The sequence below is a fragment of the Leptospira sarikeiensis genome (assembly GCF_004769615.1).
GTDB lineage: Bacteria > Spirochaetota > Leptospiria > Leptospirales > Leptospiraceae > Leptospira_B > Leptospira_B sarikeiensis.
The window spans coordinates 115,343-173,013 of record NZ_RQGF01000030.1; the positions used below are offsets into that span (position 1 = coordinate 115,343).

A 57,671-nucleotide genomic window follows, 5' to 3' on the forward strand; every position below is an offset into this window, starting at 1 on the left:
CTATTTTTCATCAATGGTAGAGACTTCTTTCCCGAGATAAAAGCGGGAACATTACAAATGCATATGAGAGCTCCTTTAGGAACTCGTATTGAAGTTGCCGGTAGGATCGCAACCTTAGTCTCTGAAGATATTAAAAAATTACTTCCGGACAAGGTGGAAAGTGTTTTGAGTAACTGCGGTTTACCTGTAGGGCCTCATAACCTTGCATTCATTCCTACACCAACAATCGGTTCCCAGGATTGTGACTTAACAATTACTTTAAAGGATGAAGAATCTCCGGTTTGGGATTATAGACAGATCCTTAGAAAAGGACTGGGTGAATTATACCCCGGAACAATTTTCACATTCCAACCTGCAGATCTAACTGCAAAGATCTTAAACTTCGGATCTCCATCTCCAATAGATATTCAGATCAACGGAATGGATCTGGAGAAAAATTTCGAGTTCGCTCAGAAATTACAGGGAAAACTCAAAACGATCCCTGGGGCCGCAGATGTTGTGATCCAACAGACAATGAGTACTCCTACACTTCTCGTGGATGGAAATAGAAGTTTAGGGATCAATTTGGATCTTCCTTTGAAGGCAGTCGCTGAGAATATGCTTCTTGCTACTTCCGGAAGCCAACAGATTGATCAAGAATACTGGATGGATCGTAAAACCGGTCTTTCCTATCAGATCAATATCTATGTTCCTCAACCTCAAATGAGAAGAACGGAAGACCTACTCACTGTTCCGATCAACAAAGGAGATCTGTCTGATAATTCTGAAAACAGCACCCAACTTTTGGGAAATATCGCAACCATCACTCCAACAGGAACACCAGGGCTTGTTACTCACCAAAACCTTCTACCTTTAATCGATGTGTATGTTTCCTCGGAAGGAAGAGATCTTGGAGGAGTTTTAAGCGATTCTCAAAAGATTATGGAATCAATGAAAAGCGAACTTCCTAGAGGAGCTGCAATCGAGATCCAAGGACAAGCAGAAACGATGAGAAGCGCTTATCTAGAATTATTAGGTGGGCTCGTCGCTGCGATCCTTCTTGTATATCTTTTGATCGTGGTGAACTTCCAGTCTTGGACGGATCCTTTCATCATTATCACTGCATTACCGGGAGCACTAGCAGGGATCGCATGGTCCTTGTTCCTAACGCGCACCTATATCTCGGTTCCTGCTCTTACTGGAGCGATCATGTGTATGGGGACTGCAACTGCAAACTCTATCTTAGTAGTCTCTGCAGCAAGAGACCGTTTAGAAGTTCATGGTGATGCGGTCAAAGCGGCAATTGAAGCAGGATATTCACGGATCAGACCGGTATTAATGACTGCTTCCGCAATGATCATCGGAATGGTTCCGATGGCCTTCAGTAATTCTCAAAACGCTCCATTAGGTCGTGCAGTTATCGGAGGATTAACAGTCGCTACATTTGCGACCCTCTTCTTCGTGCCATGCATCTACGCGATCATCTATAACAACCGAACAAATCTCAAAAAAGGATAATCAAAATGATACCAACTCTACCTAAAAAGAAACTAATCACCTTATCAACGATCTCTTGCGGTGTCATATTCTTGTGCTATATATTTTATCAACAAATACATAGTGCAGAACAGTTCAAAAGAGAAGCTTTGGAAGCATCCATTCCGAATGTTTCCGTAGTCAGCCCTGAGGCACCGAATCCTCTGGAAACGATTACATTACCCGGAACAGTTCGCGCATGGTATGAAGCAGTCATCTATGCTCAGGTTTCGGGTTATGTGAAGATGTGGTATAAGGATTACGGAGCGGAAGTAAAAGCTGGAGATGTGCTTGCAAGGGTCAAAGTGCCAGCTTTGGATGCGGAGTATGCACAAGCAGAAGCAGACTTCGATTCCCAAAAGGCGAAATACAAACTGGCGGCGGTTACTGCAGACAGGTATCTTGCATTAAGAAATTCTCATGCAGTATCCGAACAGTCGATTTCAGTAGCGGTCGCTGACAAAAATTCCGAAGAAGCTAAACTTAAATCCGCAGAAAAAAACGTGGATAAATACAAGGCCAAGATGGGTTTCAAAACGATTGTTTCTCCTTTTGACGGAGTAGTGATCCAAAGAAATATTAACGTCGGGGACTATGTGAATAATGAAGGAAACATTGATGATAGCAAAAATCCTTCTAACCTATTCACGGTTGCAGAGATCCATAAAATGAGACTATTCGTTTCAGTACCTGGAACATTTGCATATCTATTAAAATCCGGATTAACTGCTGAAGTAACAGTGCAACAATTCCCAAATCGAAAATTTATCGCGAACTTTCTTACTCTCTCTAAGGGATTCGATCTGAATATGAGAACCGTAGTCGCAGAGTTTACGATCGATAATAAGGACAGAGTTCTATGGCCTGGTTCTTATGCGCAGGTGACTCTTACTGCTCCGGTAAAAAAGGATCTTTTAACAATACCGTCCAGCTCACTTGTCTTTGATGAAAATGGAACACAAGTAGCTACAGTTACGGAAGATAATAAGATCCACTTTAAACCTATTACCGTGAATAAGATCATTGATTCAGTGATTGAAGTCGGAAATGGAGTGAGTGTAGGAGATCGTATCGTAAACAATCCATCCGCTTCTCTATTAGAAGGTGATCAGGTGAAAGTCGTGGAGCCTAGAACAGGATACACCGACATGAGCATTACGAAAAAAGAAAATTCTAAACAGAATCCGATCGCTTCTAAGTGATATCGGTTCGGGCTATATTTATGAAGATGGATAAAATACAGAAAATAACCTCAAAAGGGATCGTTTGGGGAAGATATACAATACTTCTTTCCTTAATGATTATTCTAAACCATTGCATTAGTGGTCCTGCATTCGATCTCGCTCCGAAATATCTGAGTCCCAATTATGTGGTCCCGGATTCATGGAGCGGCACAGGTCCCTTTGTAAAAGCAAATCCTTCCGAAGGTGAATCAATCCAATCAGACTGGTGGAAACTTTTTAACGATCCTGTCTTAAACAAATTAGAAGAGCTTGCGATCACTGAGAATCCGGATCTACAAGCAGCAGCCGAACGTTTTGTCCAAGCTCGAGATGCAATGATGAAGGTACGTTCTCAATTGATCCCACATTTAGGAGTTGGATTAGGCGCTTCGAATAACAAACAATCTGAAAATCGTTTGTTTAGAGGAGCGGGAGAATCTACATATGAAGGGACAGCTGCGGTAGGAAGTATCGCTTCTTGGGAACCTGACTTTTGGTCTTCCATCCGAAATTCCACAAGAGCACAAATCTATAATGCACAGTCTGTAGCGGCTGATTTTGCATTAGCTAGACTAAGTTTGCAAGCAGAGATCGCAGAAGATTATTTTACCTTCCGCGGTTTGAATGCGCAGGATACCACGTATCGTCAATCGATCGAATACTACGAAAAGTCCTTGGCTCTTCAAGAACAACTATTTAAGAATGGTCTTGCTTCCGAATTAGATATCCAAAGGGCACAATATCTTGTATCAAATACCCAAGCGAGACGTTTGGATATTCAGGCAAAGATGAGAGTGGCTGAGAATGCGATCGCTATTTTAGTCAACAGGGCGCCTTCTAATTTTCATATTCCTCCTATAGAAGAAATAAAGATCGTATCCATCCAGATCCCGACTACAACTCCATCCACATTATTGGAAAGAAGACCGGATATCGCTTCGATGGAACGCAAAATGGCTATAGCAAACCGAAATATCGGTATAGCAAAAGCTGCCTTCTTTCCGAATGTCTCCTTCAGTGCAGGTGGAGGATTTGAAGGCGGAGTCAATCTTATACAGTTGGCGAATGGTTTTTGGTCGTATGGGTCCAATGTTTCTCTTCCAATCTTTCAAGGTGGATACAGAAGAGCTCAATTACAACAAGCATGGTCCGCTTACAGAGAAACGGAAGATAATTATAGAACTATCGTGTTAAATGCTTTTAGAGAAGTAGAGAATGGTTTGGCAGAAACTTCTTATATGTCCGAGGAATCAAAACGCCAGGATGTTGCGGTAAATTCGGCACTCCAAGTTCAGAATATGACAACTCAACTCTATCAAGGTGGGTTAAGTAATAGTTTAGAGTTACTTTATGCTCAAGTAAATACATTGTCCGCACGAATTGATGCAATCGTAATCAAGACCGAATTGAATAAAGCCTCTGTACGTTTGATACGCGCATTAGGAGGGGGCTGGAAAAATGAACAATTGCCTAAAGACGATGAGATCCAACCGTTCAAAATATTTGATTTTACCGGTTCTAAAAAACCGAATTCTGCAGGTGATATAGATGTGGATGCGGAAGAAAATAGCAATCATGGTAAGGACTTAACAGCACCGACACTTTAGAAAATATACCGGACCGATCTGGTCCGGTTATTCCATAGAAAAAGAATAAATTATTTCTTATTCTTCCATTCTAATCCGCACAAATGCGATATAGAAGGCCCAATAAACTTTAAATATTACCAAAGCATAACAACATACTTCTTAGATAACTTCTACCCAAAATTCTGTCCAACCTGCAATATCCAATTAACGAAGACGATCAGTACAAGAGATTACTTAATCCGCTGCGAGATTTGCCACTACCAAGCATCCAGACTTTCATATACTCCCCTGCATCATTTCAAATTACCTCTTTGGATATTCGGATATGTATTAGATGAATCATATAAACAAAGTCCAAAGGTAGTAACAGCCGCCGAGATAGTTAGGAAAACCGGAATCTCGTATAAATCTGCGCTGCTTCTCAAGCGCAGGATCCAACTCTTTGCAAGCGATCAAAGAGAAGCATTCCAAGAACTGCTGTATTCCCAACTCGAACAAGAATACAAAGAATTCCGACTCCCAGAAGAAGACGAAGAAATACAGATTCACGGACGAAAATCCCAAAAGTCAGTTAATTCAAAACTAGCCAAAAACGCGGTCACCCAAGCCAAAGACTTTAAGAAGAAAATCCTGCAAAAAGCGCTTAAACATAAAACGATCACAAACGCGGATACAATGGTCCTCTACTCTGCATCTCAACGAGCAAATAAAGGCCGTAAAAGGCACAGATCTAAGGGTTTAACAGCTTCTATATACATGAGCGATAAACTCGGTGGAAAACAGATCGGAACACTAGTGCATACGATTGCAGCCAGTAACGGAGCACTAATACTCGATTCAGTACCGAATCAAAAGATGAATACTCTGGGGCCGTTATTCAGAAGAAGCATCCCAGACAATACGGCGATCTTCACAGATAGCGGATACCCGTGGCTTTCGGTATATAGAAATCATAGAATGGTGAATCATACAGCTCATTCCAAAGACAAACGACATCGGTGGGCCAGAAACAGATGGAGTAAGGACGGAGTTCATGTTCAATATGCAGAAGGAAATCATAGAGTAATCAAACAAGCATTCTCATCTTACGGGTATATAAAGCCGCAGTATTCACAACTCTATCTAAATGAATTCTGTTTTTACAGGAATCTAAAAGTATTTGGACTCGATGCGCTTGTTGCTAAGTGGCGGGAGAAGATTGGAGTTGTTGAGATAGAAGGAAGTAGTGACTTAGAAACAGCTAAGAAGTCAAAAAATTCTGATTCAGGTGTGAGTAGAGGGATTAGCAGTAAGCATTCTGCTAATCCCTCTACTCACTTTCATTTTCTTGCAGACGTATCAAATCCTGTGCGGATTGTAAAGAATAAATATGAACAAGAAAACAAGGTCTTACAGTTCTTTCATTCTGAAGTTGCAAAAAGAAAATACCAACCTCCCTCTCTCCAAGATCGCAAAACAAAATCCGATTATACAAATGAATCTTATATTAAAGATAATATACATATATTATCTAAACCAAAATATTCGTTATTAAGGAATGCCATCATCGAAAATGATGAATTCTGGAGCAGAACTGAGTTTAAGCACTACAAAAGATACAGTGAGAAGAAATATAATCACTATGCCAAATTGATCTGGGACAATATCTCTAACTCAGTCTTAAGTCCACTTTCCTTAATCCTCTATCAACATAGAATTCCACACTCTTCCGCATATCGGATCATCAGAATCTGGGAAAAGTATGAGATCATAAAACTGTCTGAAGGTAAATTTAAACCGTATATCGACCTCTCCAAAAACTATTTATTAAAAAGAAAATTTACAGAATTGCCTAACTTGCTATATTCCAAGAGTATAATAAAATAGAGGTTAATTAAATCGTGCAGAATGACAAAGAAATAAAGATTTCCGAATTTATCTTCAAAAAACGCGAATTTCAAGCGCTTCGAAAAAAACAAAATGATAAATGTTATGTGACTGGAAGAGATTTAACGTCAGCAAATATTAATGGCTCTCATATAATGCCAATCCGATCAGGAGGCGAACACGAATTTGAAAATCTATGCCTTGTCGTTGAAGAAATACGAGAAATAAAACGAAAAATGACTGATGAAGAATTGGTAAGAATATCTGCAGACATTATAAAAACTTTAGGAAAGAAATATGGCTACTCGATTAAAACAAATTTCAAGTAGGATTTCTAAATCTAAAATTAAAAATTTTGAAAATTTTGCAAGGCGCGAGATTCATAGAAGTTCCCAGAGAGAACAGAGTGAGAAAGAAAACAAATTTTACTCTTGGGGAATGGCATTGGAAAAAATACAAAAGGACTATTATAAAGCTGCTCGCTATTTGAGAAGATTTCAACAAATAATAAATCCTTGGAGGGAAGCAGAAGACCAAGTAATGGATTATTTCTATAATCTATGGTATAAACTTACCCATCCTTGGGAAGAAAAAGAGAAACTCATCATAGAAGAAATAAACTCTCCGAAATTTAAGGCCGGTGAAATTGAAGATCTCAATGAATTTAAAATCGTCTACTACCAAACTTGGCGGTATTTCAATGACTCTTTTACGAAAACAATAAAGATAGAAAGAAATAAATCCGAAGCGCCGGACGGCCCTTTTAACAGGGTAAAAAAACAAATTAAATCAGAACTCTCAGATACAGATGTTTTAGAAGGTGAATGGTTCATTGCGTTTACACGAGTTCGGAGAAGATACTCACTGAAATCTTCCCAGCCGTGGAAATTAGCGGAAGGAAGAATAAGAGATCAATTAAAGACGGATTTAAAACAAAGGGATTTATGATTCAAGAAAATTCTGAAAATAAGAATTCCGATCCGATAAGGGAAACTGACAGGAAGATATTGTTCCAAGAATCTAATTCTCGCTGTATTATTTGCTTTGAAAAGAATATTAAAGTCTTGGAGATACATCATATAATCTTTAGAAAAAATGGTGGAAGCAATGAGTTGGAAAACCTATGCGTACTTTGCCGAAATTGTCACGCTAAAGCCCACAAAGGGGATATTTCGATTGAAGAAGTATTTTATGCAAAAATTCGATGCCTATATAAGTTAGAGACCGCGGAGAAATTACTTAAATCTACAAGCACTATAGTAAACAGAATAGTTTTGACTTCCGAAAAAGGAGGAGTTGGAAGGACGACGCTATCCATTTTACTTTCTTATGAAGCAGCAAAAGAAGGGAAAAAAGTCCTTCTGATTGACGCCGCAGAATTTGGATTTGCATCTATTTCAACCATTAAGGATCCACAATATTTGGAATACTTAAAGAAAACTCATGCTCTTGATCCAAAAGACGGTATCACCGTCGATCAGTATATTTTTGAAACTAATTATACAAGTCTAAAAGTATTACCATTACAGCTTTATTTAAACAGAACACTGTATCAAGCTTCCACACATAGAATGCAGCTCTTAGATGCCCTCAATAAAATTGTTTTGAATTACGATATGGTTTTCATTGATGTTGATCGTACCTATTCTGAAGCAAGAGCATTAAGCTTCTTACTTGCTGACTTTGCTGTTATTCCAATCCAATCCGATAGAGACGGAGTCATGGCATTAAAGAGAACGTTGCGTATTATAGAAATGTTTAACCGAGAAAAGAAACTTTTACCAGAAAAATTCGGACTATCCGAACTTCAAGTTCTTGGCGTGTTACTTAATAAATACAGAATAAAAACAAACTGGGAAAGGCAACGTGCCTTTTACTTTCAAAAGGAATTTCCTAAGTTTTTGTTGAAGACTTATTTCTGTGAAGACACGAAATACCCCCCATTCCGAAACGATTATTCAATTATTCCTAAACCCGATTCAGTCATGGCCTTTCAGATTACTCAGCTTTACAGAGAACTGAAGGATAATATTGAACTTTCAAGAAAGGAAAACTGAAAGGATAAATGGGATTTTTCGCTTTTAGTAAGATTTGTATTTATATAATTTCTTAAGATAACATCCTTTTTCGTAGATTATAAAATATCTAAATTCTCTGTTTATTGTTTTGATCGTTTGTCTATCTGACGAGCGATAAGCTCAGTTACATATTCAACCATATTAATACCCCAGACTTCTCGGTTCCTAATTGCTCAGGAGTTACATCTGCTGATGGCCAAAGTGGATTTACAATTAAGCCGGACCATAGGCGCTTTTTAAACTTTTCAAGTTCATACCAAAATGGGCTACGAAGTGAACTATCAAGAACGCCTTTCAAATAGAAAACAATAGCTGAAGAGAGCAAATCTGCAATTTGAACAGCTGGACATAGCTTAGAATCCACAAATTGAATTCCAGTGGCTTTCAATGGAAATTTTGCCTTTCTCCTATCATACCCAACTAAAATTTCTTGTTCATCAGCATCCATAAAATAAGAAAGCAATTCTTGCTCGTGTTCAATTGGTTTTGATCTATCATGAAGTATATCAAACGGCTGATTCAATAACTCAGACCAGTGGCTAGTAAGATTAACAAAAGCCGGAATTGCCGGATCTATAGATGTTACTCTTGCATTCTTAAATACAGATTTTGCTATTACTGAAGTTTCAAGCAGCATTAACAATTCTGATTTAAAGTCTTCATCAGTGCAAGAGCGATGCATTTTCTTTATAACATTGTAAAAACGATTAATAACAACTGCGTCACGCTTGCGAACGGCCCGCACAAATGAATCAATTAATTCCTCAAAAAGTTCCGAACCGCAAAACACTGGAAGTACAGTATGAAATAAATTGCTCATGGCCTGATTCATTCCCTTTCGATAAATATCAAATCCATTTTGATAAGCCAACTCTTCAACGAGCATGTCTACAATTTTAACAATTGCCATATATTGTTTATGAAAAACTGTGATTGCACAGGTCTTTCTGGAAATATTATTATTGCGAAGCATATTTAAAATGCGCTCTTGACCTTGTCGGTTACGAGCAAAGCGCACAAAATGAAATTCCTCATTCGGCAGTAGTTTAGCCGATTTGCGAATGGATGCAATTTGATACTCGGTCATATGAACTGACGCAAGTGCAAAGACCGGCTGCGAAAGATCGATAAGATTTTGGCCGGTATTTCCTGCTTCGTCGAATGCAACTTGGTTTACAGGAGCATCATTCCTTATCTTCCGTTTAATATATAATAATAGCTCAGAAATTCCCATAAACTAGAAAAGAAATATCTCCTACGCTTCTCTTTTAATAATTTTATAGGTGTTTGTTCGACTATTTAATGCCGGGAATGTGCCTTCAAGAATATCGACGACAGCATCATTTATGATTCGTTCTTCAAGCGATCCACTTGCAAAATTTACTTTATTCCTGTTTGCCTTGTCAATGCTTACGTAAACAATTTGATCTGCATTACAAGCAACTGCAAGATTAGGATTATGAGTTACTATTATAATTTGACGTTTATTCTTTGCTTCATTAATAAATTGAACGAGAATTTTAAAAACACTTTGATTATCTAAATTTTCCTCCGGTTGATCAATGATAAGTGGGCTATCACTTTGGTCCAATGAGAGATAGAAAATTAAAAGCAAAGCTCCTCTTTCTCCTGGAGATAATTCGGAAACATTTTTTTCTCCTAACTTCAGCTTGAATTCAGGTTCCAAATAATCTAAATTAAAAAGATACGAATATAGATCTAAAACGGAATTCCCTTTTTTCAGCTGTCGTTCAACATCTCTCTTTTCATTTTTAAAACCTTCTCTTTGATCAAAGTGTAAATGATCTAGTAGGTCTTTTAAAAAATTTATTAAGCCTTCTCTATTTTCAAGATTATACCTTTCCAAAAGTTGTTTAAGGCGCTCATAGCCTTCTGGACTTCCGATAAAACTCCCTTTCGCATTAAGGCTAATAAATTCAAAAAACTTATCGACGATAGAGTCGTTTTTATAATTAACATCAAGATTAACTTTATAATTCTCTAAAAGATTCCCATAGGTTGAAATAAAATCAGAAACTGGCTTAAACAAGGACTTATATAACGTTAAAGTTTCTTCCTTTTTATGAAAAAGAGCAGAGAGTTTTTCCTCCCTTCGCAATCTTGCGGCCTGCAAATCTTGATCCAGAGTAGTGTCCAAATACAGAATTTGGGCCTGCAAAAACTCTATCGTCCCATCTTTATCTGGGCTCCCTATTAAGTAGGCTTTTCTATCATTCCAAATTTTTAAATCATCAAGAAATTTTTGATACAATTTTGACTGTGCATCAAGTCCCACCTGAAGCGTTTTTATTTCATCGCTTAATAAAATCTTTTTAATAGGCAGTCCTTTCTCGTTAGTTTCATTCAAATTCGTCTGAATTTTTCTTAGAACTTCTTGCTTCTCGTATATTAAAGCCGTTATAATTTCTACCTTCAGGCTTATTGAAACCACATCTTCAGATTTGATGTTGAACTTATCAAGAGCCGAGCCTATCTCAAGCCTCAATCGATCATATTGGCTCTTAAACAAAAGTATTGATTTTTGAATCTTTTCCAGTTGATTTAGCTCAAATAGTAAGTTAGCTTCTTCTTGCTGATTCCTTTGAATTTCATTTTCTATATTATTTAGTAATTCTCTCTTTTCCTTAATCTTTGTCGAAATCTCTTCGTTCTTCTTTTCTATATCCGGATCAGTTGGGGGAAGGACAGATATCGGCTTTAATAAATCATGCGCCTTTATTTCTGCCTCTTTTTCTTTTATTACTTCCAGAATTTTCTTTCTATATTCGTCAGATTGCTTTCTTTCTAAATCGACTATTCCCTTATTGAGATTGAATATATCTTTTTTCAATTCACCCAATTCACCTTCCAGAATTTCCGTTTTGTATTCGATAAGTTCGTTTAAACTTCTTTTACCTAGCCTTTCTGCGTCTGGCAAATGAGAAAAAATAACCTTTCTTAATTCAACTTCAAATTCAGACGCATCTTCATTACTACATAGTTTCTCTATAAACCCTTGTGGTAAATATTTTACCTTTTCATAACTTGTTGAAGCGGGGTCTTGACTTAATCTCTTTGTCTCAACTTGTTCATCTAACCAAATCAAATTGGCTTCATAGTTATCCGCTTTGTTTATAGGTTTTTTTTTGCGAAATTTAGCATCGTTCAGAAATGAGAAGTATTGATAATTAACAGTATTGCCAAGTAGGCCGAGTGAGTCGGCAATAGCACTCTTCCCTCCACCTTTATTTCCAATTATAGCAACCAAAGACGGGTTAAGTTCGAGTTCAAGTTGATCAAACCAACTTTCCGATAATTGTGAATTTTCTATCTTTTTGAAATTTATAGATCGAATGAATTTTGTTTTCTTTTCATCAATTCTCTTCAAAAGAGGAGGTCTATCGCCTACATAAATTCTTGTTTTATCATTAGCGACTAGTTTCAATCCTTCAAAAGTAGGATCTGCTTTTATCCAAGTATTCGAATTTCCTATCCGATCTTTTTCTTCCGAAAAGGAAAATGAATGGGCATCGCTACAATCCAATAGCCAATTCCTAACATTTTTTTGGCGTAAAGCTGTAGTATGTTTTTCATAATCATTAAAATTCTCTAATGAAATAAATGAAAAGTCAGCTTCATTTATTGTAGTTTTTTTAAGTGCGGCAGAAGCGTCCCATCTCATTTTATCCCACTCAGTTTTACCAATGGCTGTCAAATATTGACCTTTCAAATAAGTATTATCTAACTTATCTCTAATAGTCGAATATTCAAAGAAAAGATTAGAAAAACCCACGTGCAGGTCAGTACCCGAAATTACAGATGTGGCTGTTTGTCTAATTCTTTTTCCTAAATCAGTTAATGATTCCCGAGTGGCAACAGCATTAAAGTCAACTCCTTCAATATCCGGAGAAAGTTTTAACATATGTTGAATTGTATTTAAAAATTGAGTTTCAATTACTTCTGCTTTTAATTCGTTCGAAAAAATAACATGTAGATTTACTTTCTTCCAAGCCTCGTCTCCTATCGATGCAAACCTATCAATTCTCAGCTCGACTATGGGAAGTATTAATTCAATTTTCGGTAACCGCCCTTGCTCTTTAAGCCGAATAACTTCCTTATAGCCGTCCAAAAAAATGTAGTCGTTAATACCGATCACTTTAAATTCGGGCGGCAAACTTTCCAAATCAGTTATAAACTTTTCCCATACTTCTGGAGTATCTCCACCATATGATTGAACGATAGACTTTGGAGTATGAATATGCAGATCCCATTTTCTCCATTCAGACCCTCTAGCATAGTTTTTCATTTTTGTAAAATTCCTCTTATTTCAAATTTTTTATTTTTGTTTCAGAAGGAAAACAGCCCGTTGCTGATCGCAATGATAATCTTGGATAAATCCGCCAAATACCTCGCCACTTTCATGAAGTAAATCTTCACCCCCAAGCGATTCTAAGTTCCCAGAAATTTTATCTCCAACCTCTATCGAAATGCCAGATAATACTTCAACGATTGAATATTCTCCGAATTCAGTCTTTACCGCAAGGAATCCGTTTATTTTACTAATGGCTTCTACTATCCCTTTCATTACTCTTCCGAAAATTCTTCATAAGCATCTTCTAACTCTTTACTAATGCGGTGGAATGTTGATTTAATGTTATCGCCAGTAAATTCTTCATATACAATTCCTGAGATATTTGTAAACTTCTCGACTCCCGTTTGCAAGAGAACCAACACATTTTCTCTACCAAGTTTGCCTTGGCAGAAGCCAATTTCGTGAACAACATTTTGTCTTGCTCGTGTTTCGTCATCTGCGGTCATAAGAATAACTGCAAAATCGCAATCTTCAGTTTCTTCTTCTAATTTCTCAATTACCGTCTTTCCCCGATTTATTGCTTCAGCTAGAATAACTGTTCGAAACTCTAATTCATTTTCGATATATCGAGCAACGTCTTTCCATAAATGACTCTTCCCGTGAGATATAAAGACTACAAATTCACCATCATCGTTCATTCAAATTTCCTAAACCGCTCCAGGTTCTGTTAAATAGTCGTTTCAATGTCCGCTTTCATGAACATTTCGGACATTGAAAATGACCTGAAATACGACCATTTCAAGCGTTTTTCTTGACACCGATACATAATCGTCTATTTTTTTGAGTAGTATGGGTGTAGCGGCTAACTTAAAGAAAATTGTAAGTATAGAATCTGTCCGGAAACGTCGAGGACGTGGTTCTGGAGGGCCGCCTCCCCCTCCCATGTTTGGAAAGGGTCTAACGGATGCATCAATGAGAGAGCTTACTCGACGCTTCTCAAAACCTAAGACTGAAGAAGATTACAGAAACCAAGCTATCTTCGCTATTTTGAGCAAAACTGGCCTTAGGGCTAAAGAGCTTATTTCTTTACGATTTTCTAATTTAACAAAAGCTCCTACTGGAGAAACTCTTGTGACTTTCATTCGGAAAGGCGGTCGACTCGGATTCGCTGTTATCCCAGAAGGTTCATTACAAATTGTTAAAAAATACCATTCTACTTTTGAAATTCATTCTGACATGTTCTTCCTATCTCGTCCCAAAAGGAATCAAACTGGTCGGACAGCTCTCACAACTCGAAGTCTTCAAAGAATAGTAAGCTCATGGGATGTAATGACATGCCAAGGGAAAAAAGTTCATCCTCATGCTCTGAGGCACACCGTTGGGCAAAAGATGTTGGATAAGGCAGGCTCTATTGCTGCCCAAAAAGTGCTAGGACATTCTTCTCCAATTACCACTTCAAAATTTTATACTCAACCATACTTCGATGCTAATGAATTCCTAAATTGGTAAGCGTAAACATCAAATTAGATAAGTATTTTAACTATGAGTATACTGAAATATTTCACCCGAACGGATGAGGCCGATTATATCTTATATTCGTTAAAGAATAATAAACACGGTGAACTAGTAAAAAGTATTTTTAAACATTTTAGAACATTTTACATAGGTGACGTCGAGTTAAAAGATAAAGCAAATTTAAATCAAATCACCCCTACTGAGTTTCTCAGAGAGTACATTTTGCCCGATAAAGGAAGTATAATGTCGGGTGACTTTGGCGAGATATGCAGCTTTTTAATAGCCAGTGAAAAATCGAAGAAAGAAAAGAAGCCAGTATATGGCCCATTAAAATGGAGATGGAAAGACAAAAACAAGGCTTCTCTCCACACTGATTGTATTCTATTTTACAGAAAAAATTTTAAAACTGCTTCAACTGAAGATTTCCTAATATCCATTGAATCAAAAATGAAAGCTACCCCATCGAAGAAGAAACATAGAATTCAAGATGCTATCGATGGGGCAGCCGATGATAAACTTTTTCGACTTGCGCTTACTTTAAAGTGGTTGGAAAGAATGTATGCTAAAGAAGGAAACATTAAGGAAAAACTTCGATTGGAACGATTTCAGAATCCGGCCAAATACGGCGGTTACGATATTAGGAACAAAGCATACGCTTTCATTGATGAAAGGTTTTTAAAAGAAGAAGAATCCAAAGCAATAGAAAATAATCACAATATTATTGTAATAGTGTTTTCTATAGAAAAATTAAAAGAAGCGTACGAGCAAACTTTTGAGTCGATCTTTAGGAATGGGACGATATGACGAATACATTGAATGTTTGGATTGCAGAATCGGAGTCATGGCAATCCTTCATAGACTTCCAGCTTCCAGTCACTAAGCAGGCAGAATATACTTTTTTACCTAATATCGATTACTTTTATATTAGCGTAATGAACAACGCTCTAAATATTATAGAAGATGAAATAATTTCAGCGGAAGCGCAAAAGGAATGTTTGGCATTAGCAAAAGCTTTAGAAATCTTCTCTTTAGAAAATAAGCGAGATCATTTCAGCGGTATTAATAGAGAGTTAAATATGCTTTTCACAGCAGGCTTATACTATCTCTCGGACTATCCTTCCTCCTCATGGATACTTTCAAATTTGTATCCTCCGAATATGTATTCGGAAAATATTCAAATTTTTATATCTTGCTTCTTGTCTCGAAAATTAGACAGAAAAAATATTTATTGTAGATATTTAATTGAATACTTGAAGACCGGGGACATTCAACAAATTGAATCATTAATAATGGCATTCAAAAAGAAAGCTGAGTATTATTTCGGAGAAAATATTATTATCTACTTTTCATATTCTCTCGGCCTATCGCTGATGAAGAAATTTAGTAAGAATAATCTGTGGCACGACCTTTTGGTGCAAAACGATAATAAATCATTCTGGAAACCGTTTATTAAGAGAAATATAGATAAGGCGTTTCCTATTTGGACATTCTTTCCTTCACAACGTGAAGCGCTTGATAAGGGGATTCTTACGAACAACACAACAACTCTCCAAATGCCAACTAGCTCTGGAAAAAGCTCTCTGAATGAGCTAATAATCTATAATGAGTGCAAGACTAACTCTGAAGCAAAAATCCTCTATCTCGCTCCTTTTCGCGCGCTTGCATCAGAGTTAAAGAATTCTATTGCAAAAGACTTAAGTAGCCTTGGGATTAAATCAAAAACTATTTATGGAGGGAATTTTCCAACTCCGGACGAACAAAAATCGATATCAGAAGTTAACTTACTAATAGCAACACCTGAAAAGTTTTTAGTATTCGAAAATTCCATTCCTGAGTCCCTTAAAGAATTCTCGCTTGTTATATGTGATGAAGGACACCTTCTTGAAGATAGGCAGCGTGGACTAAGCTATGAACTTCTCTTAACAAGGCTGAAATCCAGAAAGCAATCTTCGATTCGCTTTGTTTTCATTTCTGCAATCGTTCCAAATCTGGGAATTATTAACACTTGGTTGGGTGGAGTTGAGAATTCTAGTATTCACTCAGATTACCGCCCAACTCATCTGGATTTTGCATTTCTCGAAGAAATGAGAGGAAAAAAGCGCGGTTACTACTTGGATGTAAATCCAACTTTAAAGTACCCACAGCGATATAAATTATATAAGTATTTGTTTGATGAAGAGCTGGTTTTAACTCAGCCCGGCAAAAAAAAGAAAATAGATACTAACGCGGGACGATCAGTGGCAGTGTCATTAAAAGCGATTAAATCGGGGAATGTCGCTTTATTTGCTCCACATAAAAGGGGTAATATCGGAGTTGAGTATTTAGTTAAGGAAGCCCTATCGCAATTGTCCTACTATGAAGAGAATCCATTAATAAAATTTGCATCGGAAGAGTTTCTAAACAATTTAGTATCTTATTTTTCCAAAATTTTTGGAAAAGAATACTTGTTAACAAAATCTATAGCTCAAGGATTCCTTTTTCATCACGGAGACTTCCCCCAAGGAATAAGGGAAATCATTGAAGATTCACTACGCAATGGTTATATAAGATTGGTAATTTGTACCAACACTTTGGCTGAAGGTGTAAATTTGCCGATTAAAACCATGGTGCTTCATTCTATCGACAGATTTAATCCGAAACTACCTACCAAATACGAACCGATTCAGTTACGAGATTTAAAGAATCTCATTGGTCGCGCTGGGAAAGAAACAAAGGGGTTAATTATTATTCCCAACAAGAAAGATTTCGAAAGAATTAAACTATTAATAAAAGATAATAATTATGAGCCAATCAAAGGCGCTCTTTATAATCTTGTGAAAGAACTAACTGATATAATAGTTAAAGAGCGAATATTGTTATCCGATGAAACTATAGAGGAGGCCGATGAATCTATTCAGAAGTTAATTGATTCTATAGATTTATCAATTGTAGATTTACTTTCTGAAGAGTTTGATATTACTGATTTCGAAAAATTAATTAAAGATCTCTTAGTTGCTACCCTTTCGTATACGCAGCTAAATACGGAGGAGAAAAATACTTTAAATTCCTTATTCGAGATCAGAGGCGAGAAAATTAAATCTCTAATCCAAAATGGAAACTTTAAGTATCTAAAAAAGTCCGGGGCTACGTATAGACTATTCATTGAGATAAACGACAAAATTGACTTTCAAGATGAAATCTGGCAAAAGCAATTAGACCCTTTAGATACCGACTGGCTTTCTTATATACTCGATACAGTTCTCTTTAATCTGGATCAATATGAAACTGAATTAGAAGAATTCTTGGAAAATAATAAAAAGTTGCAATTATGCAATGATGATATTAAAGAAGTCATCAAAATGTGGATCAAAGGAAACTGGTATTCCGAAATTTCAGCAGGACTTAAAATAGAAGTTTATCAATCTTTGCGATTAATAAATTCTTTTCTTTCATTCAATGTTCACAGAATGATATCAACGATTATAAAAATTGCTGAAATTCGTATCGAAGACAATCTACTTCCAAATTCTATTTTAGTTTGGCCGTCTCTTCTTCAGTTTGGTTTGTCAAACGAATTGCAATTAGACATTTTAAATATGGGATTAATTGATCGAGAGGCTGTTTTAGGTCTTTCTAGCGCGCTATATGGAGCAGGATATCGTCATAGCGATTACGAATCATTAAGGGAATACTTAGTAGCCAATGGTAATCAATTAATATCGCAAATGGATAGTAATATACCTAATATATCATTGGAAAAAATTAATTCGTTTATAAGCGTCTTACAAAATAGATTTCTGCTTTAGATTGTAATGTCGTAAAGGAGACGAAATAAATCATAGTGTTTTCAAAAGAGCTATGAAAGTTCCCAGCGCTCGGATTTCAAGAAGGAAGAATAATATAAATAATTTTCTTAAATTCTGCCTGCTTCCTTTGTCGGAAGAAATTCATTCGTGGCGGATCGAATTAATCCAACAAAGTAATCTTGAGAAAGGTGCATCTAAGTGAAAAATCAATTACAACTCATATAGGTTTCTTTTTAGGGCCGTACCACAGATCTTTGTATTCTTTGTATTGATTGGAATCAATCTTCTCCCATCGTTGATTTGCTTTTTCAGATGTATTGATATAATATAAAGAATAAAAGCAATTAACTGCAGAGAATACTGGGATAAAAAGACAAAAATATAAAATTACTTTATTTAGCTTCATTGTAATATCTCGACTCCCCTAATAGCTCAACCACTGAGTATACAAATTTTTTCGAATAATCTTGCATGGCTAATTCAAATCCCCCTTCACTAAATAATTCTACTATTAGTGAATATTGTTCTCCAACTGATTTGATGTTCTTTTTGTAAATACCTTCCCCCGGAATAGTAACGATTACGTCGGTATCAATAACGCCGAAATATGAAATGGCAAAAAGGCCCATTTCCGGTTCAGTAAAAAATACATTAAGAAAAATTTCAATTTTAGGGGTTCTATCGTTTTCATATTTGTCTTCGATAGAAAGACCAGCATTGGTAAGCTCGGAAACTATTATTTCTTTCAGAATTAAAGTAGGTGGTTTCTTTGTATATACATTCGCTGTTACTCCTCCTAAGCTAATCTTTTTTACCCCTTGGCTAACAAACTTTGTATTATCTTTCAGACCATTTATCTGGACTGCAATTTTCTTCGTTAGCTTTCTATCCATATAAGGACGTGTATAAATTGGGTCAATTTTCGTATCAAAAAAGACGCAGTTAAAGAGAAACAAAATTGCACACAGGTGAGCTAACAGCAAATAAGATTTCTTTATCATAATTACCTTTTATATAAAATTAAACAGTTACCAAGGCTCTGCAGAATCATAGTTGTGAGTTTACGGCATTCCCGAGATAGTAAAAATATCAAAGTGGAGTATTTTTTTTATTCTCTAAAAGTTCGTGATATAGATCAGACGTCACAGATTTTGCAAAATGACGGAGAACATTATTCTCTTCAGAAAAAGGAAACTTAAAGGGCATAACAAAAATCAAAAGTATCTGTTGATAATATTCCTGACCGGCCCTAAATGAGGACCTCTTAATTATATTTCCATTTCGATCGAAAAGCTGATAGTCTATTTGATAATTTTTTTCCGACATTCCTGGTATTATTAATAGAGTGATTGCCGATAAAAAATTCAGGCCAAAGTTAGTATTACTTTCTGTTTTATGCTTTATTATTAATTTATAATCGAAGTCATCTCCATCTGTCTGAAAAGTTAAAAAATCTAATTTGTCAAACTCGGCCTTCAAATTTCTTGTACTTTTTTCACTATATCCTTTTTGAAATTGTGCCTCGAGAGGATTTCCGTTAATTAAATAACTCCACTCACATACAAACATGACCTTCTTCTTTAGATGCATTTCAACATTTGCTGGGTTTTGAAATGTAGTCATCGGTGAATTCAGTGATGTTGAAAGAATACAACCAACAGATCCTATAATAGAAAAAAGAATTAAAGCTATTAATTTCATTATAGATCCTATAGACTCATTGGATTTAGAATGAACATTCATGATTTTTATTTCCTTTATAAATAGCGCAAGTCGCCAAGAATCCACCTGCAGTCTTTAGATAAAAGTCTAAAGTCGGAGCCACCAAAATTTTCATTTGAACTTCTCTAATATATACAACGTTTCGCATATTTGCATACTCAGATTCCATAGCTGGGCCTCCCATCGCTATAGATTCGTAAGCAGGGCGACCGGTCTGTTCTGATTCGATATACAGCCTTGTGACTTTTCTCTCCGAGGCAGCCCAAATCGAGCCAACCAATCCTCCCATGTCCGCAGCACTTGCACCTATGTCCTTCATCGCAACGCCAGCATCCTTATCGTAGTATATATTATTAGGGGAAGACGTTGACAACGCTCCTAAGGCTTCCGCAAGATTTGCTCCTAATAGTGTCAATTCAAGACCAATTACTACATCAGCCACAAATCCAAAAACTGAGGCTAAAAGAGTAGCACCTTCTCCTACACCCATTGCTGAAGTAAATGAAGCTTCAATAGCTCCGCCAGCCTCAGGTCCAATAAAATATGCGGCAGCAACACTAACTGCAAACACAATCCCCGCTACTATTAATTCCTGTGTACTCATATGTTGGATCGGGTCGGTGACTTGCCTATCGAACCAACTTCCTTCTTTCGAATTTCTTCCTCCTTGGATAGGAGTTCCCATTACTGCATCTCCATTCCCAACGAAGGAAGTAAGGAATCGATCTCCAAAATCACTATATCTTTGACTACTTACGTAGAATGCTCTTTGCAAGAATCCACTTAAATTAATACTAAAATTCAAGAAACCTAATCCATTTCTGCTGAATAAACTACTTACCCAACTATGACCACTAGGATCCACATTACTTGTTGGATTTCCTTCGGTATACATATATACATCCATCCCATCTGGATTACCTGCATCTAATCGATCGTCGGCCTGCAAAAATCTTCCTATTATAGGATCGTAATATCTTGCTTTATAATAATACAGACCAGTTTCTTTATCTTCTTCCTGACCTGTATATTTATATCTAAAGATATCCGGACCAAATGAATCTGATCGATCAATCTCTCCATATGGATCATAACTTATGTGAGATGCTCCTGCTTCTGTTCCGCCAGTGATCCTATTTCCACTTCCATCCGTAGCCATTGTAATTGATCCTAAATGATCGGGATGTAAGAACAAGAACCCATCAACCGGGAATACAGCGCCTGATCCTGTGCTCACACTCGGTGTGTTGGAATCTATGAGTAAAACTTCCTCCCAAGGTGGATTGCCGTTTCCTCCTGGAATCAATATTGAACAATTAGATAAAGATAATATTAAAAGCGGTGCTGAAAACTTTAGCACCGAATTCCATATTCCTTCTCTTAAATGAAGGACTCCAAAACAGAAGGCGAAAAATAAGAAGACCAATGCAAGTGTTACCATTGATTCCCTCGCAAAAAGGAAGTATTTGGCACTTTTAATCGATAGATCTGTAATATTCCAAGCCAGCGTATTGAGCGCTACTTGCCCCGTTGTCAGGAATGAGGACGGAAGCGTAACGCTACTTATTAAATCTGCATCCACCCTTGTCCACTGACCAACTAGATCGCCATGTTCTCCCTTAAAATATAGAGTATGCTTTGGATCTTTTCCTAAAACGAATACTACTTCGTATAGTCCACCTAGTGAGATCGTTTTGGTTCCATCATTTAAAGATGTCTTGCGTATTCTTGTTCCTGTGAAATCATAATCGAAGTTAATGGTTCCCTGATCTGTGGTTTCTATTCTTTTCAATTTTTGGAATGGATCATATGCTAAACTTAGTCCATTCCGATTAACCATATTCCCAGATGCATCATACGAGTAGGTATAAGTCGTAGCATTCTCTGCAACTTGCGTTACTGCATTTGTATGAGAAGAATCTCCATAGGAATATGTTAAATTTCCTTTCTTTAGCAGTTTCCCTGCATTAGAATATTGGTAAGTTTCTGTTCCATATACTCCCGTTGCTGATGTCAGTCGATTTAGATCATCATAGCTAAATGTCTGGCTTCGGACTGGATTCACAATATCTTGGATTTGAGTATAGTTTCCTTTGTCATCATACCCGTAAGTCTTGGATTCGTAAGTGGAAGAATCTTTCACCGTCTGCAGACCCAGCGTTCTTTTTTGAACCGGATCGTAGTCGATGTTTGTGATTACTCCGTTTCCAAGAATTCTTTGGATGTTTAAATTGCCATTTTCAAAATTCGCCGAGTATTGAACGACTGAGAAATCTGATCCGCTTCCATCCGCTGGCGTGAGTTTGATCCCTAATAAGTATCCAGCTTCTGAATAGACGTTCTTAGCGATGCTTCCATCCGGATACGTGATCTCCTCGATTTGGTTTTGAAGATTGTATTTCTTTTGGATTAGGAACGTTAAATCTTCATCTATTAAATGTTTTTGAAATGCGGTTATATTCCCTCGAATATCGTATCCGAATTCTGTCGTTCCATGTTGGTCCGTAACTTTTGTCAGTCTTCCTATCCCGTTTGTTGCATTTGTTGAATCGTACTCATAGGTATGACCGATCGTTTCTCCTTGAAATCCGATTCCTTGCACAAACGTTGGTCGCCCTAACACATCGTAACTATATTGGATCTTCGATCCATTTGCATACGTTTGAGAAGAAACATTACCTGTAGTTGCATCGTATGTAGTAGTGATCGTTCCCGAATTAGGATTGGTTACGCTTGTTTGTCTCCCGGTAAGATCTGTTGCGATGGTAGTAACTCCATTTTCTGGATCTATGATCTGTGAAGCCTTTCCATTTGCTCCATATTGGAACTGAATCGTTTTTCCCTGTCTTGTTCTGGAAACTACTTTGCCATATGAATTCATGATTTCCACAAGTTGATCGATTTGATTTCCATTTTTGGAAGTGGTAATTGTAGTAGAAAGGCCATCCAACTCAATTTGGGTAGAAGTTCCGTCATTCTTCTGAGAAGTAGTTAAATTCCCTTCTGTATTATAGGTGTAAGTAGTCCAAGTGAACGGATTTGATCCTTCGATATATGGATCGATTTTCTTGATCGTCTGTCCTTCTTGGTTTTGATACGCTTCTTCCACCAATACTGAACTATCTACTAAACTACTTCTCTTCTTAGAGATTTTCGTAAGCACGTTCGAAGTCTCTTCTTGCCAAGATATTCCATTTGTTCTTTTGAATATTTTTCGAATGAGTTGGCTTTCCAGATCTCCTGTGTTTTCATACTCAATCTTTTCCGACCAATCCGTTTCTCCAGGAAGATAACTTGCAATAGGTCTTCCAAATTTATCATAATCTGTTTTGGAAGTTCCGCCATTCCCGTTTGTAGATGTTAAAAGCAATCCGGTTGTATAATCATTTGTTCTTTGGATCACATGCCCGAGTGAGTTTGTAATCTTTACAGGGAACTTATAGGTTATCAAATCATACTCGATCGTATTTACATTCCCATTGGCATCTTTCGTCACAGAAGGATTTCCATATGAGTCGTAGGATTGTATGGAATTCGTCTTCCATACCCCGTTAGAAACCAAATCTTGGATTTGAGAAACCTGGAAATTGGAATAACTAATTTTCTTATCTGAAACTAGTTGTCCGTTACTCGTAATTTGTAATTCGGTAGGCTGACCTATAAATCCTGAAGTCCAATTATTCTGATACGTGGTCGATTGAACGACTATATTCCCATTTATATTAATCGTCTTAGAGGTTTCATTCCCATAAGTATCGTAAGAATGTGAAGATGAAGTTGTAAAGAGAGCCTGTCCTCCTTGATACTTCGTTTGAGTATCAGAGGTTTGCTGTATTAAGATGCCGCCTAAAGCAGATGTTGTCTTTGCATAGGAACTAGTGGATTCGCTTAGTTTGATCCCGTTCTTAGATTTTATCTGAGAGGTAGGAATTCCTACCATTTCTATAAAACTCGGATCGTAATTCGTGACTACAGATTCATTCGAGATCTCATCCAAATTCGTAATTTGCTGAAAGCCCGCATAAGAAGAATTTCTAAATCCATTCAGATAAAACCTTCCATTTGAATACTTGTAACTATCTGAACTTAAAGTAGAGCTTCCTGCTTTTTGGGTCAGTCTTGTTACAAGATAATCCGCGCCTGTAAACGGAAGAAATTGCGGTTTGGAAGAATCATAAAGACTCGGTTGGATTGCTCCAGTATGGTTCTTAGCCAATTGGTATTCAAGCCCAAGAGCCAAGTCCCCGGCTGAAGAACTAGACCCATTCTGTATCGTCGTTAAAAGCCCACTTGGTAAAGCTTGGTCAAATCGAATATAATGAAGCTGAACGCTTGATTCATAAGGAAAAGATCTTACAACATTCGTCAGAACTCCTGGAATACTACTTTGTTTTGTAGTGACCAAATTGACTTGGCTTGCGTTCATCCCGACCATTTCCGGCTTGCCATCGCCGTTAGCATCTATAGACAATAAATAACCACCAGTAGACCAAGTATCGTCACCGCTTGCAGAATATGTAATGTATCCATTGGAATCCAACGTCGCATAAGAAACATATAAAGTAGAAGAAGAAGCATCGTATCTAACGAAGTCCGACTTCCCATCTGAATTTAAATCGATAAAGTCCTTGGGGTTTCTCCAATTAAAATATCCCATAGTTGAGGAATTGCTGGAGTTGGAAGATGTAGCTATATACGAATTGAGATCGATTGGGACTTCAGAGTAAGATCCATTAGTGATCGTACTTTGAAATTTAGTCACTGTATCCGTTATCGTGGCTCCGTTTGCGTCCGTTTGTTGAGTAACTGTAGAGTCTGCTCGTAGAATATCTACAACTCCATCTCCGTTTAGATCAGTGGATACATCTTGATTCCAGGGGACCTTAACAGCAGTTAGATACTTCGCCTGAGTAGTATCGTAAATCTGAACATTAAAGAACGGACTAGAAGCATTCGAGTTATTATAAGAAACCTGATCTTTAATTCCATCACCGGAAAGATCAACGTTTACGTACGTGACGGTCGCTGCTCCCGAAACCTGTCTAGCATAAGCTTTGTTTACATTGATCGTTTGGAGAGGACTTGCTCCGTTCGTCAAAAAACTTCTGCCAGTAAACGGATAATAAGAAACAGTTCCCTGGCTACCGGTCATAGCGAAGAAAGCAAAGTCTGGATAACCATCTCCGTTTATGTCTGAGATAAATTGATCGCCTTGCTTTCCAAAATCAGTGCGAGATACTTTTGTAGTTTCAGAAGCCTGCAAGGTTCCGTTCTGAAAATCTAAAAAAGTAACTATAAAATCTTTGGAAGTAGTCCCGTTGATTCGCACGAAATCCGGAACTCCATTTCTATCGAAATCTACCATCTGCTGGAATTCTGTTCCGAAATTAGTGATAGCTAAAGTCTGTAATAATTGGAAACCAGATCCGGTTGAAGTATAGATTACTAAATTATTACTCGAATTGGCTTGGATATAGTCCGTCTTTCCGTCCCCATTAATATCTGCTACAAATTGCTTTGTAACAGTAGAATTCGCATTTAAGCCGGCAACCGTTACTACAGAATACTTCATCGAACTGAAATCAGGACCATAATATACTTTTAACGGATCTCCGTTGTCCGTTAAAACGAGAAAGTCAGACTTTCCATCTCCATTATAATCCCCCGGCAAGATTCTCCCTTTAACAGTGATACCGATATGACTTCCTACCAATGTATTTGAAGAAGTTAATGAGTTTCCGGTTGCTGTTTCCCAATCTGATAATGGAGTTACTGAGAATTTCTGGTTCGTCATCGTACCGTTTACACGGACGATCTCTGGAACTCCGTCACCATTAGTGTCTGCAGGAGTTACGAAGGACGTGGTCACACCATTCGCACACATATCTTGATAATTCATAATCCCAGATCCGCAAATAGCCTGAGCTAGTCCACCAGATGCAATCAGGCAGGCATAATTCGCCGTACATAAACAAGCGGTCTGGGTCGCTGCACAATCTGATTGTATATCAGGGTCTTCGGCTTTGTAAGAAAGATCAAAGTTCTTACTACTGGAGCTTAAAATGCTGCTTTGATTTGTTCTTTCTGTATAATTGAAAACGAGAGGTTTATAATTTTCTCTCTCAAAAGAAATAAGTAAAGGACCTATTTCACTGGATGAATCGTAAGTAAAGTCGTATGTATCTGTGAGTTGTTCTGAGCCGCCGGAATCGTTCGCATAGACTTGAATTTTGCTTAAAACTTTTTTTCGAAGAGAATTATTTGTTAGAAAAAAGATCTGCTCTTTCCAACTATTAGAACGATTCGAATAAGTAAATGTAATCCGAGCATTTCCTCTAGCATACTTAATCTCTTGCGGAAGAGGCTCATCCGAATTTAAAGTATCTGAAGTATACGTAATATCATAACCGTTACCGAATGTATCTCGAACCCTATCTATATAAAAAGCAACTGGACCAGAATCCCCTTGAATAATAGAATTATAACCGCTTGCATTATTTCTTCCATATTCATAGATCACACCGGAAGGATTTCTAAGACTCCAAGCAGTTCCGTCAAAAGTGGCCTTATAAAATGATTCTATTTTAGTTCTATAAACTCCACCGGTCCCAGTAGAAATCAGATCTCCTAAAAGATTCGAACTGTATCCGTCGGAAGAGCCAAAATGAACTCCTAAGTTTGGATTTTTAGATATTCTAGGAAAACCACTTAGATTCCAACCCTTACCAAGAATAGACTGGCCGGCTCCAGATGTATAATTTATTGCGATCTCTGGTACAATATCGCCTGCTCCAGGAGGAACTTGTATATTCAATGAAAAAGCAGGTTTCCCACTAATTCCGACTTGGACGTTCGGCAAAGGAAGAGGAATACTTGTTTCACCGCCTGTGAATACGGAAGCGAAATAATTCAAAATAGGTTTTAAAGGATTCCAAGCAATTAGGAAGAAAGCTGATGTAGCTACGATGAAAGCGATTGAAACTCTATTATTTGGTCGCATATTTATCTCTCAAGAAACATAAACCAATTGCGTAAGGCTCTTCTTAATAAGCGACTTACGTTACTGGTTTGCATAATCTAATACCTAAGTCCGAGGCAAATATGTCAAAAAAATTTATAGATATGGAATAAATTTAATGACTGAAGCATTTACTACAGATTTATTTTCTTTTAAAAAATCTATTACTCAGGGAACCTTTTGAATAGAAACCGGTCATAATTACAGTCAGAATTATTTATTATAAAATTTTAAACTTCCTCACCAATACTCACCAACTCTACTTTCTAAATATTCTCGAGTAACAGGTAACGCTGGGAGAAAATTAATTTCGGAATTCTTTTCTATCCAATCCACAGAAGTTAGAAACGTATTTAATTGCACTTTCGAAGAAGATGCTTCGTGACGAATGACAAACGCTAAAATAGAAATATCTTTTTCGTCTTTCACTAAAATTTTATAGAAGTGAGAAGGAACCCCGACCTTATTCTTCCCAATAAATTTCTGCATGAATGAAGATTCCAAAGCTTCATGAGAGTTTTCAAAATACAGTGGTCCCGTGATTACATAAATTTTCCCGTATTGCTTAACCCAATCGCGAATTTTCTGCTCAAATCTCTTCCATATGCCAGCATTAAAAGAATGAATTTGCGGAGAAATATTCGATAGGAAAAACGTTTCGTCATTTAATCTTTGATCATTCTTATAATTATCTGCTGCAGCCAAATGACCTCGATCGTATCCAGAGTTTTTATAATCGGACAGTTCAGCTCTATTGTTCCGTGGGATGGTTGGATCAGGTAAGAATCTATTCTTTCTCCTGGCGTTTCCTACCAATTCCTCCTTAGTCATCTCTTCACAGACCCAGATAGAAGTTTTATGAATGTCGCTATAACCGGAGGTATAGCCATCTCTACCAATCAAAGAAATCTTCCCCCTTGAGATCGGCATACCTAAAGGACAATTTTTATCGTTAATCACGTTACTATTATCTTTTTCAATGAAAGATAAAGGTTCTAATCGTAATGTATATTCGCATGAGATACAAAATATACCTATTATAACTGTAATTAATGTCTTCATTATGTTTTTATGGACATCTTGATCTTTTTGAAAGACCCAAGATCATATATCCATTTGATGCAAATGCTTGCTTCAACATTGGGTCGATACTAGATTTATACCCACTTATCGAAGCAGCTCCCGCAACTTCTAAAAACTCGCACGCAAAAGCGTAATTAGCTCCGCTCCTGCTCATTCCGTATACATATGGAAGAAACAAATATGCTTTCAAGAATTCAGATTTATTATAGATTGATGCAAATAACTTTGAATAAATATCAGTCGCCTTCTTTATATTCAACCAGATTGGCCCCATATTATTAGGGTTAATTTCGTACATCAGTGCTGCTTGTTCGAATTTGCGATCAACTTCCGCACGTATTCGCTCCACACATTTCCAATCTACTACTTCTCTTGAACTAAGAATTTGCTCGGTAGATTGATAATAAGAAAGTTGACCGCCAAAAGAATAAGCCATACCGCCAGAACCATTGTATTCATAATAAGTAAATACTGGAATAACGCTTTGTATCTTTGCGTTGGATTGTTGTAACAGATTCCGCTCATCAACTGGAAGGTCGGATAATATTTGGCTAAGGGCTTCCTTCTTTCCATCTAGATATTCAAGGCAAACAACTACGGAACTTTCTTTCTCATCTAATTTGGAATAAAGTCTTCCAGGAAGAGAAGAACAGGAGCTTAAAAATAAATTAATAAATAAAATAAACGCCAAGGATAATCTATACATTTTTCACCCCTATATTTAGCCACTTACCATAGCCTTTGGTATCATTAATCAAAAGATAGTGCAACTGGTCAAAACGTCAACACGTATATTTTGACGCGTCTTTATGTCCGTGGCCTTTTTGACGGTATTCCGTTAAAATACTAAATGATGGATTATTCCACCTTCAAAAACAGAGTGTGTAAAAGAATAAAGGACTTGAGGATTGAAAAGAATTTAACTCAAGAGCAGATTTCAGGTCCGTTTATGGGAGTAAGAACTTACCAAAAAATTGAGTCAGGATTTAGCGCGCCAAATCTGGAAAGTTTATTCAAAATAGCAAATGCATTAGGGGTACACCCGAAAGAACTAATAAATGTCGCGATCTCTGGCAGCGATGAGAAAGGCAAAAAGAAATAAATTAGGAATAGTCTTTTAAAAAGGTCCAGAAACCCGTAAATTTAGATCAGGGATCAGATTTCTATAATTCAGTGAAAGGATCAATTATTCTAAACTTTGGTAAGGGTATCGTATCAGGTATTTCGTCTTCCTCGAAGTCATCTAATTTTTTAATTCTCCTCTTTACCCTTTCTCCTTCTAAAACATTCCAATTAAGTTCTATTTGAAAGCGATCCAAATAATATTGTAGAATTGTAGTCTTGCACGCCTCTAAAGTTCCATCTAACAACCACTTCTTATATCGAGAATGAATCGTGGAACGCTTACCAAATCTTGCCGGTAAATCTTTCCATGAAATACCGTGTTCCATGCGATAAACGATCCCTGCGAGGATATGTCTATCATTGCTTTTGGGCCGCCCACCTAATGGATTAGAATTTGCCGCCTGCTTTCCCTTTATCTTAACTTTTACAGATTCCCAAAGGTCATCAGGCAAGGGCGTCATGATTAACATTACACTCTCTGCCAATGATAACGATTTCATACATCCCCAATCGACATTATACAGAGATGAGTCTCTTGCATTTTAAACTAAATAATCAAAAATTTTAACTAATATACCTAACTGAATACGAGTATTTATAGAAAGGTCCAAAAACCCATAAAATTTAGATCAGGGATCAGATCAGGCATAAAATCCGGCTAATTTCTTGCTCTTAGCGAAATTTACCCGACACATTTTTTAGTTAAATTTCGAGCCCAAATCCAGGAGAGAATATATAAGAAAAATCTACTTTATTTATTGTTTACGAACATTTAATCCAAAAAGCATCTTTAAATACTAAAAGATATGAATTCCGGTCATCCATACATACTGTCCCAGAACTTGTTAAAAAGATCCATATTCTTCCATTCTAATCCGCACAAATGCGATATAGAAGGCCCAATAAACTTTAAATATTACCAAAGCATAACAACATACTTCTTAGATAACTTCTACCCAAAATTCTGTCCAACCTGCAATATCCAATTAACGAAGACGATCAGTACAAGAGATTACTTAATCCGCTGCGAGATTTGCCACTACCAAGCATCCAGACTTTCATATACTCCCCTGCATCATTTCAAATTACCGCTTTGGATATTCGGATATGTATTAGATGAATCATATAAACAAAGTCCAAAGGTAGTAACAGCCGCCGAGATAGTTAGGAAAACCGGAATCTCGTATAAATCTGCGCTGCTTCTCAAGCGCAGGATCCAACTCTTTGCAAGCGATCAAAGAGAAGCATTCCAAGAACTGCTGTATTCCCAACTCGAACAAGAATACAAAGAATTCCGACTCCCAGAAGAAGACGAAGAAATACAGATTCACGGACGAAAATCCCAAAAGTCAGTTAATTCAAAACTAGCCAAAAACGCGGTCACCCAAGCCAAAGACTTTAAGAAGAAAATCCTGCAAAAAGCGCTTAAACATAAAACGATCACAAACGCGGATACAATGGTCCTCTACTCTGCATCTCAACGAGCAAATAAAGGCCGTAAAAGGCACAGATCTAAGGGTTTAACAGCTTCTATATACATGAGCGATAAACTCGGTGGAAAACAGATCGGAACACTAGTGCATACGATTGCAGCCAGTAACGGAGCACTAATACTCGATTCAGTACCGAATCAAAAGATGAATACTCTGGGGCCGTTATTCAGAAGAAGCATCCCAGACAATACGGCGATCTTCACAGATAGCGGATACCCGTGGCTTTCGGTATATAGAAATCATAGAATGGTGAATCATACAGCTCATTCCAAAGACAAACGACATCGGTGGGCCAGAAACAGATGGAGTAAGGACGGAGTTCATGTTCAATATGCAGAAGGAAATCATAGAGTAATCAAACAAGCATTCTCATCTTACGGGTATATAAAGCCGCAGTATTCACAACTCTATCTAAATGAATTCTGTTTTTACAGGAATCTAAAAGTATTTGGACTCGATGCGCTTGTTGCTAAGTGGCGGGAGAAGATTGGAGTTGTTGAGATAGAAGGAAGTAGTGACTTAGAAACAGCTAAGAAGTCAAAAAATTCTGATTCAGGTGTGAGTAGAGGGATTAGCAGTAAGCATTCTGCTAATCCCTCTACTCACTTTCATTTTCTTGCAGACGTATCAAATCCTGTGCGGATTGTAAAGAATAAATTATTTCTTCTTGACCTCGTTTTTGAGATCTTCTTTCACAGTGTCTCTAGTCGTATTGGATTTATTTTCCAAACGAATTGTATAATGGATCTGATACTTTGTTACTACCGGTTTTTCTTCAGAATGTTCCATGGACCAACGAGTCACGTCGTTCTGGATGATCTTAGCAAGATTATTGATCCTAGGAACCCTCGTATTAAAACGGATAGTTTCTACAGCACCGGTGTTCCCATTTAAGATCACTAAGATGATCCCATCGTCGATAAAATTAACTCTATTATATTTTAATAATTCTTCACTAATGAGAGCGTCCCCGCCCTTATCCACTTTTCTGCGAATATATTTGGATCCTCGGATCTGTCTCATTTTATAGGAATCACTAGTGATATGAACTCTGAAATATTCAGAAGTGTCCTTGGACTGAGCCTGAAAGGAAGTCGGATCAGTAGTTGTGATCTTGACCTCATTCCCCTCCTCGTCTATAACTGCCTCATTCTCTCCACCTGGATTCGGTAGATTTTCTCCCTTTGGAGTCTCAGGAGTTTGATTTGTAACAGTTCCAGTACTAGAACAGGAAACTAAGGATAAACAAATTAAGAGGATAAAACCGGTGAAAATAGTTCGGTAGGCCGAAACTCGAAACATTAAAAACTTCTCCTATTCATAAGCGAAAATTTTACTCTATACCAAATATTGCAAGAACAGTGTGGCAAGGCCCAAGAAGCAAAAGAACCCGAATACGTCCGTAGTTGTTGTAACAAAAATGGAAGACGCAATCGCAGGATCGATTCCCAAGACCTTTAATAACATCGGGATACAAGCCCCGACGAGTGCCGCAACGATCAGATTGGCAAGCATTGCTAAGAAAATAACAATCGCGAGCGCAAGTTTTCCCGTATAAAAAAATACTGCGACCCCTGTGATCGCACCGATCGTGAGCCCGTTAATTACACCGATGATCCCTTCTTTCTTGAACCCAACAGTCCAGTTTGCCTGGCTCAGATCCCCAGTCGCGATGTTTCGGACAACAACCGTGATCGATTGAGTCCCCGCATTTCCGCCCATACCGGCTACGATTGGCATAAGGCTCGCAAGTAGTACGAAAGATTGGATCGTGTCCTGAAATACAGCCACGGTAGAAGCCGCGATTACGGCTGTTCCTAAATTGATCACAAGCCAGGTAAGTCTTCTTCGAATAGAGTCCCAGATAGAAGTATTGAGCCTCTCCTCTTCCGAAACTCCCCCCATCCTTAAGATGTCTTCGGAAGCCTCTTCTTGAACGATATCCAAGATATCATCTACTGTGACCCTACCGATGATCCGATCCAGATCGTCCACAATCGCGGCGGAGACCATATCGTATTTTCGGAACATTCTCGCCACTTGTTCCTGGTCCGTATCATAATGGATCGAGAATACTTCTTCTTTAACTAGGCGGCCTACTTTCTGGTTTAAAGGAGCTAAGAATAGATCCTTGAGTTTGATAAATCCTTTCAGATGGTTTTCAGAATCTGTTACATAGAGTAGATAAATATCATCCGTCTCTTTGGCGATCCTTCTCAATTTGATAATCGCCTTACGCACAGTATCCGTTTCATATGCTGAGGCAAATTCAGTGGTCATCAAACGACCGGCTGTATATTCCCGGAAATTCAATTGTTTACGGATTTGAGAAGAATCCTCTCGATCCAAGGAATTTAGGATCTCCTCCGCCTTAGCCTTTGGAATTTCGGAGATCAGATTGGTTACATCGTCGGTTTCCAGGTTTTCGACGATCGGAGAAATCTCCTTCATATTTAGACGGGAGATCAGTTCTGCCTGAAGATCTTCGTCAAACTCTACTAAGATCTCGGATTGTTGTTCGGAATCACAAAGTTTGAATACGTAAAATGCGTCGTCGATATCCAGTTTTTCCAGGACTTCGGCGATATCCGCTGGGTGATTGGATGTGGTAAAATTTAAGAGATACTTGCTGTCTTTTTTCTCTATTTTTTCAAAGAAGGATTCCATCCAATCCGCGGATTGCGGATTTGCTTTTATGGAAGAAGTTTCCTTAGTGCTATTTGTTTCGTCCATTTTCGGCATCCTCCCCCTTTGACAGAATCCTGATATATTTTATCGGTTCAATGAATTTCCTGATTTCGAGCCAAGAGTTTTTCATTTGACGGTGGCCTAGTAGCCTTAGAATAGAACCTGTATCCGCCTATCAGACTATGAAACAGTTCCTTTTTCGACTTACTCCAGTTCTTCTACTATTATTTTCGGTCCCGGCATTTTCGGACGCATTTTATTTCCCTTGGGAATACAATAAATTATTCAACGAGAACGCCACTCTCAAGATCGAGTTAGATTCCCTTAGACTTCGTTATCGGAACGAGACAGAAAACTACAAAAAAGAGAAATTGGGCCTGGACGCTCAGATCCAAAAATTGGAAGAACAGCTCCAAGGCGAGAAAACCTTCCGAGAAAGGGACAAGGAACTCTTCAGCGAACTCATAAAATCCTTAGAAAATCAGATCGCACTCCTAAAAACCAAGAGTGGTAACAAAGAAAAAGAACTGATCGAAGAAAATGAGAGACAGAACAAAAAATACCAGGATCTGATCTCGGAACTCAAATCAGAACTAGAAAAAGAAAGACTGAATTGTATCCGCAAAATGGATGAGATGAAGCGGGAATACGAATCAAAGATCGCAAGCCTGGAAGCCAGAAACAAAGAGTTGGAAGACAGTATTTCCAAACTCAAAAACCTGAACGAAGATCAAAAAAGAGAACTGAATCGTTTAGCAGAACAGGCAAATAAATTAGAGTCTAAATTATCCGGCGAGATCGCTAAAGGACAGATCCGCTTAAAACGTTCTCATAACAGACTTATTATCCAGATCGACGATCAGATCTCCTTTGACTCAGGATCCGCAGACTTAAAAAAACAGATCTTTCCGGCTCTCGAAAAAATTAAAGAGATCTTGGCAGAATATTCAGGAAACCTGATTATCGTAGAAGGACATACGGATAATATTCCGATCAAAACCAAAAAATTCAACGATAACTGGCAACTATCAACAGAGAGAGCCTTATCCGTTCTTAGATTTTTATTAGAAAGTAAAAATCTGGACGCTAGAAATTTTTCAGCCGCAGGTTATGGAGAACACCAACCTGTAGTATCCAATGATACTCCTGAAAACAGGGCTTTAAACAGAAGAGTCGATATCGTTTTAGAACCTCAAAGCGGCAAGAACCATTAATTTCCGCATTTCGAATATCATTGGCAAACAAGGTAAATTCTTCCGTATCCTCATTTGAACCTTTCGGTCGTCAGACAATCCTGAGACCGAAAAGAAAGGATACATTACGTAGTCTCGCATTTGCGTTCTTTCTTTCCTTAGGGATCTTTTCCTGGGAATTATTCGGGTCCGCACAAAGTAAAAGTTTAGCGTTGCTCGCGGATGCCGGGCATGTGATCTCAGACTCATTCGCATTTCTATTAAGTATCTTTGCAGTACTTGTCGCAGACAAAAAACCGAATGCAAAGATGAATTTTGGATTTTTCCGCGTAGAAGTATTCGCTGCCTTTATCAATTCAATCTTAATCTCCGGAATGTCCGTTTATATTATTTATGAAGCGGTCCAAAGATTCACCCACCATCAAGAAATAATCACCGAATCCATGTTAGTATTCAGCTTAGGAACCATCGGATTCAATCTGATCTCAGTTTGGCTTTTAAAAAGTATCTCTTCCGGAAATATCAATCTTAGAACTGCCTACCTTCATGTTCTTAATGATCTATTCGGAACAATTGCTGTCCTTGTCGGTGCGATCCTGATAAAATTCTTTTCTTGGACCTGGATCGATCCTCTATTAAGTTTAATTCTTTCTGTATTCATCCTTAGAGCAGCATTTACTATTCTAAAGGAAAGTCTTCTTATACTTTTAGAATCCTCTCCTACTTTCGAAGAATGGGATCATTTAAAAAAGGATCTATTGCGTATCAAAGGAGTAGAATCAGTTCTTTCTGCTCATACTTGGACATTAACCAAGGGAATTCATGCTTGCGCATTTAGATTACAAATTCCGAATGTTTCAAACTCAAAAACGATCTTGAAAGAAGCTTACGAACTTTTACGAGGAGAATGGAAATTCGAGCAGATCTATATCCAGTTAGAAGATCTATCTTCTACTCATACGATCGACGGAATTATCGCGAAAACCTTACACGATATAGATTCGGAAGAATGGGGCCATCACCATCATACCCATGATCATCCGGATCATCACCATCATTAAGATTCTTTTAAATTCCCGAACTTTCTCCATTCTCTGGATTGTTTCAGTCTGTTTTTGATATAAACTGGACTTCTTGCAGGATGAATGGAAGAGAATAAAGCAAGATCTGGATATAATGTCTTTCTATTAAAATTCGGGATAGAATCCAGGATCGTAAAACATTCGTCTAAAATTGCTTCGTAACCATAAGGATGATCTTCTTCTATCTTATAGTTAGGATCCTTATCTTTTTTATCAGAAATTTCTAAACATTTTCCGTATAATAATCCGCTCAAATCCCAAAGTTTTCCGAGAACTGCGAATCTTTCTCTAGATTCCCCCCCGTGGCTCAGGTCCGCTACGATCTTACGGATAGATCCGCAAAATAGGACCGCAGCGGATAACATCTCGGAAAGATGAATATCTGCACCCAGTTTGGAGTAATCTTCTATAAAATGATGATCGGAAGGAATAACTAACTTTTCACCTTGGATCTTACAATGTGTAGCTTCCGCAGCAAAATCCAAATGAAATTCTTCTAATTTTAATCCGGGAAAGTCTCTCGGAATATAATAGACTCCGAAAAGATTTTTTTCTTCATCCTTTGCTACGATCAGATAACCTTCAGCATCCGCTCCGTTCGTAACAAATCCTTTATGAAAACTTAATTCTATCTCACCGCTCGGTAAAATTTTTGCGGTAGATTTTAGATTGGTGAGTTTTCCCATCCATCCGGGTTCACTCACCCCAAGTCCTAAAATACCCAGACCATTCACAAGTCTATCTTGTATCTCTAATGCGAGCTTTTTAGATCCTTCTTTGATGGATGCTCCATTCTCAGAACCGATCACCAGTTTTAAGATCTTACCGGCAACATTCGTTTGGGCCATAAGCCCTACACCTACTCCAATCCCATGAGGAAAAGAAGGAAGTAAGACTAATTTCTCATGAAATTCTCTAAAACCGCCTTCATTAAGGGCTTGAAAAAGTCCCGCCTTAGCGATTTCCGGCAGAGAGGATTTATAAACGGATCTGAATTCCCCTGGAGGGAAAGAATTAAGTTTAGCTTTTAAATCTTTCATCTAAGAAGAACTTAACCTGCCTTTTTCCCGGAAGACAAAACTTTTTTCAAATACTGACCGGTAAAAGACTCTTTGACCTTTGCTACTTCTGTAGGAGTTCCCTCTGCGATAATTTTTCCGCCGCCTTCTCCGCCTTCCGGACCTAGATCTATGATCCAATCCGCTTGTTTGATCACATCTAGATTATGCTCGATCACTATCATAGAATTTCCACGATCCACAAGAGTATGCAGAACAGACATTAAATGGCGAACATCCTCGAAATGTAAACCTGTAGTAGGTTCGTCCAGGATATATAAAGTTTTTCCAGTCGGACGTTTTGAAAGTTCGGAGGCAAGTTTGATCCTCTGGGCTTCTCCCCCTGAGAATGTAGTCGCAGGTTGTCCCAATTTAATATAGCCTAAACCTACTTCAGCCAAAGTCTCTAGTTTTCGTTTTAACGCTGGAATATTCTCAAAGAAAGGAATAGAATCTTCTACAGTCATCTCTAAGATCTCGAAAATATTCTTACCTTTATAACGAACTTCTAATGTTTCTTGATTGTATCGTTTTCCTTTACATACATCGCAGGTGACATATACGTCCGGAAGAAAATGCATTTCGATCTTTAGAATCCCATCTCCTTCGCAGGTTTCACATCTTCCACCGCTTACGTTAAAGCTGAATCTTCCCGGAGAATAACCTCTCAGTTTAGATTCTTCCAACTGAGCGAACATATCTCGAACAACGGTAAAGAGCCCGGTATAAGTCGCCGGGTTGGATCTAGGAGTCCTTCCGATCGGGGATTGATCTATATTGATGATCTTATCGATTTCTTCCAAACCAGTGATCTTTTCGTGTTTTCCCCAAACAGTTCTCATCTTCATTACTTTATGAGCTGCTGCGTTGTATAAAATATCATTGATCAATGTGGATTTTCCGGACCCAGAAACTCCTGTCACAACGATGAGTTTTCCAAGTGGGATCTCCACACTTACGTTCTTTAAATTATTTTCTTTCGCGTTTACGATCTTGAGTTTTTTGCCGTTTCCAGCTCTTAAGCTCTTTGGAACAGTGATCACTTCTTTTCCGGAAAGATATTTTCCAGTCAGTGAATTTTTATTTTTAGCAACTTCTTCAGGAGTTCCGGAACAAACCACTGTTCCTCCATGAACACCTGCGCCTGGCCCCATATCGATCAACCAGTCCGCCTCTTCCATAGTCTCTTGGTCGTGCTCAACGACTAAAACAGTATTTCCCAAATCTCTTAGATCTTTGAGAGTATTTACGAGCTTAGTATTATCTCTCTGGTGGAGACCGATAGAAGGTTCATCCAAAATATATAATACACCTTGCAGTCTAGAGCCGATCTGAGTTGCGAGACGGATCCTTTGAGCCTCTCCTCCGGATAATGTTCCTGCAGAACGTTCCAAACTTAAATATCCTACACCGACATCGTTTAAGAAAGTAAGTCTCTGTTGGATCTCCTTCAGAATAGGCTTTGCGATCACCTCTTCGCTTCCTTTAGGTTTCATAGATTTTACGAAGTCCAATGCCTTCTCTACGCTGAATCCGGAAAATTTATCAATGGTAAGATTATTTACTTTTACGTTTAAGCTGACAGGTTTCAGACGTTTTCCTTCACAGGAAGGACAATGATGGTTGGTCATATATCCTTCTAATTGTTGGCGTCTAGCTTCCGAGCCTTCTTTATATCTTCTTTTTAGATTCGGGATCACTCCCTCAAATTCACGACTGAACTCATAATGAGATTGTTCATTTCTGAAATCGTAGTCTATCTTGAGATTTTTATCCCCATAAAGGATCGTATCCCTAATTTTTTTAGGAAGATCCTTCCAAGGAGTATTATAATCGAATTTTAGTTTTTTCGCAAGAGAATGGACTGTAGTTAAGAACCAGTAACTGTTGCTCTTTGCTCCTGCCCAACCTTCGATACAACCTTCCACAAGAGAAAGTTCCGGATCTGTGATGAGCAGATCTTCATCAAATTCCAAAAGGCTCCCGAGACCATCACAGGTTTCACAGGCCCCAAATGGAGAGTTAAAGGAAAACAATCTGGGAGAAAGTTCAGGAAGAGATTCTTCCGGGTGATTCGGACAGGATAGTTTTTGGGAAAATGTATGGTCCTTCTTTCCATCATCTAAAAGAAGCATTCCTTCCGACTGTTTTAAAGCTGTTTCGACAGAATCAGTCAACCTGGAGCGTATCCCGTCTTTGATTACCAATCGATCCACTACGATCTCGATCGTTGCCTTAAAACTTTTTTTCAGAACGATCTCTTCGTCCAAAGTTTTGATCTCACCGTTCAGACGAATTCTATTAAAGCCGTCTTTTCTGATCTTCTCCAGAACATCTTTATGCTCACCCTTCTTTCCGGAAACAATAGGTGCTAAGAGTTGGATCTTTGTTCCATCCGGAAAATTCAGGATCCTTTCCGTGATCTGATCAATGGATAAAGATTGGATCGGAGTGCTGCAGATCGGACAATGAGGTTTGCCGATCCTAGCGTATAATAATCTAAGATAATCGTAAATTTCAGTAACAGTTCCTACAGTGGATCTAGGATTACGATGTGTAGTTTTCTGTTCTATAGAGATTGCTGGAGAAAGCCCTTCGATCAAGTCAAGATCCGGCTTTTCCATTTGGCCTAAAAATTGTCTAGCATATGCGGATAGACTTTCCACATATCTTCTTTGGCCTTCCGCATAGATCGTATCGAATGCAAGAGAGGATTTCCCCGAACCTGAAAGTCCGGTGATTACCACGAGTTTATCTCGAGGAATATCCAAACTGATATTTTTAAGATTATGCTCCCGAGCGCCTCGGATGCGGATATGATCCAAATCTATAACCCTCTCTTTGGTTTCAGATAATTTCCGGAAAGCCAGGCTGAAAAGCGGTTTTCCTTTTTTAATTTTACGTTTTCCGGAATAAAACGCGGTTTTACTTTGGTCGCCAAAAGGAATTTCCAATGTTCAGAATTTTATTCTCTCTCATATTTTTACCGGTTCGGATTTTGTTCCAAGGATTTCGTATCCTTTCTTGGACGATCCGTAAGGGAGATCATTTCTATTTAGAAATTCCTTCTTCTTTCTCTTTTGATAAAAAATCTTTCTTTGTAAAGTTTTTGGTCCCTAGGGAAGAAGCTCCCTTCTTGGTAGATTTTCTGTTAGGACTAAAGGCTCTAACTAAGGTCCCGGGACTAAAGAAAATTTCTTTCCATATTTCCAATCCTGAATACGGTTTTGGAGAAGTTTGGAATATCTGTGAGGCTATCCAGAATTTAAACGAAAAAGGGATAGAGACTTCCGGTTTTTGTTTAGGAGGAGGCACTAAAGCATTACTTCTACTATCCTATTGCAAATATAGATACGCATCTTCTGCTTCTGAGTTTTTCCCGATCCTACCTTCCGCAGAGCCCTACTTTTTTGGAGGAGCCGCTAAAAAATTCGGTGTAGGTGTAGAAGCATACGCAAGCGGTGCCTTTAAAGCATTTGGAGAAACTTTCCAAAGAACTTCCTTCTCTGCCCCTGCAAGAAAAAATTTAGAAACCTTATTAACGGACCACACAAATTTACTTACCGAATCCTTTTCAGGATCTTCCGGCTTGGATCTGAAAGTATTAGAAGAACCGATCATAGGAGCGGAGAAGTTACAGAAAATCGGATTCTTGACTGAACTTTTAGAAGAAGATGAATTTGAAGAAAATTATTTATTCGAGAATTATAAAAAAGAGCAGGAAACGGATAAACCTAAATATAAAAAGTTGAGTGCCAAAGGTTTTCGGCTATATCATAAAAAATCAAATTTCAATCTGATCTCTAAAAGAATTCCGATCGTAGCGGTTCTACCCATCCAAGGAAATATACTCCCCGACTTAGGAAGGGAAGAAGATTTCCGTTCTAGACAAGTTTCTTTCCGTTATTACCAAGAACTATTCAAAGAATTAAGAGAAGATCCAAAAGTTTCCGCAGTCGTTTTAGAAATGAATTCACCAGGAGGCAGTGCACTCGTTTCCGAATTATTGTATAGAGAGATCAAAAAACTTTCTAAAGAAAAACCCGTTATTACTTACATATTGAATGTAGCCGCTTCCGGAGGTTATTATCTTTCCTGTGCTACGGAAACCATTCACGGAACTCCTTACTCAATTGTAGGATCGATCGGTGCAGTTATGATGAGATTCGAGTTAAAAGGATTGTACGATAAATTCGGGATTAAAAAAGAAAGGATCGGATTCTATCCTCATAGAGACATTTTATCCGAATATGGAAAACTTTCTCCAAAGTCTGAAAAATTCTTAAAACAAGAAGTATTAAGATCCAGAGATCTATTTTATTCCAGAGTGATCGAAGCAAGAAAAACTTCCTTCAAAGAATTAGAGAACAAATACGGGGAAGGAAGGGTTTTCATCGGAAAAACTTTCCAAAAATCAGGCTTCTTGGATTCCTGCGATACACTTCTAGATACATTACAAAAACTAAAAGAACAATTAAAATCCTCAAAGATCGATATACGATATCTTCCGGGAACATATAGCTGGAAAGACTTGATCCAAGATCTAAAACCCGGACTTCAAATGTCTGGATGGAATCTTTTCTCTAAACTGAAAAAAGATCCGAAACAAAATCCGTTGGAGATTCTACATCAATCCGAGATTGCCAAGGAATTATCCGAGTTTTAGATAGCGCTCCTCCGTGATCACTGTGCCCTCTGTGCGAAAAATATTTAAAACTTTTTAGGTTCGCACAGAGATCACTGAGAACACAGAGTTTAAGCAAGCCTGCGGCTTCTAACGTTCCTGAGCCTTTAAAATACGGTTGAGGATCGCTTCTTCTCCTGATTCATTTGCAGGAGGAAAACAGTAGATTTCCTTAATCCCGAGACGATCACAGTCTCTAAAAAAAGAATAGAGATGTTTCATATACTCAGAATTGTCTTTCACGCTTAGAGAGAACTTCCAACCGCTTGGAATATTTATCCCTATTGCAGCTGTTTCTGATTCAGGACTTCTAGTCTCGGTGAGAAATACTTTCGCCGTTGGAGCATAATGTCTGTATTTCATTCCAGGGCTTGCTGGAGTTTCCCCATCTTTTAAAGAAGAAACTCCGATAAGGTTTGGAACAAATCTTTTGAGCTCTTCGAATCCCCAATATCCGGGTCTTAGAAGTTTAGGCGGATCCACTGAAAAATCCATTACAGTAGATTCCAATCCGATCTCAGGCTCAGGTCCTTTTAGGATCAAATCCACTAACCCGTCAAATTCAGAGATTGCATCTTCTAATCTAGTAATAGAAGGTTGCCCGGAAAGATTTGCAGAAGGTGCAGAAACTGGACCTCCGAAAAAGGATAACATCTCTAAAACTTTTGGATGAGAAGGAACTCTGACTGCAACTGTGGGAAGTCCAGTTGAGAAAACCGATTCATCTATTTTTTTTAATACAAGGCTTAGAGGCCCCGGCATATATTTATAAATGAGGCTTCTAACCGAGTCGGAGACCTCTCCGATCAATTGGATCATTCCGGGATTTCCCAAATGAACAATCAGAGGATTATCCGCCGGGCGGTTTTTGATTTTATAAATTTCTAAACAAGCGGAGAGGTTTCGGGAATCTGCTCCGATCCCATAAACGGTTTCGGTAGGAAATAGAACAATTCCCCCCTCTTTTAATACCTTTGCGGCAAGGGAGGAATCTTCTGTGAGGATCGTATTTTTACTTTTTGACAAGTTCCTCTGAGTTCTTAGCTTCTTCCTGACCTTCTTCTGGAGGAGCTTGTTTTACATCAGGAGTTGGAGAAACAGGTGGTTTCGCTTTTTGAACTGGAGGAAGTTTATTCGTAACCAATAATTCCAGATAATCGTTAATCCCTGGATCGTTATCGGACAACAACTGCCAGAAAGAAAATCCACCTATATCATAAGATCTTAATAGAGTCATTTTCTCTTCAAAAGCTTTTCTGTTCATGAAGAATGCTACACGGTCACAACCTTCCGATTTATACCAAATACTAGGATCCTCGTAGGTTTTTCCTTCATGAACCCAGCTAAATTTAGAAAGGTTCGTCCAAGAACCTGAGTTCTTATTATCCGCCAAGACCTGGCTGATATTTGTCGGTTGTTTAGTCACACCTAACTGTTGGCGTTTGAGAGCATCCGACCAATAAACGGATTTGATCTTAGCATTACAATTTAATGCCCAATCATATCCGTAAGTCGGGATCGCCATATACAATTTTTTAGCAGGAACTCTTTCTTTAGCGTATGTAATGATATTACGGATCCAAACATTCGGAGCCTGAGGTCCAGGTCCCGGATTTCTATACTTGCGAGGATGTAATTCGTAAGCCATTACCTTCACACGATCCGCATGCTTTGCTAAGAAAGCATAATCATGTGTCATCGGACCTCTCCAGTTTTCTGCGAAGTCCATATTAATTTTTTCTTTTAGACCCTTACATGCCTTTTGGCTGGTCTTTTTTGCGGAAGTTTTAGGGTGAACCGCGACTGAAAGAAGTTTTCCACGTTTATGGATCTCTTTAGAAAGAAGAACGATGAACTCTTCGAATTTTTCCTTCTTCTCACAGCTCATTCCTTCGTAATCGATATCGATCCCGTCGAAATTGTAAGTGTCTACTTCATATAGAATATTCTGGATATGTTTATCACGGATATCGTTACGTCCGTTCAATCCGATATTTTCAGAGATCTTCTCATTCTTATTTTCCCAACGGAAAATAGTAGGAATGATCTTCACTTTAGGATTTAGAGATTTAAGCTCTGCGACTCGGGCATGTTTCTGAGCGGAACCCCATAGAGAGTAAAGATCTCCGCTATTGGTTTCTCTTCCCTTAAAACCGTAGATAAAAGGATGGATTTCATTATAAAGATGAACCGTACGCTTCATTGCCTCATAATCTGAGAACCAAGTAGAAGCACGAAATGCTACCTCATCCTCAGTCTCTTGATTGGAAGAAGATGTAGTCGTTGTTCCTGACGAATTCTCAGACTCAGAAGAACTTACGTTGGAGTTCCACCATTTCTTCCAAGAATCCCAAGCGCCTTCCGGAGCCAATTCCAGCTCCGATTTCAAAGTAGTATTTTGAAATTGGACTGTTTGATTCTCTGTAGGAAGAGAAGCAGTTTTTGGATCTGCCTTTAAGGCTTGCAGGCCAAGATAAAAGGAAATTCCGGAAAGTACGAACCAGGTCAGGCTCACAAGGCTTGTTTGCCAGAGAGGCTGCTTTTTCGGTTGATATGGAACAGGACGGCTTAAGTCCTCTGGGGTGTAAGGTTCATCGTTTGGATTCATTTGAGCTCTATATATTTATCGAATCGCGGGGGCCAAAAGTAAAGCACCGACTGACTTCCAGTGATTTATACATGTTCTCTCTGTCAAACCTTTGTGGGTTTTGAGCCTGTTCTTTGATTGACAGAGACAAAATTCGCGAAATTTTTCCCAAGATGCAGTTTACCCGGCCCTTCAAACTTTTTTTCGTTTTAGGTTCCATCTTCATTACCTTTCTTTTGATGGCAGAAGTGACCGGCTCCAAATGGTTCCAAGTTGCGATAGGAAATAAGGCATTAACCATGACCTTAGGAGTGATCCCTTTTCCGATCACATTTATAGTAACCGACCTTCTAAATGAGTATTATGGAAGAAGAGGAGTCAGATATCTCACTCTTGTAGGAATGGTGATGATCGTCCTCGCATTCTTCCTTTTGCAATTGGATATGGCGATCCCTGCAGCGGGAAATTCTCCTGTGGACGATCACTCTTTTCAGGTAGTCTTTTTTAATACCGGCCAAGTCATTACCGGCTCCATTGTAGCCTACTTGATCGGGCAGCTCGTAGACATCCAAGTCTTCCATTTGATCCGAAAGAAGACTAAGAATAAATTATTATGGCTGAGAGCGACCGGATCTACGATCTTCTCCCAACTATTGGACTCTTATGTCGTTATCTTTGTGGCGTATTGGGGAACCTATGAGTTTGAGGTTTTAAATTCCATTTCTTATACCAACTTCTTCTATAAGATCTTCATTGCGATCGGGATCACACCGCTTATCTACTTAGCCCATTATTTGATCGAAAGGTATCTGGGAGAAGACGCTCATAAAATGGCAGAAGAAGCTCTCAAAGAAGGAAAAGAGGAAGTCCAACCTTATCCCGGCTGATTTTGGGCTTCACACTGAGATCACAGAGAACACGGAGTTAAGGTCGATTTAACAGTTAATATTCTCAGTGATCTCAGTGTCCTCTGTGCGAAATAATTTAATATATTTTCACGTTCACACAAAAACCACTGAGAATACTGAGTTTAGGGCGACTCGTTTTAATAATATAGCCAGATTCGGTTTTTCCAAGGATCCAAGTAAGAAGAGTATTTTTCTGTTCTGGATTCCTTCTCAAAGCCAAAGCTTAAAAGTTTCGTTTCGAAAGCGCTTACCTTCTCTTTTGTGAGCTTCCAAACTAAGGTCCCTGGTGAAACAGGGCATTCTTCTGTTTCTTTACTAAAAACCACTTTCTGATTTTCCGGGAAAACGACCTCGGCATGCCCCGCTCCTGAAACAATAACTTCTCCCCCGAAAAGATCCGAGTAAAGTTTGGCGGTAAGCGCACAATCCTCCGCTTTTAAGCTGGCTGCATAGAATCTGAGAGAGTCTTCTTTCATATTCCGGTCTAATCTCCAAAAGCCTAAGGATCGGCAGTAATTGGGTTTACGGCCCGATTCAGACTATAATTTTGGAGTTAGGGAAGTTTTCCAAGCATATGAACTCAAATTTGGATTTTGTTCGGATTTTCGACACCACTCTCCGAGACGGAGAACAATGCCCGGGTGCGGCAATGAGCGAGAATGAGAAGATAGAGATCGCACTCCAACTCGCCAAAATGAATGTGGATGTGATCGAAGCAGGATTCCCGGTATCTTCCCCGGTCCAGTTCCAAGCAGTTCAAAGGATTTCTAGAGAAGTAGAAGGTCCAATCATCGCAGCACTCGCAAGGGCAGTTCGCCCGGATTTAGAAGCTGCGGCAAAAGCAATCATACCGGCTCAGAAAAAAAGAATTCATACATTTATCGCCTCCTCCCCGATCCATATGAAATTCAAACTAGGAAAAGAACCTTCCGAAGTTTTAAAAATGGCGATCGAAGCAGTTAAGATCTGCAGGGACTTCGTAGAAGATGTGGAATTTTCTCCGGAAGATGCAACTCGTTCGGAGCCTGAGTTCTTAAGAGAACTTTGTGAAGCGGTGATAGAAGCAGGAGCGACCACGATCAATATTCCGGACACTGTAGGATATACTACACCATATGAGTATGGAGAACTGTTCAAGTTCCTGATCCAAAATGTGAAAGGAAGCGAGAAGGCAATCTTCTCCGCTCATTGCCATAATGACCTAGGACTTGCTACTTCTAATAGTTTAGCCGCAATCCTAAACGGAGCAAGGCAGGTAGAATGTACTGTCAACGGGATCGGAGAAAGAGCTGGTAACACTGCGATGGAAGAAGTGGTAATGGCTCTTAGAACTCGTAAGGATAAATTCGGCATCCAAACCAGGATACAAACAGAAGAGATCGCAAAGGCTTCTTATCTTGTTAAAACGATCACTGGAATGGTAGTCCAACCGAATAAGGCGGTTGTAGGAGCAAACGCTTTTGCTCATGAGTCCGGGATCCACCAAGACGGAGTTTTGAAGAATAGAGAAACCTATGAGATCATGACTCCTGAAAGTGTTGGGATCCAATCTAACAGAATGGTCCTCGGACGTCATAGTGGAAGAGCCGGCTTTAAAGACAGGATCGTTCGTTTAGGATTCAGCCCTCACCCGGAAGAATTAGAAGCAGCTTACCAAAGATTTTTGGAAATCGCAGACAGAAAAAAAGAAATTTTCGATGAGGATATCAGAGCATTATTTGCTGACGAGTCTAGAAAATCTTCCACAGATAAATTCGTATTAGAAAGTTTTCATGTAACAACCGGAACGAAGAGCACTCCTACTGCAAGTATCCGTTTATCTATTGAAGGGAAAACCCAGGAAGAATCCGCGACTGGAGACGGACCCGTGGATTCCATATTCAAAGCGATCCAAAAGGCAACTCTGAGTGGAGATGTAGAGCTTATTAAACTTGTCATCTCTCCAGTAACGGAAGGACAAGACGCACTTGCAGAGGCTTCCGTTACTTTAGAAAAACATGGAGAAAGAGTCGTAGGAAAAGCGAGCTCAACGGATATAATTGAGGCTTGTTCTCAAGCGTACATCTCCGCATTAAATCGTTTCTCTTTGAATTAAGAAATTTTGCCGAATCATGTTCGGTATCTATTTTCAAAATTCCTAGAAAAACCGTTGCCTTTTCTCATTTCTAAGAGAACCTTTCGTAGTAGAACGAGTGTTCTACTACTATATATAGAAAGGTGAACTGTGTGTCTTCTTTAGATATTTCCCCAATCTTTCGCCCGATTCACATCGGAGACGAAACAATTTCAAATCGTATCATCATGGGTTCCATGCACTTAGGCCTGGAAGGAATGCCGGAAACCGCGGATAGAATGACAGCATTCTATGGCAGAAGATTTGAAGGTGGAGTCGGACTCATTACTACCGGTGGAATTTCGGTTAACGCAGAAGGAAAAGGCTCCAATATCTTTTTCGATTTTCAAAAGGAAGAAGATTGTAAGGAACTAGAGTTAGTCGCTTCTGCTTTGAAGCCAATGGGAATTTTCTGCGCCCAATTATTTCACGCGGGAAGATACGCATACCATAGAGAACTTGTAGGAGCTTCCCCACTTCGTGCTCCAATCAATCGATTCATACCAAAAGAACTTTCTACGGAAGATGCTTGGAGAACCATCAGAGATTTTGGATCTTCTGCGTTACGCGCAAAACAAGTAGGATTCAGAGCTGTCGAAGTCATGGCTTCGGAAGGATACTTGGTTAATCAATTCTTCTCCGCAGTTACGAATAAAAGAACCGACGAATTCGGGGGAACTCCTGAGAACCGTAGAAAATTCGCGATCGAAACAATGAAAGAGGTCCGTAAACAAGTAGGACCGGGTTTTCCAGTAATCGTAAGAATGTCAGGGATCGATCTCATCCCTGGTAATCCAACTTTTGAAGAAGTGATCTCACTCGCACAAGAATTAAAAGCTGCAGGTGCAGATGCTTTAAATATAGGGATCGGTTGGCATGAGTCCAGAATACCTACGATCTCTCAGCTTGTTCCAAGAGGAGCCTGGGCAAAAATTGCAGGTAAAATAAAAACAGCAGTTCCTGGGATCCCGATCATCGCTTCTAATAGGATCAATATGCCGGAGACCATCATCCAAGTATTGAATGCTGGAGAAGCGGACATCGTGAGTATGGCAAGACCTTTCTTAGCGGATGCAGACATCGTAAATAAAATTAAAGAAAACCAAACGGAAAGAGTGAATACTTGCGTCGCATGTAACCAAGCCTGCTTAGATCATACTTTCAAAGAAGAAATGGTTTCTTGTCTCGTAAATCCTTCTGCAAATAGAGAATTAGAATGGAAACATCTTCCTCAGGCTAAAAAACAAAGGGTCGTAGTCGTAGGTTCCGGTCCCGGCGGAATGGAATCTGCAAGAGTGTCAGCACTCAGAGGACATGAAGTCATTCTACTCGAAGCTTCCAATCGTCTTGGTGGCCAGTTAAACCTTGCCGCTGCAATCCCAGGTAAATTCGAATTTTTTGAAACGATCCGATATTTCAAAAATGAACTTCCTATACTTGGAGTGGATATTCGTTTAAATACTAAGGCGGATCTGAAACTTCTGGATGAATTAAAGCCGGATGCGGTGATCTTTGCTACAGGAGTCTTACCTAGAAATCCAAATCTCCCGGGTATAGAGAAAAAACCTCATGCAAGTTATGTGGAGTTTCTAAACGGAACCTTTAAAGCTGGCTCGAACGTAGCAATCATCGGAGGTGGGGGCATTGGAGTGGACGTTGCCCATAAACTCACAGAAGAGAAAGATCCTGATATTCCTTCTTACTTCGATCGTTATAATGTAAACTCTTACACCGAGGCTCAGATTAAACCGGAAACTGCCCACAGAAAAGTTTCTATTTTCAGAAGAAATGGAAAAGTGGGTGCGGGTCTTGGAGCTACTACTTCTTGGGCACTTCTACAAGAATTACAATCCAAAGGAGTGGATTTTCTTTCTTCCCTCACTTATAAAGAAGTGAACGATAAAGGACTCGTGGTAGAGACCAAAAAGGATGGAGCAAAAACAATCGAATGCGATTCTATCATTCTTTGTGCCGGACAAACGAGCGATTCTTCTCTGTATGAAACATTCATAAAGGAAAGAAAAACTCCTGCGCATTTGATCGGAGGAGCAAAAGATTCCTCCGGAATAGACGCAAAACGTGCCATGTTAGATGGTTATTTAGCGGCAACTCGGATCGGTACCGAACAAAACTAAAAAAAGTACAATCACTTAGAATGATTTCATACCCGTCTCTTCGGAGGCAGGTATGAAATCAAAATTAAACATCTGCATAAGTTCCGTACTTCTAAGTCTCGGAACCAATTTTATCTTTCTTTCTTCCGATTATCTAGATCGGATTTTCGATCCGGATAGAGAACAATCCGAAAATCTTTGTACAGATCCAATCTCAATACAAGATGGTTGGGAAGTTTTCGGACGAAATGGTATACCATTCGGGATCTTCTCCATCCCTAGGAACTTTGCAGACCTAGGAGAAACTTCTTTAAAACTTTCTAAACATATTTCCATCCATGATATTCCCAACTGCAAAATAGCATTAAAGCTGGGTAAAATTTCAGAAAAAGCGAATGTATACTGGAATGGAGATTTGCTGATAGAAAGGCATGGGGATAATATTCACGATCCGGAACCCTATGATAAAACAAGGATCTACGACCAAATCCCAATCCAAACTGAGAATACACTAGAGATCTTTATCTTTTCGTATTTCGTAAATGAGTTAGGGATATTAGAAGGAAATCCAAGTATAGGAAATAGCGATCTGATCTATAAGACCCATTTTAGATCTCAAATTCTATATCTTATCCTGATTTCCCTATTTTCCTTTTTAGGAGCTTATCTTCTATTTTTAACGATCCAAGAAAGAAAATTAGAATCCCATTTTTACTTTGGAAATTTTCTCATTCTTTTCTTCTTATATTCTTTCTTTAAGGCAGAATGGAAATATGAATTAGGCTGGGATTTCTTACTTTCTAAAAAAGTAGAATATATATCCCTTGCACTTCTATTCCCAAGCTTCACAGCTTATTTCAGCAATTTCTGTAGAGGAAGAAATTCGAATTTAGAATTCCCTCTCGCTTTATGGAGCGGTTTTGTTTCCTTCCTATTCCTATACTGTTCAGATCCATTAGAATTGGACACACTGAATCGTTATCTTCTACAACCCTCCTGGATCTTGTACATTGTTATCTTATTAGTGAGTTTAAAAACCAGAATAGAACATCCGGATGGATACGGTTTTTTAGGAGCTATTCTTTTATTTTTAATATCGATCCTAATGGATGTCTTTTCCGCCAGAGGTTTCATTCTGATCCCTAAAACTTCAGGTTATTCACTTTTAGGTTTTATACTTTTTTGTTCCTTTCGGATCTCGGGGAGATTTGTGGAAATGAAAAATGAATTAAAACTATGGAATGACAATCTGCAAAAAGAAGTACTCTCAAGGACTGAAGAACTCAGAAATAGTTTAGACAGGATCCAAACCTTAAAATTAAAACAGGACGGCGACTATTTTCTCATGAGTGTTTTACAGAATTCTTTTCAGAATAAGATCGGATCCTTCGGGCCGTTTCGGATAGAAGTTTTCGTAAAACAATATAAATCATTCGAATTCAAAGGCAAACAATTGGAGATCGGAGGAGATACTGTATGTATGGAAGAAATCAAACTCCAGGGTAAAAAGTATTTAGCCGTCCTAAATGTGGATGCTATGGGAAAATCTTTACAAGGAGCAACCGGTGCACTCCTCTCTTCTTCCATGTTCAGGTCTCATATAGAATCTAGTTCTACGGGTTATTATACACCTGAAACTTGGATCGTTGCTTTATATGAAAAGATCCAGAGTCTATTTGAAAGTTTTGACGGAAATCTATTTGCTACCGGAATTCTTTCCCTAATGGACCCTGAAAATTCCACCATATTTTTCTTAAATGCCCAGCATCCTTCTTCTATTCTAGTTAGAAATAGGATCTCAGGATATGTGGAGAATGAAACATCCTACAAAATGGGGATCCCATTTGAAAGAGAGATCCCGAAAGTATATTCTATTTCCTTATTGGAAGAGGATGTTCTTATTTTCGGGTCGGATGGAAGAGAGGACTTAAGGACAAGGACTCCCTCAAGAGAGATCGAATCATTTTCCGAAAATTTTCTTTTAGAAGCGATCCATACGAATTCACCTATCAGTGATTTGACGGATCGAATGAAGGGATACGGAGATTATACGGACGATGTAAGTTTAGTACGTATCCATAGGATCCGGGAAAATGAAAAAAGGTCCAGAGATTTATGGAGAGAAACATCTAAACGAAAAAATCTTCAGAAAGGGATCTTACTCTGGAAACAGAATGAAAAAAGGGCAGCAATCGGAGTTTTTTCTAAATTAAGCATGGAAGATCCGAGAGATTTGGATATTGCATATATTTCTGCCTGGGCATTTTGGAAAATCGGAGATCTAGAAAAGGCAAAAGCATATTCCGAAAAACTGTTGTATAGAGATCCAAAAAACCATCAGAATCTTGTACTATTAGCAAAAATTTATTTTAAACTAGGGATCTCCAGTGATATAATACAAAGCTTGCTGGAGGGTTCTGGATTGGACGTGCAAAGAATGTTCAGTCCAACAGATAATTTTAGAAAGGTCTCCTAAAACATTCTCTAAACAAGCAGTTCGTTTAGCGGGTAAGATGCGACGAAAGTATTCTTTCCCGTTGACTTTTTGTGGGTATGTTTCTAAATGGAAACCGATTTAAAACAAAGCAAGGACCTTAGATTCCTCCAAATCTGAGAGGATTACTCAGAATGAAAGTATACTCAGCCGACAGAGTTCCGAACGCAGCGGAATATAACTTATATGTAACCGAGGGAAATTCCAAAACTAGGCTCAGTTTATTCGAGCCAGATCTTCCTGGGTATTTTGAATTATCCGTAAATGATAAAGTTCTAAAGTCTTTGGCTTATACAGTTCTACTGAATTATACCCAGGATAGAGAATTCGCGCTTCGAAATACGAATCGTTTCTTAAATTTCTTAAACGATATTATCCACCGGGATTCTTGGTTCTTTCTGGCAAACAGAGTGGAACAGTTTATTAAAGATGTGGAGAATTTCGGAGTCGAAATTTCTTACGACTTTTAAAATCCCGCCAAAAATCTGATTGTCCTAAGACCTTCCAAGAATATACTAACTTAAATTACGGTACCGGGAACTCCCCTCCTAACCGGTCATGGGCTTATCCCCTTTGGAGCAATAAATGAATCCTAGAGTAGTGACGTTTCACTATAAATTGACAGATAAAGAAGGAAACGAGATCGATTCTTCTCAAGGTAGCCACCCTCTTTCTTATCTGGAAGGGACCGGACAAATTATCGCCGGCTTAGAAGACGAAATCAAAAGTATGACCGCTGGAGAAAAGAAGGTTATTTCTGTCTCCGCTGACAAGGCATATGGACAAAAAAATCCTGAATTAGTATTTGATGTGCCTAAAAGCCAATTTCCGGAAGGGGAAGAATTGAGTGTTGGAATGATGTTCCAAACTGACGAGCCGGACACTGTTTATACAATCACAGACATTAAGGGAGAATCCGTAATCGTGGACGGAAACCATCCTTTAGCTGGTGTGGATCTGATTTTCGACGTGCAGATCGTAAATATCAGGATCGCAACTGACGAAGAAGTAAGCCACGGACATGTTCATGGTGAGGGGGGACATCACCACCACTAAGATTCGATGACTGCGTCCTTAGAGTTACTCAACGAAAAACAAAAGGAAGCTATCGAAACCCTAAACGGCCCCGTATTAGTTATAGCCGGGGCCGGAACAGGAAAAACTAAAACCATTGTCCATCGACTCTCAAAACTGGTAGAGTCCGGAATTCCCGCAGAAAATATCCTTCTTCTAACATTTACTCGAAAAGCAGCAAAAGAGATGCTTTCCAGAGCCGTCTCTCTTCTGGACAAACGCTGCGCCAGGGTCCACGGGGGAACATTCCATTCTTTTGGTAGCCATATACTTAGAAAATACGCTCCTGTTCTGGGATTTTCCTCTCAATTCTCCGTTTTAGACGAATCTGACACTTCCGATATTTTTCAACTCTTAAGAACGGAAGGAGATTATGCAAAACAGAAATCCAGATTTCCTTCTAACGATACCTTAATTTCCCTACTCTCCGCCTCCATCAATCGTACAAAGAGTTTAGAAGAACTTTTAGAAGCAGAATATCCTAAGTTCCTCGAACAAGAACCTCAGATCCGAAAAATATTCCAGGAATATGCAGAGTATAAAAAAGAAAGATCCTTATTGGATTACGACGACTTGCTAGTATATACAAGAGATCTATTAAACAAACATGAAACGGTCCGCAAAAAGATCTCTGAACAATATAAATACATCATGGTGGACGAATTCCAGGATACGAATCAGATCCAAGCCCATATCGCCTGTCTACTCGCATTAGATCACGAAAATATTCTAGTAGTCGGAGACGATGCGCAAAGTGTGTATTCTTTCCGAGGAGCAGACGTAAATGGTATATTCAATTTTCCGAAATTATTTCCTAAAACAAAAACGATCTATCTAGAAAGAAATTACAGAAGCACACCTTCCATCCTGAATCTTGCAAACGTAGTATTATCTAATTTCAGGGAAAAATACGAAAAGTATCTTTACACTAAGAATGATGATTTTCAAAAACCTGCTCTTATCGGATTCGCGGACGAATTAGAAGAAGCGGAGGGAATTGCCGATCTTATCTTAGAAAGAAGAGAAGATGGAGTCCCCCTCAAAGACATTGCTGTACTTTTCAGATCTGGTTGGAATTCTAACCAATTGGAATTGGTTCTCTCTCAAAGAAATATTCCTTTCTTAAAATTCGGTGGGAAAAAATTCGTAGAAAGTGCTCACGCAAAGGATTATCTTTCTCTTCTTAAGGTAAAAGAGAATAAAACGGATTCAGTCTCTTGGTTAAGGATTTTATTATTATTACCTGGAATAGGAGCGGCTAAGGCAAAATCGATCTTAACCGACCTAGAAAGATCAAGCGGCAATCTAGAAAAGATCATCTCCTCTTCCAAAGGAGCCACAGCATCCTATTTACGAGAATTACATCTTCTTTTGAGCGATCCAGAAAAAGATCTTAGAAAATTACTCGGAAACTTTATGGATTATTATTCTCCTTTATTGGAGAAAAAATATGAGGATTTTAAAAGAAGATTCGAAGATCTAAACGCATTTCTTACTCTTTCTCAAAAATACGATACACTACATGAGTTCTTAGTTGATATGAGTTTAGAAGGGCCAAGTAGAAGTCTGGACAAAATTTCTTCGGAGGAAGAAGACGAAAGACTGGTCCTATCCACGGTACATTCTTCTAAAGGTTTGGAATTCGATACAGTAGTATTATTAAATGTTTCAGAAGGTTCCTTTCCTTCCGGAAGGGGAGAAAAAAACTTAGAAGAAGAAAGAAGGTTATTCTATGTTGGGATCACCCGTGCCAAAAAAAAATTGGTCCTAACCTATCCTCAAATATCTCAGCAAAAAAATTCACAATACTTCAATCGGGTTTCCAGGTTTGTAGAAGAGATCAAGGAACCCGAAAAAGTTTTAGACAAAAGTTTCATTCAGAAAAAGGAAGAAAAGTCCCCTTCTTCTTCCGGAACAAGCCAATCAGATATTGAATCAGATGCCAGGAAAAGAATTAGAGAATTTTTCGGTTCCTGAAATCGAGGCTTCTTCTTCCGTAAGTTGGGAGGAAAGGATTATCTCCATCTGGGAATCTTTAAAAAATAGATCCAGAAAGTTCAAAAATTCAGAAGTTAAATCGATCGAGCTCAAATTTTATCCGTATAAGAACGGAAATCATTCTATCGGTTTTTATAATGGACTGATAACAGCCAAATTTCATTCTTCCTTAGAAACAGCGGACGAAACGGTTAAAATCGCATTTCTATCCTTACTCATCTCCAAATTGCTGGGTTTAAAACCGTTGCCAATTTGGAAAGAGCAAGTCGGGGAATTCCTACATTCTATCCCGGAGTCAAATTCCGGAAAATTTAAAAAACTAAAAGAGTCCGGCTTCCAATATGATCTAAGGGAGATGTTAGAAAGGATCTCAGAAGCGTATTTTCCTAAAATAGACGTAAAACTATTGGCGATCGGTTGGTCGGATCGTTTGGGAAAAAGAAGATTAGGAAGTTATGAAAAACAAAATATGGGGATCCGGATCAGCCCCATTCTAGACCATAAAGATGTCCCTTACTTTGTCTTGGAACATGTGGTTCACCATGAAATACTTCATCATATCCTCCCTACGAGAATGAAAAACGGCCAAAATTCCATCCACAGCCCTGAATTTAAAAGAAAAGAAAAAGAATACGTTAGATACAGAGAGGCAATAAATTGGTTGAAAATGGAATATCCTAAGTTCCTAATAAAGAACCAAAAAGAGATCGCTCATAGGCTTAAATCTGAATTTTACGGATAAACTTTTTATGCATCCGAATCATTTTGAAACGGTTTACATTCGAAAAAACATTATAGAAGAAGAACTTTCCAAACTTCTAAAGGAATTCTCCGGATTAAATTACAAAAATTTATCCGATTATGACAAAGGAGTTTATGACGGTTACACTCAAGCGGTGACCGAAGTTTTGCGAAAAGTCCAAACCAAAAGATAAACATACACCGCTTGTGGGCGCGGGTTTTGTTTTTTTCTAGCCAAATCATCCACTAATTCCGGGATTCAAGCAGTCTGTTCCGGTTTTCTTCTGTATCCAAATTATTGTTTTCTTTTTTGAAAATCGGTTTATGAATCGGATATGGTTTCGGCAAAGAAATTGTTTCTAGTTTTTCTCTTTTGCCTAAGTTCTATGCTCAAAGCTTCTCCTTTCGATTTTAATGATTTCTCCAGGTATACGGACCAGAATCCTTTGATACCGAATTATTCAAACTACTCTCCCAAAGCATATGGATCCGATTCTGTTCCCCTTCCGCCCGACCAGGCTTTGCAAAAAGAAAAGGATAATATAGAGACAAGAAGGTCTATGTTGGATTGGCATCAAAAACTCGGATTACTTACCTGGGGGTTTTGGCTTGCAACAAACATAGTCGGAGAACAAGCTCTATCCAATCTAAAAAGAGAATACGAACCGTTTGCAAATTATCTCTTACTTTCTGATCCTCAAAAGAACGCTCCACTTTATCTTGCTCTTATGAATGTTTCTCCTTGGGATTCCGAATCGAGTGGGAGTTCCCACGCTTCACTTGCTTATACTACTTTTACATTGTATTCGATCACTGCAGTACTCGCATTTTTCTCTCCTTCTAAAACGATCGAAAGAGAATACGGACTCAATACGATCTTCACTCATAAGGCAATGATCTGGATCCATCTACCTGCAATGTTGTCTATGCCGTTTTTAGGGGAAAAAATCTCAAAAGAAGGTCCATCTGCCGCGGAAACTATGAGAACAGTTGGCTGGGCCGCTTTCGGTGCGTTTTCAGTCTCGATCGCTGTGTTTTATTTTTAAAGGAGTATTTTGTGTTTCGAATTCTAATTTTCTCTATTCTTCTAATTTTAAGTTTTACGAATATACACTCGGAAGAGTTAAAACTTCAAGAAACCCAGATCCAGTTTATAGCAATTCATCCTTTTAAAACTGTGATCGGAAATTGCCCAGGAGCAAAAGTTTCTCCTCTATCCTTAAATAAAACTGCGGCAGGGATCCAGACCCCGAAATCCGTTCAAATAGAGATCCCAATCAAAGAGATCCGATCCGGAGACGAAAGTAGAGATGAACATATCCTAGAATTGTTAGGATACCCTACAATTTCTCAGATCAGTTTCACGAGCACATCAATTCAAGCCAATGGGGATGAATGGGTGATTTCCGGAAACCTGACGGTAAAAGGAAAAACAAAATTAATACAATCAGTCGCTAAATTGGAAGAAGATTCTGGTAAAACAATCCTCTCCGGAAAATTCCAAGTACTTATGAGCGATTTTGATGTAGAAAGACCGAGTCTATTATTTGCGACCGCAAAGGATGATGTCAGTATAGAATATAAATTTATTCTAAAACCTTAAAGCCTATTTTCCCAAGAGTCTTCTAATCCCATCTTCGAGACCATCCACGCTTAAAAAGAACATAGGGAATACTTTTTTTAATTCATAGATTGTTGGAGCATCCCAATATCTCTTCGGTTCCGGATTCATCCAAACCACTTCGTTAAAATGGGATTTAAGCCTCTTAAAACTATCTAAACCGGATTCAGGGTTTTCTGGCAGTCTTGTTTCTTGGCGGAACCTAGAGTGATAAAATCCGTAAGCAGGATCCAATAGTTCGTAAGGGGCCATATATGCATCGCCCACTATAATTACTTTTGTATCGTCTTTATGCTTTTTAAAAAGGCTCTTTAAGGGCACAGGGCGACGAAGATCTCCCTTAGGATAAACCGAATCGTAGATAGAATTATGAAAATAATAATATCCGAATTCTTTAAAATGATTCATCTGATGAGCGGCGGAAAAAAGTTTACTCACCCTTTCCGCGTATGGAGTCATACTTCCCCCGGTATCCATCAAAAGTAAAACTTTGATCCCGTTCTTTCGAGTTCGATCGAATACCAACTCTGGATCTCCAGCATTTCTACATGTAGCATCCACAGTCTTAGGAAGATGAAATTCAGGGATCCCTTCCTTTCTCAGATTCCTAAGTTTTTTTAAGGCGATCTTAATTTGGCGAACATCTAATTGTTCGTCAGTTCTGTATTCCTTGTATCTTCTTTCCATCGCTTGGAAAATAGCGGATTTTCCCCCACCTTCTCCGCCGATACGGACCCCACCCGGATTTTCTCCGCTATGACCGAAGGGAGAACTTCCCCCAGTACCGATCCATTTATTTCCACCGTGATGTTCCCCTTTTTGATTTTGGAGCCTGTCCAAGAACTCTTTCCATAATTCTTCCGGAGGGATCATTCCAGGCGGAAGTTTATTCGGATTTTCGAATATATTTGAAAGCCAATCCATCATTTCCTTTCGAAAAGTTTCTCTGAAGATCCCTCTTTCTCCGAATAATTCGGTAAAAACCTGATCGA

The 57,671-nt window shown here is 38.5% G+C and carries 43 protein-coding genes and 1 pseudogene (2 of these 44 running past the window's edge); 26 read left to right on the forward strand and 18 right to left on the reverse strand.

Annotation, left to right across the window (positions count from 1 at the left end):
* The 7 genes from EHQ64_RS15515 to EHQ64_RS15540 all read left to right on the forward strand — a co-directional run.
* Positions 1-1,497: the 3' end of an efflux RND transporter permease subunit gene (locus EHQ64_RS15515; RefSeq protein ID WP_135650716.1), read on the forward strand. It extends 1,767 nt beyond the left edge of the window; 1,497 of the gene's 3,264 nt are visible here — the last part of the coding sequence; its start codon lies off the left edge, out of view; the stop codon is at positions 1,495-1,497.
* 5 nt (positions 1,498-1,502) lie between these two features.
* Positions 1,503-2,717: an efflux RND transporter periplasmic adaptor subunit gene (locus tag EHQ64_RS15520; protein ID WP_135650717.1), complete on the forward strand. Its 1,215-nt coding sequence runs from the start codon at positions 1,503-1,505 to the stop codon at positions 2,715-2,717.
* Between the two features lie 26 nt (positions 2,718-2,743).
* Positions 2,744-4,345 carry an efflux transporter outer membrane subunit gene (locus tag EHQ64_RS15525; RefSeq protein WP_135650718.1) on the forward strand — a complete coding sequence of 534 codons (1,602 nt, stop codon included), beginning with the start codon at positions 2,744-2,746 and terminating at the stop codon, positions 4,343-4,345.
* A gap of 738 nt (positions 4,346-5,083) precedes the next feature.
* A complete protein-coding gene (locus EHQ64_RS20415) occupies positions 5,084-6,193 on the forward strand; it encodes a transposase (protein WP_246048798.1) in 1,110 nt (369 codons plus the stop codon).
* A 14-nt stretch (positions 6,194-6,207) separates the two neighbouring features.
* Complete coding sequence (locus EHQ64_RS15535; protein ID WP_135650719.1) at positions 6,208-6,522, forward strand: HNH endonuclease; 315 nt, start codon at positions 6,208-6,210, stop codon at positions 6,520-6,522.
* Entirely contained in the window at positions 6,491-7,141 is a 651-nt protein-coding gene (locus EHQ64_RS20260; RefSeq protein ID WP_167882419.1) for a hypothetical protein, read from the forward strand. The genes EHQ64_RS15535 and EHQ64_RS20260 overlap by 32 nt, the downstream gene beginning before the upstream one ends.
* Positions 7,138-8,250: an AAA family ATPase gene (locus EHQ64_RS15540; RefSeq protein ID WP_167882420.1), complete on the forward strand. Its 1,113-nt coding sequence runs from the start codon at positions 7,138-7,140 to the stop codon at positions 8,248-8,250. Before EHQ64_RS20260 ends, EHQ64_RS15540 begins: the two co-directional genes overlap by 4 nt.
* Before the next feature lie 145 nt (positions 8,251-8,395).
* On the opposite strand, the gene EHQ64_RS15545 is transcribed toward EHQ64_RS15540, so the two are convergent.
* From EHQ64_RS15545 to EHQ64_RS15560, 4 genes are read right to left on the reverse strand one after another with little or no spacing between them, the layout of a single operon-like run.
* Entirely contained in the window at positions 8,396-9,505 is a 1,110-nt protein-coding gene (locus EHQ64_RS15545; RefSeq protein ID WP_135650721.1) for a DUF3800 domain-containing protein, read from the reverse strand.
* 21 nt (positions 9,506-9,526) lie between these two features.
* Positions 9,527-12,577, reverse strand: a complete 3,051-nt coding sequence (locus tag EHQ64_RS15550) for a TrlF family AAA-like ATPase (protein WP_135650722.1) — start codon at positions 12,575-12,577, stop codon at positions 9,527-9,529.
* A 30-nt stretch (positions 12,578-12,607) separates the two neighbouring features.
* Complete coding sequence (locus tag EHQ64_RS15555) at positions 12,608-12,856, reverse strand: hypothetical protein (RefSeq protein ID WP_135650723.1); 249 nt, start codon at positions 12,854-12,856, stop codon at positions 12,608-12,610.
* Positions 12,856-13,281 carry a TIR domain-containing protein gene (locus EHQ64_RS15560; RefSeq protein ID WP_135650724.1) on the reverse strand — a complete coding sequence of 142 codons (426 nt, stop codon included), beginning with the start codon at positions 13,279-13,281 and terminating at the stop codon, positions 12,856-12,858. The genes EHQ64_RS15555 and EHQ64_RS15560 overlap by 1 nt, the downstream gene beginning before the upstream one ends.
* A gap of 151 nt (positions 13,282-13,432) precedes the next feature.
* On the opposite strand from EHQ64_RS15560, the gene EHQ64_RS15565 reads away from it, so the two are divergent.
* The 3 genes from EHQ64_RS15565 to EHQ64_RS15575 are packed head-to-tail and all read left to right on the forward strand — an operon-like array spanning position 13,433 to position 17,883.
* Positions 13,433-14,092, forward strand: a complete 660-nt coding sequence (locus EHQ64_RS15565) for a tyrosine-type recombinase/integrase (protein ID WP_135650725.1) — start codon at positions 13,433-13,435, stop codon at positions 14,090-14,092.
* A gap of 33 nt (positions 14,093-14,125) precedes the next feature.
* Positions 14,126-14,902, forward strand: a complete 777-nt coding sequence (locus tag EHQ64_RS15570) for a Hachiman antiphage defense system protein HamA (protein ID WP_135650726.1) — start codon at positions 14,126-14,128, stop codon at positions 14,900-14,902.
* Positions 14,899-17,883, forward strand: coding sequence for a DEAD/DEAH box helicase (locus EHQ64_RS15575; RefSeq protein WP_135650727.1), 2,985 nt, complete (start codon positions 14,899-14,901; stop codon positions 17,881-17,883). Before EHQ64_RS15570 ends, EHQ64_RS15575 begins: the two co-directional genes overlap by 4 nt.
* A gap of 392 nt (positions 17,884-18,275) precedes the next feature.
* On the opposite strand, the gene EHQ64_RS15580 is transcribed toward EHQ64_RS15575, so the two are convergent.
* From EHQ64_RS15580 to EHQ64_RS15600, 5 genes are all read right to left on the reverse strand, one after another.
* Entirely contained in the window at positions 18,276-18,884 is a 609-nt protein-coding gene (locus EHQ64_RS15580; RefSeq protein WP_135650728.1) for a hypothetical protein, read from the reverse strand.
* An 88-nt stretch (positions 18,885-18,972) separates the two neighbouring features.
* Entirely contained in the window at positions 18,973-19,584 is a 612-nt protein-coding gene (locus tag EHQ64_RS15585; RefSeq protein WP_135650729.1) for a hypothetical protein, read from the reverse strand.
* 25 nt (positions 19,585-19,609) lie between these two features.
* The gene (locus tag EHQ64_RS15590; protein ID WP_135650730.1) at positions 19,610-26,605 is read right to left on the reverse strand and encodes an RHS repeat-associated core domain-containing protein; all 6,996 of its coding nucleotides are present in this window, start codon (positions 26,603-26,605) and stop codon (positions 19,610-19,612) included.
* Between the two features lie 258 nt (positions 26,606-26,863).
* Positions 26,864-27,685, reverse strand: coding sequence for a DNA/RNA non-specific endonuclease (locus tag EHQ64_RS15595; RefSeq protein WP_135650731.1), 822 nt, complete (start codon positions 27,683-27,685; stop codon positions 26,864-26,866).
* Positions 27,686-27,692: 7 nt separating this feature from the next.
* Positions 27,693-28,412, reverse strand: coding sequence for a hypothetical protein (locus tag EHQ64_RS15600; protein ID WP_135650732.1), 720 nt, complete (start codon positions 28,410-28,412; stop codon positions 27,693-27,695).
* A gap of 144 nt (positions 28,413-28,556) precedes the next feature.
* On the opposite strand from EHQ64_RS15600, the gene EHQ64_RS15605 reads away from it, so the two are divergent.
* Positions 28,557-28,808 carry a helix-turn-helix domain-containing protein gene (locus tag EHQ64_RS15605; protein ID WP_246048799.1) on the forward strand — a complete coding sequence of 84 codons (252 nt, stop codon included), beginning with the start codon at positions 28,557-28,559 and terminating at the stop codon, positions 28,806-28,808.
* A 61-nt stretch (positions 28,809-28,869) separates the two neighbouring features.
* Here EHQ64_RS15605 and EHQ64_RS15610 read toward each other — a convergent pair whose 3' ends face one another.
* The gene (locus EHQ64_RS15610) at positions 28,870-29,331 is read right to left on the reverse strand and encodes a transposase (RefSeq protein WP_135650733.1); all 462 of its coding nucleotides are present in this window, start codon (positions 29,329-29,331) and stop codon (positions 28,870-28,872) included.
* A gap of 1,137 nt (positions 29,332-30,468) precedes the next feature.
* Between EHQ64_RS15610 and EHQ64_RS20490 the strand changes: the two are divergent.
* Positions 30,469-30,702: pseudogene (locus tag EHQ64_RS20490) on the forward strand (transposase); the annotation flags it as partial.
* 279 nt (positions 30,703-30,981) lie between these two features.
* Here the strand turns inward: EHQ64_RS20490 and EHQ64_RS15620 are convergent.
* Positions 30,982-31,626 (reverse strand): LA_2219 family laminin/E-cadherin/plasminogen-binding protein, encoded by a 645-nt coding sequence (locus EHQ64_RS15620; RefSeq protein WP_135650734.1) that lies wholly within the window; start codon positions 31,624-31,626, stop codon positions 30,982-30,984.
* Between the two features lie 36 nt (positions 31,627-31,662).
* Positions 31,663-33,057 (reverse strand): magnesium transporter, encoded by a 1,395-nt coding sequence (gene mgtE, locus EHQ64_RS15625; protein WP_135650735.1) that lies wholly within the window; start codon positions 33,055-33,057, stop codon positions 31,663-31,665.
* A gap of 137 nt (positions 33,058-33,194) precedes the next feature.
* Here mgtE and EHQ64_RS15630 point away from each other — a divergent pair, with 137 nt between their 5' ends.
* Together EHQ64_RS15630 and EHQ64_RS15635 are read left to right on the forward strand one after the other, a co-directional pair.
* Positions 33,195-34,226 carry an OmpA/MotB family protein gene (locus EHQ64_RS15630; RefSeq protein WP_135650736.1) on the forward strand — a complete coding sequence of 344 codons (1,032 nt, stop codon included), beginning with the start codon at positions 33,195-33,197 and terminating at the stop codon, positions 34,224-34,226.
* A 20-nt stretch (positions 34,227-34,246) separates the two neighbouring features.
* Positions 34,247-35,266 (forward strand): cation diffusion facilitator family transporter, encoded by a 1,020-nt coding sequence (locus tag EHQ64_RS15635; protein WP_135650737.1) that lies wholly within the window; start codon positions 34,247-34,249, stop codon positions 35,264-35,266.
* Here EHQ64_RS15635 and EHQ64_RS15640 read toward each other — a convergent pair.
* Positions 35,263-36,327 carry an acyl-CoA dehydrogenase middle domain-containing protein gene (locus EHQ64_RS15640; protein ID WP_135650738.1) on the reverse strand — a complete coding sequence of 355 codons (1,065 nt, stop codon included), beginning with the start codon at positions 36,325-36,327 and terminating at the stop codon, positions 35,263-35,265. The genes EHQ64_RS15635 and EHQ64_RS15640 overlap by 4 nt on opposite strands.
* A gap of 11 nt (positions 36,328-36,338) precedes the next feature.
* Positions 36,339-39,170: an excinuclease ABC subunit UvrA gene (gene uvrA / locus EHQ64_RS15645; protein WP_135650739.1), complete on the reverse strand. Its 2,832-nt coding sequence runs from the start codon at positions 39,168-39,170 to the stop codon at positions 36,339-36,341.
* A gap of 128 nt (positions 39,171-39,298) precedes the next feature.
* Here uvrA and EHQ64_RS15650 point away from each other — a divergent pair, with 128 nt between their 5' ends.
* Positions 39,299-41,011, forward strand: a complete 1,713-nt coding sequence (locus tag EHQ64_RS15650) for a S49 family peptidase (protein WP_135650740.1) — start codon at positions 39,299-39,301, stop codon at positions 41,009-41,011.
* A 108-nt stretch (positions 41,012-41,119) separates the two neighbouring features.
* Here EHQ64_RS15650 and EHQ64_RS15655 read toward each other — a convergent pair whose 3' ends face one another.
* Both EHQ64_RS15655 and EHQ64_RS15660 read right to left on the reverse strand, forming a co-directional pair.
* Complete coding sequence (locus EHQ64_RS15655) at positions 41,120-42,055, reverse strand: L-threonylcarbamoyladenylate synthase (RefSeq protein ID WP_135650741.1); 936 nt, start codon at positions 42,053-42,055, stop codon at positions 41,120-41,122.
* The gene (locus EHQ64_RS15660; protein WP_135650742.1) at positions 42,042-43,637 is read right to left on the reverse strand and encodes a glycosyl hydrolase family 18 protein; all 1,596 of its coding nucleotides are present in this window, start codon (positions 43,635-43,637) and stop codon (positions 42,042-42,044) included. Before EHQ64_RS15660 ends, EHQ64_RS15655 begins: the two co-directional genes overlap by 14 nt.
* 152 nt (positions 43,638-43,789) lie before the next feature.
* Between EHQ64_RS15660 and EHQ64_RS15665 the strand changes: the two genes are divergently transcribed.
* Entirely contained in the window at positions 43,790-44,503 is a 714-nt protein-coding gene (locus tag EHQ64_RS15665; protein ID WP_135650743.1) for a queuosine precursor transporter, read from the forward strand.
* Between the two features lie 158 nt (positions 44,504-44,661).
* Here the strand turns inward: EHQ64_RS15665 and EHQ64_RS15670 are convergent, their stop codons facing one another.
* Positions 44,662-45,000, reverse strand: coding sequence for a hypothetical protein (locus EHQ64_RS15670; protein ID WP_135650744.1), 339 nt, complete (start codon positions 44,998-45,000; stop codon positions 44,662-44,664).
* A gap of 98 nt (positions 45,001-45,098) precedes the next feature.
* Between EHQ64_RS15670 and EHQ64_RS15675 the strand changes: the two genes are divergently transcribed.
* The 10 genes from EHQ64_RS15675 (at position 45,099) to EHQ64_RS15720 (ending at position 56,661) form a co-directional block, all read left to right on the forward strand.
* Entirely contained in the window at positions 45,099-46,619 is a 1,521-nt protein-coding gene (locus tag EHQ64_RS15675; RefSeq protein ID WP_135650745.1) for a 2-isopropylmalate synthase, read from the forward strand.
* 131 nt (positions 46,620-46,750) lie between these two features.
* On the forward strand, positions 46,751-48,772 hold the full coding sequence (locus tag EHQ64_RS15680) for an oxidoreductase (protein ID WP_135650746.1): 2,022 nt from the start codon (positions 46,751-46,753) through the stop codon (positions 48,770-48,772).
* A 52-nt stretch (positions 48,773-48,824) separates the two neighbouring features.
* Positions 48,825-51,227 carry a SpoIIE family protein phosphatase gene (locus EHQ64_RS15685; protein WP_135650747.1) on the forward strand — a complete coding sequence of 801 codons (2,403 nt, stop codon included), beginning with the start codon at positions 48,825-48,827 and terminating at the stop codon, positions 51,225-51,227.
* A 152-nt stretch (positions 51,228-51,379) separates the two neighbouring features.
* Positions 51,380-51,715: an LIC14007 family protein gene (locus tag EHQ64_RS15690; RefSeq protein WP_135650748.1), complete on the forward strand. Its 336-nt coding sequence runs from the start codon at positions 51,380-51,382 to the stop codon at positions 51,713-51,715.
* Between the two features lie 115 nt (positions 51,716-51,830).
* Positions 51,831-52,301: an FKBP-type peptidyl-prolyl cis-trans isomerase gene (locus tag EHQ64_RS15695; protein WP_135650749.1), complete on the forward strand. Its 471-nt coding sequence runs from the start codon at positions 51,831-51,833 to the stop codon at positions 52,299-52,301.
* Positions 52,302-52,307: 6 nt separating this feature from the next.
* A complete protein-coding gene (locus tag EHQ64_RS15700; RefSeq protein ID WP_135650750.1) occupies positions 52,308-54,296 on the forward strand; it encodes an ATP-dependent helicase in 1,989 nt (662 codons plus the stop codon).
* Positions 54,259-55,059, forward strand: coding sequence for a SprT-like domain-containing protein (locus EHQ64_RS15705; RefSeq protein ID WP_135650857.1), 801 nt, complete (start codon positions 54,259-54,261; stop codon positions 55,057-55,059). Before EHQ64_RS15700 ends, EHQ64_RS15705 begins: the two co-directional genes overlap by 38 nt.
* A gap of 7 nt (positions 55,060-55,066) precedes the next feature.
* Positions 55,067-55,252: a hypothetical protein gene (locus EHQ64_RS15710; RefSeq protein WP_135650751.1), complete on the forward strand. Its 186-nt coding sequence runs from the start codon at positions 55,067-55,069 to the stop codon at positions 55,250-55,252.
* Between the two features lie 159 nt (positions 55,253-55,411).
* Positions 55,412-56,104: a hypothetical protein gene (locus tag EHQ64_RS15715; protein WP_246048800.1), complete on the forward strand. Its 693-nt coding sequence runs from the start codon at positions 55,412-55,414 to the stop codon at positions 56,102-56,104.
* An 11-nt stretch (positions 56,105-56,115) separates the two neighbouring features.
* A complete protein-coding gene (locus EHQ64_RS15720) occupies positions 56,116-56,661 on the forward strand; it encodes a YceI family protein (RefSeq protein ID WP_135650753.1) in 546 nt (181 codons plus the stop codon).
* Positions 56,662-56,664: 3 nt separating this feature from the next.
* On the opposite strand, the gene EHQ64_RS15725 is transcribed toward EHQ64_RS15720, so the two are convergent.
* A protein-coding gene (locus tag EHQ64_RS15725) for a VWA containing CoxE family protein (protein ID WP_135650754.1) crosses the window boundary here: on the reverse strand, positions 56,665-57,671 show its 3' portion. 181 nt of this gene lie beyond the right edge of the window; the window shows 1,007 of its 1,188 coding nt (coding positions 182-1,188); its start codon lies off the right edge, out of view; its stop codon occupies positions 56,665-56,667.

Coding starts and splice junctions, on each gene's coding strand:
- EHQ64_RS15660 (WP_135650742.1), bottom strand. CDS start 43,637: ATGAATCCAAACGATGAACCTTACACCCCAGAGGACTTAAGCCGTCCT.
- EHQ64_RS20260 (WP_167882419.1), top strand. CDS start 6,491: ATGGCTACTCGATTAAAACAAATTTCAAGTAGGATTTCTAAATCTAAA.
- EHQ64_RS15690 (WP_135650748.1), top strand. CDS start 51,380: ATGAAAGTATACTCAGCCGACAGAGTTCCGAACGCAGCGGAATATAAC.
- EHQ64_RS15560 (WP_135650724.1), bottom strand. CDS start 13,281: ATGAACGATGATGGTGAATTTGTAGTCTTTATATCTCACGGGAAGAGT.
- EHQ64_RS20415 (WP_246048798.1), top strand. CDS start 5,084: ATGAGCGATAAACTCGGTGGAAAACAGATCGGAACACTAGTGCATACG.
- EHQ64_RS15705 (WP_135650857.1), top strand. CDS start 54,259: ATGCCAGGAAAAGAATTAGAGAATTTTTCGGTTCCTGAAATCGAGGCT.
- EHQ64_RS15630 (WP_135650736.1), top strand. CDS start 33,195: ATGAAACAGTTCCTTTTTCGACTTACTCCAGTTCTTCTACTATTATTT.
- EHQ64_RS15545 (WP_135650721.1), bottom strand. CDS start 9,505: ATGGGAATTTCTGAGCTATTATTATATATTAAACGGAAGATAAGGAAT.
- EHQ64_RS15670 (WP_135650744.1), bottom strand. CDS start 45,000: ATGAAAGAAGACTCTCTCAGATTCTATGCAGCCAGCTTAAAAGCGGAG.
- EHQ64_RS15550 (WP_135650722.1), bottom strand. CDS start 12,577: ATGAAAAACTATGCTAGAGGGTCTGAATGGAGAAAATGGGATCTGCAT.
- EHQ64_RS15540 (WP_167882420.1), top strand. CDS start 7,138: ATGATTCAAGAAAATTCTGAAAATAAGAATTCCGATCCGATAAGGGAA.
- EHQ64_RS15665 (WP_135650743.1), top strand. CDS start 43,790: ATGCAGTTTACCCGGCCCTTCAAACTTTTTTTCGTTTTAGGTTCCATC.
- EHQ64_RS15605 (WP_246048799.1), top strand. CDS start 28,557: ATGATGGATTATTCCACCTTCAAAAACAGAGTGTGTAAAAGAATAAAG.
- EHQ64_RS15650 (WP_135650740.1), top strand. CDS start 39,299: ATGTTCAGAATTTTATTCTCTCTCATATTTTTACCGGTTCGGATTTTG.
- EHQ64_RS15685 (WP_135650747.1), top strand. CDS start 48,825: ATGAAATCAAAATTAAACATCTGCATAAGTTCCGTACTTCTAAGTCTC.
- EHQ64_RS15640 (WP_135650738.1), bottom strand. CDS start 36,327: ATGAAAGATTTAAAAGCTAAACTTAATTCTTTCCCTCCAGGGGAATTC.
- EHQ64_RS15565 (WP_135650725.1), top strand. CDS start 13,433: ATGGGTGTAGCGGCTAACTTAAAGAAAATTGTAAGTATAGAATCTGTC.
- EHQ64_RS15525 (WP_135650718.1), top strand. CDS start 2,744: ATGGATAAAATACAGAAAATAACCTCAAAAGGGATCGTTTGGGGAAGA.
- EHQ64_RS15675 (WP_135650745.1), top strand. CDS start 45,099: ATGAACTCAAATTTGGATTTTGTTCGGATTTTCGACACCACTCTCCGA.
- EHQ64_RS15610 (WP_135650733.1), bottom strand. CDS start 29,331: ATGAAATCGTTATCATTGGCAGAGAGTGTAATGTTAATCATGACGCCC.
- EHQ64_RS15575 (WP_135650727.1), top strand. CDS start 14,899: ATGACGAATACATTGAATGTTTGGATTGCAGAATCGGAGTCATGGCAA.
- EHQ64_RS15710 (WP_135650751.1), top strand. CDS start 55,067: ATGCATCCGAATCATTTTGAAACGGTTTACATTCGAAAAAACATTATA.
- EHQ64_RS15555 (WP_135650723.1), bottom strand. CDS start 12,856: ATGAAAGGGATAGTAGAAGCCATTAGTAAAATAAACGGATTCCTTGCG.
- mgtE (WP_135650735.1), bottom strand. CDS start 33,057: ATGGACGAAACAAATAGCACTAAGGAAACTTCTTCCATAAAAGCAAAT.
- EHQ64_RS15700 (WP_135650750.1), top strand. CDS start 52,308: ATGACTGCGTCCTTAGAGTTACTCAACGAAAAACAAAAGGAAGCTATC.
- EHQ64_RS15595 (WP_135650731.1), bottom strand. CDS start 27,685: ATGAAGACATTAATTACAGTTATAATAGGTATATTTTGTATCTCATGC.
- EHQ64_RS15580 (WP_135650728.1), bottom strand. CDS start 18,884: ATGATAAAGAAATCTTATTTGCTGTTAGCTCACCTGTGTGCAATTTTG.
- EHQ64_RS15570 (WP_135650726.1), top strand. CDS start 14,126: ATGAGTATACTGAAATATTTCACCCGAACGGATGAGGCCGATTATATC.
- EHQ64_RS15585 (WP_135650729.1), bottom strand. CDS start 19,584: ATGAAATTAATAGCTTTAATTCTTTTTTCTATTATAGGATCTGTTGGT.
- EHQ64_RS15600 (WP_135650732.1), bottom strand. CDS start 28,412: ATGTATAGATTATCCTTGGCGTTTATTTTATTTATTAATTTATTTTTA.
- EHQ64_RS15520 (WP_135650717.1), top strand. CDS start 1,503: ATGATACCAACTCTACCTAAAAAGAAACTAATCACCTTATCAACGATC.
- EHQ64_RS15590 (WP_135650730.1), bottom strand. CDS start 26,605: ATGCGACCAAATAATAGAGTTTCAATCGCTTTCATCGTAGCTACATCA.
- EHQ64_RS15695 (WP_135650749.1), top strand. CDS start 51,831: ATGAATCCTAGAGTAGTGACGTTTCACTATAAATTGACAGATAAAGAA.
- EHQ64_RS15620 (WP_135650734.1), bottom strand. CDS start 31,626: ATGTTTCGAGTTTCGGCCTACCGAACTATTTTCACCGGTTTTATCCTC.